Genomic DNA, 57,671 nt, shown 5'->3' with positions numbered 1-57,671 from the left:
GCGCATCGACGCCATAATGAAAGGCGTTAAACCATTTACCGGATTGATTGACCGGCGAACCGTGAGTGAGATGGCCGCCGCATTGCAGGCTCATGCCCAGAATTTTGTCGCCGGGTTTCAGCAGCGCCAGATATACCGCCTGATTCGCCTGGCTGCCGGAGTGAGGCTGCACGTTAACGTAACGCGCGCCGAAAAGTTGCTGCGCGCGGGTTATCGCCAGCATCTCAACCTCATCAATGAACTTACAGCCGCCGTAGTAGCGGTGCTGGTAATAGCCTTCGGCGTATTTATTGGTTAACACCGACCCTTGTGCCGCAAGAACGGCAGGGCTGGCGAAATTCTCCGAGGCAATCAGTTCCAGCGAGTGCTGCTGGCGCTGTTGCTCTTTGTTAAGCAGATCAAAAAGCGGATCGTTGTTTATCATGCGGTTCCCCCGAAAATTCATCATGCGATGATTTTCGCAGGGAAAGTTTCCCCCGCACCCCGCCACTTTTTACGCAGGACGCAGACCACCGGATAGAGGGGTAAATTTCAGCAGGAACATGCCGGGAACACAGCGCGTAACCCGGCAAAATTGCAGGCGCTACGCCAGACGGTTGATATCCGCGGTCCACGAATGATCCAGGCCAGACATACCGCCGTCCGGCCTGAATGCGCTAAAGGCCATTGCGCACAGGCAAGTAACCCCTTACTTCTTCACATCCGCAACGCGCATTCCTTTGAGCTGCTCATCCGTGATGGTGTTGCCCGCCTTAAAGTAATCGACTATCGCATTCGACACATAGTAGCCGCCGGAGGTATTCCGCGCCTGGCCTTCCGTGAATGCCGCAAAACCATCGCCGCCGTCGGCAAGGAAGCTGTTGGTGGCAATGTGATAAACCGTAGCATCGTCAATCGGCTTGCCATTGAGCGTCAGCACGGTAACCCGCTGGCCGACAGGTTTGCTGCTGTCATACTTCATCTCCAGCCCTTTAGACACCTGCAATACGCCGTTGCTTAATCCAGCGCCATGCTCCATCAGGCTGCGCAATTGTTTACCGGTTAAATCCATCGTGACCAGTTCATTAGGGAACGGGAAGGTACTGATTACCGCACCCATCGTCACCGCGCCAGCCGGGATTTCGTTGCGGATACCACCAGAGTTAGTAAGCGCTAACTGGGTGTCTTTCCCCGCCGTAAAAAGCAGCGCATCCGCCGCCAGATTCCCCAGCGACGACGATTCGCCATACGCGCGGGTCAGCTCAACCGGCGATTGCGCCACCGTCTGCTGCACGACTTTATCGAGCTTTTTGTTCCAGCCGTCGATCACCTGTTTCGTTTGCGGATCTGGCTTCCACTCATCAGCAAAAATGGTCTTCAGCTCGAAGTTCTTCACGGTAAACTGATGCGGCTTTTCCTGGTAGTCCAGCACCAGTTTGCCGACATCAATGCCGCCGCTGTCCGTTGAGAGGATCAGCGTATTGCCGACTTTAATCGGTTCCGGCGTACCGACATGCGCGTGGCCGGTAATCAAAATATCCAGCCCTTTTACCTGACTTGCGGTCTGAATATCTTTATCCAGCGCGCGTCGCACATCGGTATTCCCCATGCTGGACTGGCGGGCCGGGGTACCTTCGTGAATCAGCGCCACGGTCAGATCGACTTTACCTTTAAGTTCATCAACGTAACGTTGCAGCCACTTAATCTCATCGCGTGCCTCAATGCCCACGCGCGTCGCGGCAGAAACCGTATCATTAAAAGCAAAGACACCGTGTAAGCCGATTACGCCAATCTTGACGCCATCTTTTTCAACAATGGTGTACGGCTTATCCCAGAAGGATTTACTGCTGTCCTCATAAAAAATATTGCCCTGCACGATAGGGAATTTTGCCCGGCTCAGTTGCAACAATGTATTGTCCCAGCCATGATCGAACTCATGATTACCGATAGTGGCAGCGTCATACTGCATGGTATTCAAAATATCGATAATCGCTTTACCCTTCGTCAGGCTGCTGATATACGGTCCGGTAAAGTAATCTCCGGCATCAAAAAACCACGTCGCCTTATTTTTGGCTTTTTCCTGCTTCACCAGCGTAGTGATATTGGCCCAACCGCCGATATCGCGTTTACCGTCAGCAATCCACGGCACTTTATAAGGCTCCACATGAGCGTGTAGATCGTTGGTGTAAATAATGGTGACATCTTTGGCGCAGGCCCAGAACGGCAGCGTGAACAAAATACCGGCAGCAAGCAGTTTTACTTTCATAAATAAGTCCCTTTCAGTCATATAAAGATTCGCTACGTTACGTTCTGAAAGGTTTTTTTATGTGAGAGTCCTCACACCCGCGTACCGTTTTATGAAGGCAGAATCAACGACCTGCCAAAATCGTTGGTAAAATGTATGCCGCCTCTGTTCACCATTAATGCCTGCAAAAGCGCTGGTTGTCGCAATCTTGGGCTGCCTGACTCGCCGGATTATGTGTGGCCGGACTATCGCCTGGGTTATCCGGCATTGCATTGTCGAGCCTGCGGCAGTTATCCGCCGCTCTTCAACGAGGGGGAATTTCGCCGCTGGGCGTCTGCTTATATCGCGCAATATGCCAAAGAGCATGGTCACTTTTGCCCCGATTGCTATCAAAAAACATGGATTCGTTACGGACGTAATCCCGGCGGAACGCAGCGACTTCAGTGCCAGTACTGTAAGAAGGTCTGGACGCCAAAACAGCACGCGCTGAATGCCGCCGAAACGCCGGAACAGATTTGCAGTATTCCGCTGCTCGTACCGTTTCAGGGAGCGAATGCCTTCCAACAATTGTACTTTTTATTCAGTTTTGACGCTGTTCGCGGCAATGTTCTTCACCTTTCCAGCAATTTCACGTTACTTTCTGCCGGAAAGAGTTTGCATTACCACTGGAAAGGAATTGCGCCGCCCGAGGGTGAGGATGGCGATATTATTCACCGTATCGCCATTAAAGAACGGCAATTTTTACAGCGCAGTCAGTTCGATGAGATTCAGTATGGCCCGGCGGCGCTTAAACGTAACGCGCAAGGAACAATACTTCGCCCGGTCATTACGGCGCATGGTCATTTTCGAGTGCTGAAAAACCGCTTTCCTGATGTCACGACACACATCATTGCCCATGAGTGTTTTTTGCGCGGCGCGGTCATTACGGCATGGGCGGAGCGGTTTCGCCAGCGTCTCTCCTCGCTGTGGTTCGTTGAGGAAGAGATAAACGATGACGATTGCCGCGCAGAGTGGCAACTGTTAGGCAAAACATGGCAGGGATGGTGGCAAAATCAGTGGCAACTCTGGGGGCAAGGTCACAACCGCAAAATGGTCTGTTCGTTAACTGGTTCCCACTTAGAACAAGGTGTCGCCGTTAATCTGGCGGCCAGTCGCCGCTTTGTTACCTGGCTATGGCAACAACCTGAATTCCAGCAAAGCGCCCACTATTCCGCCAAACGCGTCACGCAAATTCTGTATTTGCTGACGGAAAAATATAACTCACAATGGAATCACATTTAACCCAATGATGTAATGCCACGCATAAAAAATCACAGATTATCATTCAGAAGGCGCTATAGATTTAATCACCTCACATCCTGCTTTTATACGCTGAAAAAGAATAGAACTATTTGATAAAATGGCCCTTCGTTTTAAGTTAAAATCGGCTATAAACGTTATTCACATAATCAATATTTATTATCAATTTAAATAGTTCTATACATTCTTATTTTCTATGGAAAACAAGGGATAAATATGGAAATTACTTTACCGTCAATGTCAGATAAAAAATGGACCTGCGCCGATCTCCTGAGTAGCTATCGATTCTGGGGGATCACTTTTTTCTTTTTGGTGCTCTCTTTTATCAGTTCGCTGGGATCGTCGTATGGTGTTTATTTTTGGAGTAAATCACTGTCTATTCCAGCCGATCGTATTGGTGTTATTCTCGTTGGCGGCCAACTGGGATACCTCCTGGGTATGGTTGCCAGCTGGTTTGTCTGCCGTATAAAAAATTGTTACCCCTTCTACTTTGTTGCGCTCCTGTTAATCATTAGCGTGGTCTGTTCCTTCTGCATAAATGGCCCGTCTGACGTAGTCAGGCTTATCATAGCGCAGTTTTTAATTAATCTGGGTATGGGGATCGTAACGCTGTTAGTCCCCATGCTGCTTTTCAGCGCTATCGGCAGTGCTCAGACATTTGTTATTTTATTTAGCCTCTGCTTACTGTTCAAATTTATCATCGCTGGCTATCTGTCTATATTTATATACTCAATTCCTTATATAGGAATAATCGTAATTACTTTAGCGGTTATCGCGCTTTTGCTACTATTACCGCTCAAAAAAGAACTTTTCTATATTGCACCGCCCAAAAGGTTCTCATCAACCCAGCGACCTGAGTGCGCAGAACCCCTTGTCGTCGCATTATTGGCCTTTTTCATTCCATTTTATATTATTTATTGGTTCTTCAGAATTCACCGGGAAATGCAATTTGTGGCGCCTTCGCCCCGACTCATGACCGCATGTGGCGCGGGATGGCTGTCAGCCATTATGCCGTTTGGCACAGCCATATTGTGTCTGACGCTTAGCGACGAAATCCGCGATCTGCTGGCGAATAAAAACGAAGATGGCGGAATACGAACCGGCTGGACACTATTCTGGGCGTTACTGCTACCACCCGTCGGCGCGGCGATTATCCAGGCAAAAATGAACCGTTTTATTACCGCTAATACCGCGGATACTGCTGACAGAGGATAAACATGGAAGGTTTTGAGCTATTTCCAAAAATTAAAGGCGCGATCAAATGGATGGCCGAGCACAGTGACTCGGTAATTCATTTTGGCTGGAATGTTGTTGCCGCCATCATTCTACTTTTCATCGGTAAGTTAATAGCTAGCTTACTATCGAGGGGGCTGGAAAAATTACTTCTCAGGCGGCAAGTGGATGCCACTATTGTCCACTTTTTCTCCGCGCTGGTTCGCTACATCACGATAGCTTTCACGGCAGTAGCCGCTCTTGGCCGTATCGGTATAGAAACCTCCTCAATTATTGCCGTTATCGGCGCGGCGGGTTTAGCCATTGGTCTGGCGTTGCAAGGGTCACTTTCCAACTTTGCCGCAGGCGTACTGCTTGTCTCCCTGCGTCCTTTCCGCGCCGGGGAAATTGTACAAATTGGCCTGGTTATCGGCACAGTAGAAAAGGTCCATATTTTCTCCACCACTCTGCTCACTGCGGATAGCAAAGAAGTTGTCATCCCGAATGGTAAAATTATTGCTGATAATATTATCAACTATTCACGACACCCCTATCGACGTATTGATCTGATTATTGGCGTGGATTACCAAAGCCGTATTGCTGACGTAAAAAGCGTGATACATCGTATTATTGAACAAGATCATCGCATTGATAAAACCCGCGATATTACGGTCCGCCTGGGCGAACTTGCGCCCTCTAGCCTGAATTTCTATGTTCGCGTATGGGTGCCCAACGCTCAGTACTGGAGTACTTACTACGATCTTCTGGAAAATATCAAGGAAGCGATGGATGAAAACGGCATCAATATTCCTTACCCCCGGATGGATGTCCGGGTTGAGAATGTAAAAAGCATCACGCCATAATGTTTCGTCAGCAATCGGATGGCGCTTCGTATATCAGTATCTACAGAATGACTGCATAACGTATTGAAACGTATTGATGAGGGAGCGAAGCGCAACCTGGCGCTTCGCTCACGAACTTGCCTTTATTACAGCAACTGCGCCAGGCGGTTGATATCCGACTGAATCGCCCCGGCGGTCACATCGCGACCCGCGCCCGGCCCACGGATCACCAGCGGGTTATCGCGATACCAGCGGCTTTCAATAGCAAAGACATTATCGCACGGCAGCAACGCCGCCAGCGGATGTTCCGGACGCACCGCTTCAACGCCGACGCGCGCTTTGCCATTGGCGTCGAAACGCGCCACGTAACGCAACACCAGCCCCAGTTCGCGGGCTGCCTCCAGACGCTGCACCATCTGTTCATTCAGCGCGTCGCCGTTTTCGAAAAAGTGATCGATAGACCCTTCTTCACAATGCGCCGGCACCAACGATTCTACACGCACCTGATCCGGCTCGATGTCGTATCCCGCCTCGCGCGCCAGAATCACCAGCTTACGCATGACATCTTTTCCGGAAAGATCGACGCGCGGATCGGGTTCGGTCAGCCCCTGCTGCCAGGCCTGATCCACCAGATCGGTAAACGGCACCGTACCGTCAAATTGCAGGAACAGCCAGGATAGCGTCCCGGAGAAGATCCCGCTGATCGAGAGAATCGTATCGCCGCTGTCAATCAGATCCCGCACCGTGTGGTTGATCGGCAACCCCGCGCCCACGGTGGCGTTATACAGCCAGTAACGCCCGGTTTTTTCAAACGCGTCATGAATCTGGCGATACTTATCGCTGGCGCTTGCGCCCGCCAGTTTATTGGCGCTAATCACATGAAAACCGTGGCTGGCGAAATCCAGATACTGATCGGCCAGTTGCTCGCTTGCTGTCACATCCAGCACCACTAAATCATCATACGGATGCGCACGCATCCACAGGAATAGCGACTCTTCGTCCTGCTCAACGGCTTCATCATCAAAGAATGCCAGCGCGCGGCTGGCATCCAGCCCTTCATAATTCAGCAGGCTACGGCGGCTATCCACCACGCCCGCCAGCACAAATTCAAAACCAGTACGCGCGGAAAGCGTGCTTTGTTCACGGGCAAACAGCTCCAGCCAACGGGAGCCGATGTTCCCCTTACCGAACAGCATCAGGCCAATGCGTTTTTCGGCGCGGAAAACCGACTGGTGCAGCCCCTGAATCAGGCTCTCAGTCGGGCCGGTACGCAGCACCGCCACCAGACTGATGCCCTCCTCCGACTGCCAGGTAAACTCCACTGGCTGACCTTTCAACTGCTGCCAGAAGCGATGGCAGTGTAGCGGATTGCGAGTGACGCCCGCACCGACCATCGCCACCAGCGCCAGCCCCTGCCGCAGGCGCAATTCGCCCGGCAGCCCGACATCGTCGAGGAGTTTCAGTACGCTATCCGCTACCTCGGCGGTATAGCAGAACTGTAATAACTGGCGATCGCGATGCACGCCCACCGCCAGCGGACGCACCTGCGCCCGTTTTAAAATGTGGTCGAGCTCTTTATGCGCCAGCCTGAAATCCTGGCTGGCAGGCACCTGAAACTCAATCAGACAGATATCATCGTGACTGGTCACGATACGCGCGCCCGTCCCGGAAGCCAGCACCCGTTCAATTCGGGTTGACCCTTGATCCGGCGTGTAGCTACAGCGCAACTGCAAATCGATATCGCTGCCGGACACTGGCTGTAGTGTGCGGGCGTGCAGAACAGGCGCCGCCAGACGCGCCAGCTCGCTGGCTTCGTCCAGACGCAGCAACGGCAGCAGGCAGGCATCTTTCACTTTGCGCGGGTCGGCGCTATAAACGCCCGCGACATCGCTCCAGATGGTCACGCGGGAAACGCCCGCCAGCGCGCCGATTTGCGTGGCGGAATAGTCGGAACCGTTCCGGCCTAACAGGACTGTTTCGCCGTCATGATTGCGGCTGATAAAGCCGGTCACGACCAGACGTTTGCCCGGATGCTGCGCCAGTAGCTGCTGCAATAAAGGATAAGATAGCCCTTCATCAACCTGCGGCTGTGCGGCGCGTTCGGCGCGTAAAAATGCGCGCGCGTCCAGCCAGGCGGCATCCAGCCCCTGCTGATTCAGGACGGCGGACATCAATCTCGCCGACCAAATTTCGCCGTGTCCGACAATCTCAGCATAGACGGCATCCGTTACGCCGCCGTCGAGCAAGGCGGCAAGGCGTTCCAGATCGCTGATAAAAGCACTGGTTAAATCATCTGCCGCGTCGGCGGGAAGCAGCCCGCTAATGAGATCGCACTGGTAGCGGCGTAACGTCTGTAATACCTGATGCGCAGAAAGGCGATCGGTCTGGCTTAACTTGAGCCAGCTAATCAACTGGTTGGTGGTACTGCCTGCGGCGGACACTACCATCATATCGTCAGGCTGCGAATACTCCGCCATAATGCCTGCGACACGCAGGTAACACTTCACATCCGCCAGACTACTGCCGCCAAATTTATGCAGTTGACGACCTTTCGCCCCTGCCTGCGCAATCACACTCATGTTTACCCCTTGTTTGCAGCCCGGAAGCCATTTTCCAGGTCGGCAATTAAATCTTCGCCATCTTCAATACCGGTGGAGATACGCAGTAGCGTTTCGGAGATCCCGGCGGCGGCACGCGCCTGCGGCGACATACCGGCATGCGTCATGGTGGCGGCGTGAGAGATCAAACTTTCCACTCCCCCTAAAGATTCCGCCAGCGTAAACAGCGACAGCCCGCCCAGAAAACGACGCAGCGTCTCCTCATCCCCATCCAGTTCAAAACTCAACATTGCGCCAAAGCCTTTTTGCTGACGCGCGGCAATTTCATGCCCCTGATTTTCCGGCAGCGACGGGTGATACAGTTTTTTCACCAACGGCTGGGTTTGCAGATATTTCACAATCGCCTGCGCGTTGCGCTGCGCCAGCTCCATACGCGGCACCAGAGTTCGCAAACCGCGCAGCAGCAGATAGCTATCAAACGCCCCGCCGGTCACGCCAATATTATTCGCCCACCACGCCAGTTCAGTGACCACTTCCGGATCTTTCGCAATCACCACGCCGGCCACGACATCCGAATGACCGTTGAGATATTTCGTGCATGAATGCAATACCAGATCGGCACCCAACGCCAGCGGATTTTGCAGCGCCGGGCTTAAAAACGTGTTATCAACGACGCTCACTGCGCCCGCCTCGCGCGCCAGCCGACAGATTTTCGCAATATCCACCACGCGTAACAATGGATTACTTGGACTTTCTACCAGTACCAGCTTCGGTTTTTCTTCCAGCGCCGCCTGTAAGGCGCGTTCATCGCCCTGATCGACAAACCGCACACGATAACAGCCGCGTGTCGCCAGACTGTCAAACAGACGATAACTGCCGCCGTAGCAATCATGCGGCGCGACCAGCAGATCGCCCGGCTTGAGGAAAACGGTGGTGACCAGATGAATCGCTGACATGCCGGTATTCGTCAATACCGCGCCCGCGCCGCCTTCCAGTTCCGCTAATGCGCGCTGAACCACATCACGCGTGGGATTACCGCGGCGGGAATAATCATGCGCGCGCGGCTCATTGAAACCGGTAAAGTTATAGGTACTGGAGAGGTGGATTGGCGGCACAACGCAGCCGTATTGCTCGTCGTCGTTTAATCCGCTACGCACTGCGATAGTGGCCTGTTTACGCGTCATATGAAGATATTCCTGGCTGAGTCGGTGAAAGTCAGGCCACAGATTAACCACTACCACAATAGACGTCAATACATCTGGACATCTAAACTTCTTTGCGTATAGATTGAGCAAACCGCAAATAGCCGTTAAAATTATATGCATTAGCGCACATCTGCGACCGCTAACTTCGTGTCAGGGCCGCGCCACTACGGTAAACTACGCGCGATTATGGTCCGGGCTCAGGTTCAGACCTCAATATTAATGACGAAGAGGATTAAGTATCTCATGGCTGAATGGAGCGGCGAATATATCAGCCCATACGCTGAGCACGGTAAGAAGAGTGAGCAAGTCAAAAAAATTACGGTTTCCATTCCTCTGAAGGTGTTAAAAATCCTCACCGATGAACGTACGCGTCGTCAGGTGAACAACCTGCGCCACGCCACCAACAGCGAGCTGTTGTGTGAAGCATTTCTGCACGCCTTTACCGGGCAACCCTTGCCGGATGATGCCGATCTGCGAAAAGAGCGCAGCGATGAAATCCCGGAAGCGGCAAAAGAGATCATGCGTGAGATGGGGATTGACCCGGAAACGTGGGAATACTGATAGCAAAGCATGCGGTCAGAACGCCTCTGGCCGCGCTTTTTTAACGATTCCCCTGTACACGGCTATCTCCGACATTGTTCTAAACGTTCATCTTCCCGAATAGCCCTCGGTGGATAAATTTGTCAGACATGATAAGTTTCTCTTCGTTATTTTCCTGAAAAAAATTCCCGACATGCCATAACCGATATAATTTTATTATATTTAAACTTCCAATCTTTATTTAAAGTTTCACGTAGCAAAGCGTACATGAATAATAATACACCGCCATATATTTACTGAAGAAATAGTATAACAATGAGTATTGTTAAAAAGACCATGGACACCTCATATTTGTGACCAACATCATTATTCCCCTCCGCGGATTGTTTTACTTTTTTAAATGTTTTTTCATCTCCGATAAATAAGAAGGTTAATATACATTCATTTTATCGATAATATCGAATGGGGAAATAAATATGTTATTTACAAGGAAAGTCTTACCTGTATTATGCTGCCTGTGTTTGAGCGGCAGCGTTTTGGCCTCAGGCGTTTTAGACCCAAACAGGCCAATGGTCGCATCAGCAGATGTCATTCCAGTCCATGAAGGGCCATTAGGTATGGTCGATGTCGCTCCCTACGGCGGCGTTTTCCCATTAACAGCAATCATTAATAAAGCCAATCATAATGTACAGGACGTGAAGGTTACCGTTTTAGGGAAAGGGGAAAAAGGCATCCCGATCAGTTATGATGTCGGCCCGCAGGCTATAAATACCCATGACGGCATACCTGTATTTGGCTTGTATCCAGATTATGTCAATAAGGTTAAAGTTGACTGGACTGAAGAAGGTAAAAAACAAACTTATACGTGGTCCATTTACGCCGCACCGGTATCATTACCCTCTACTACCGGGCAAACTGCCGTTCTTCCTACGGTAGAACCGGTTAAAGTCGATAGCTCGCTTAAAAATCGCTTATATCTTTTTAACCATATAACAGGGATGCCAAGAGCCGGCCACATTATGCATGTCGCAGGCGGCGCGGCGAACTGGGATTATACCGGTATCAACTGGATTAGCGATACGAATGGCGATGTTCGCGGCTATATGAATATTGATAAATTCCGTAACCAGGATGATATAACGCGCTTTGGTTCCATGATGAGCTTCCATCAGGTTAACGATGGCAATCTTATTTTTGGCCAGGGTCAACGTTACTTTAAATATGATTTCTTAGGCCGCGTTATTTCCGATAAACGACTGCCAAAAGGATTTATTGATTTTTCGCATGCCATTACCGAAACGCCGAAAGGCACCTACCTGCTGCGTGTCGCAAAAGAAAATTATCCATTAAATGGTAAATACACCATCAATACGGTGCGTGATCATATTCTTGAAGTTGACCAGAACGGCGATACCGTCGATTACTGGGATCTGCCAAAAATCCTCGACCCCTATCGTGACGACGTTATTCTGGCGATGGATCAGGGAGCGGTATGTTTGAGCGTCGATGCCGAACATTCCGGTCAGGTCATGACCAAAGAGCAGCTTGCAAAACAACCCTTCGGCGATATCGCGGGCTCCGGCCCGGGCCGCAACTGGGCGCATGTTAACTCCGTCAGCTACGATCCTCGCGACGACAGCATTATCATTAGCTCGCGCCACCAGTCTGCCATCATCAAAATTGGCCGCGATAAAAAAGTGAAATGGATACTTTCCGATCCATCCGGCTGGAAAGGCGAACTGGCGAAAAAAGTGCTGAAACCCGTAGACAGCAACGGTAAACCACTAACCTGCGAAGCGCACCACTGCGACGGTGGATTTGACTGGACATGGACACAACATACCGGTTGGTTAGTGCCATCCAAAAGCACCGGAGGTAAAACCGTCGTGACCGCCTTTGATAACGGCGATGCGCGCGGCATGGAACAACCGGCCATGCCGTCAATGAAATATTCCCGCGGCGTGGAATATCAGATTGACGAAAAAAATATGACGGTTTCCCAAATGTGGGAATATGGTAAAGAGCGCGGTTTTGACTGGTACAGCGCTATTACTTCCGTCACGGAATATCGCCCGGAAACCAAAACGATGTTCATGTACTCGGCTACAGCGGGAATGAGCGGTACAAAACCGATCGTTTCCGTTCTGGATGAAGTCAAAGACGGTACTCAGGATGTGATGCTGGAGCTAAAAGTACACAGTAACCGTGCCGGTATGCTGGGTTATCGGGCGCTGATTATCGATCCAGAGCAGATGTTTAAAAAATAAAGCGAGATAGTAAAAGTAAAACAGGCGGAAGCTAACTTCCGCCTGAATGGTTAAAACGTATTGTAGTTATGACATTCGCTTTATTACCCTCGAAGAGGAATGCAAAAATATCAATGAATTACCAATCCGGCACCGACCCGATAAGCGCAGCGTCATTAGACAAACGCCACAACATACCGCGCCTTTGCTGGTGATATGTCATGAAAAATCTCTTTATCGCCTGGTTAAGTTTACTGCTATATGGCTGCACAACCTTTCCACAAGCCGTAAAACCTACGACAGGCGGACAGCCCTCCCCGACGGAAATCTATATCGTCAGTCATGGCTGGCACACGGGAATTATTGCGCCGGCCCATGATGTTAATACCGTTCTGCCACAGCTTAAAAAACGGTTCGCTCAGGAGACGCAGTGGTATGAAATCGGCTGGGGCGATAAGGGCTTTTATCAGTCACAAGAAATAACCACCGCGCTTACGCTCCAGGCCATGTTCTGGTCATCCGGCGCGGTTATGCACATCGTCGCCTTTCCGGTCAACCAGAACGCTATTTCGCCGGTAGCGAGATAAAATCACTGCTCCTGCACACAAACCAGCGTAACAGTCTGATGCGTTATCTGGGCCGCAGCTTTGCGCGTGACGCAGAGGGTAATCTGATTCCGTTAAAACAAGGAATTTACGGCGATAGCCAGTTTTACGCCGCGAATGGCCGCTACGGCATACTCAATACCTGCAATAAATGGACAGCGAAGGGGCTGGAAAGCGCGGGACTGACTATAAATCCTTCGTTAAAACTCACGGCAGGAAGCGTAATGAAAGCGATTACGGATCACAGAATGTGTCTGAACAAATACTGTTATCCCTAGAAAACAAAAAAAGCGCCCTGCGGCGCTTTTTTTTCTGGCGGTAACTTATTTGCTGCCAGGGATGCTGAAGCGCTTGTTGAAGCGCTCAACACGACCACCGGTATCAACAACACGCTGCTTACCAGTGAAGAACGGGTGGCATTTGCCGCACACGTCCAGGTTCAGGTCGTGACCCACGGTAGAGTGGGTTTTGATAACATTACCGCAAGAACAGGTTGCAGTAATTTCTACGTAATTCGGGTGAATACCTTTTTTCATGGGGAACCTCAGTGTAAGGCCGCGTCGCTCTTCCAGCCCTAACGCCAGACACCACGCGAAGTTAATAGTAAAGGGTTTGATGCTCACAACACGCACCAAAGGCGGCGAATCATACAGAATTTGACCACCGTATGCAAACTGATCCGCGCTCCCTTATCGTAATGTGTATACTACCCGACGAAATTTCAAGTCAGGAAGATGCTATGTCCGTCGCGCACGTTGCCTTGCCCGTTCCGCTTCCCCGAACCTTTGATTACCTGCTGCCGGAAGGCGGGGTCGCCAAAGCCGGGTGCCGCGTGCGCGTGCCGTTCGGCAAGCAGCAAGAGCGCGTGGGCATTGTCGTCTCGGTTAGCGACCACAGCGAATTGCCGCTCGATGAATTAAAATCGGTCATTGAAATCCTGGATAACGAGCCAATCTTTTCTCCCTCCATCTGGCGCTTACTCCTCTGGGCGGCGGATTACTACCACCATCCCCTCGGCGACGTTCTGTTTCACGCTCTGCCGGTTTTACTGCGTCAGGGAAAACCAGCCAGCAACGCGCCCCTATGGTATTGGTTCGCCACCGAAGAGGGGCAAGCCGTCGACATCAACAGCCTGAAACGCTCCGCCAAACAACAACAGGCGCTGGCGGCGCTGCGGCAAGGAAAGATCTGGCGCTATCAGGTAGCCGAGCTTGATTTTACTGACGCCACGCTGCAAACGCTGCGGCGTAAGGGGCTTTGTGAGCTTGCCAGTGAAACGCCCGCGTTTACCGACTGGCGGGAGCGTTATGCCGTCGCAGGAGAGCGCCTGCGGCTGAATACCGAACAGGCGACAGCAGTCGGCGCGATTCACAGCGCGTCGGACGGTTTCTCCGCCTGGTTGCTGGCAGGCGTGACCGGTTCCGGCAAGACCGAAGTGTATCTGAGCGTGCTGGAAAACGTCCTCGCCCAGGGCAAACAGGCGCTGGTGATGGTGCCGGAAATCGGCCTGACGCCGCAAACGATCGCCCGTTTTCGCGAACGTTTTAACGCGCCGGTGGAAGTGCTGCATTCCGGGCTAAACGACAGCGAGCGTCTTTCGGCATGGCTGAAAGCGAAAAACGGCGAAGCGGCGATTGTCATCGGCACGCGTTCCTCGCTGTTTACGCCGTTTAAAAATCTTGGCGTAATTGTCATCGACGAAGAGCACGACAGCTCTTATAAACAGCAGGAAGGGTGGCGCTACCATGCCCGCGATTTGGCAGTGTATCGCGCCCATAGCGAGCAGATCCCGATTATTCTCGGCTCCGCCACCCCAGCCCTGGAAACGCTATGCAACGTGCGGCAGAAAAAATACCGGATGCTGCGTCTGACGCGGCGCGCAGGCAACGCCCGCCCAGCCCTGCAGCATGTGCTGGATTTAAAAGGACAGCGTCTTCAGGCGGGACTGGCGCCCGCCCTTATCGCCCGTATGCGCCAACATCTCCAGGCCGACAATCAGGTAATTTTATTTCTTAACCGCCGGGGATTCGCGCCCGCGCTGCTTTGCCACGACTGCGGCTGGATTGCGGAGTGCCCGCGTTGCGATCACTACTACACGCTGCACCAGGCGCAGCATCATTTACGCTGTCATCACTGCGACAGCCAACGTCCGGTACCGCGTCAGTGCCCCTCCTGCGGCTCCACACATATGCTACCGGTTGGGTTAGGGACGGAACAGCTGGAGCAGGTGCTGGCGCCCTTCTTCCCCGGCGTGCCGATCTCACGAATCGACCGTGATACCACCAGTCGTAAAGGCGCGCTGGAGCAGCATCTGGCGGAAGTTCACCGCGGCGGAGCGCGCATTCTGATAGGCACACAAATGCTGGCGAAAGGCCATCACTTTCCGGACGTCACGCTGGTGGCGTTGCTGGATGTCGATGGCGCGCTTTTTTCCGCAGATTTTCGTTCGGCGGAACGCTTCGCCCAGCTCTACACTCAGGTTTCCGGCCGCGCCGGGCGCGCGGGCAAACAGGGCGAAGTGGTGCTCCAAACGCACCATCCTGAGCATCCCCTGCTGCAAACGTTACTGTATAAAGGCTATGATGCGTTTGCGGAGCAGGCGCTGGCGGAACGGCAAACGCTCCAGCTTCCGCCGTGGACCAGCCACGTCATTATTCGCGCAGAGGATCACAACAATCAGCAGGCGCCCGTCTTTCTCCAGCAGTTGCGTAATCTGATTCAGGCCAGCCCGCTATCAGACGATAAGCTGTGGATCTTAGGTCCGGTTCCGGCCCTCGCGCCAAAACGCGGCGGCCGCTATCGCTGGCAAATTTTACTTCAGCATCCTTCACGGATTCGCCTGCAACACATCATCAGCGGCACGCTGGCGTTGATCAATACGCTCCCTGAAGCGCGGAAAGTTAAATGGGTTCTGGACGTCGATCCGATTGAAGGATAGTCCTCACGATGCGAGGCGGATCGTAAAATTAAAGATCCATCACACTTTTTATGAAAATTCTGTAACCGCTTCCACGCACTATCTGATAAAAATGTTTTCGATGAGTGTTACCAGGGATAGATCTGCGCCAGCAGTTCCCAGGCGAGGAGAAAGAGTGAAATCGAACAAGCAGGTTACTGCCGCTACGATGAAGGATGTTGCGTTGAAGGCGAAAGTCTCTACAGCAACCGTATCCCGCGCGTTAATGAACCCCGATAAAGTCTCCCAGTCGACCCGTAGCCGGGTTGAACAGGCCGCGCTTGAAGTGGGTTATTTCCCGCAGTCGATGGGGCGAAATGTAAAACGCAATGAATCCCGTACGATTCTGGTGATTGTCCCGGATATTTGCGATCCCTTCTTCAGTGAAATTATCCGCGGTATCGAAGTGACCGCGGCAGAACAGGGGTATCTGGTGCTGATTGGCGATTGCGCCCATCAAAACCAGAAAGAAAAAACCTTTCTTAATCTCATCATCACCAAACAGATCGACGGCATGGTACTTCTCAGTTCCCGACTGCCCTTTGACGCCAGCGTTGAGGAGCAGCGCAATTTGCCTCCGATGGTGATGTCGAATGAGTTCGCGCCGGAGCTTGAACTGCCGACGGTACATATCGATAACCTGACCGCCGCGTTCAATGCCATGAATTACCTGTTGGATTTGGGCCACAAGCGGATTGGTTGTATTGCGGGGCCGGAAGATATGCCGCTCTGTCACTATCGCTTACAAGGTTACGTACAGGCATTAAGACGCAGTGGCATTGTGGTCGATCCGCATTACATCGCCCGTGGCGACTTTACCTTTGAAGCCGGGGCAAACGCATTAAAGCAGTTGCTTGAGCAACCGTTGCCGCCTACCGCCGTCTTTTGTCATAGCGACGTAATGGCGCTGGGCGCCCTCTCCTGGGCCAAGCGCCAGGGTCTGAAAGTGCCTGACGATCTGTCGATTATCGGCTTTGACAATATCGCGCTGGCCGAGTTTTGCGACCCTCCGTTGACAACCGTGGCGCAGCCGCGTTTTGACATTGGTCGCGAGGCGATGCTGCTGTTGCTCGATCAGATGCAGGGGCAAAATGTGAGCAGCGGCTCGCGTTTAATGGATTGCGAGCTGATTATTCGCGGTTCTACGCGCGCTTTACCCTAAAGTAAATAGCTTTAAGACTCACCTGTCTGGTCAAAGGCCCGCCGCTTCAGTAACATGACGGGCTGACGAACGAATAAATACAGCGAAACGATAGTGGCACAACGAGATTATGTACGTCGCGGCCAACCGGCTCCTTCGCGGCGCAAAAAGAGCACCTCACGGAGCTCACGGAAGAAGCAAAGCAACATGCCTGCCGTCTCGCCGGCAATGGTCGCGATTGCGGCAGCCGTCCTTGTGACCTTTATCGGCGGTCTGTACTTCATTACTCACCATAAGAAAGAAGAGTCCGAAACGCTACAAAACCAGAAAGTCACCGGCAATGGGCTTCCGCCAAAACCGGAAGAGCGCTGGCGTTACATCAAAGAGCTGGAAAGTCGCCAGCCGGGCGTGCGTACGCCAACGGAACCGTCCGCCGGCGGCGAAGTCATGAATCCGAATCAGCTCACCAGCGAACAGCGTCAACTCCTGGAGCAGATGCAGGCGGATATGCGTCAGCAGCCAACGCAACTTAACGAAGTGCCGTGGAACGAGCAGACGCCAGAACAACGCCAGCAAACGCTACAGCGCCAGCGTCAGGCGCAGCAGCAGCAGCAGTGGGCTCAAACGCAGCCTGTTCAGCAACCACGTACGCAGCCGCGGGTAAACGAGCAGCCGCAAACGCGCACGGTACAGTCCGCCCCGGCGCAACCCGCGCGCCAAAGTCAGCCGCCGAAGCAGACGGCCTCGCAGCAACCTTATCAGGATTTGCTGCAAACGCCGGCGCATACCAGCGCGGCAGCGCCAAAAGCCGCGCCCATTACGCGCGCGCCTGAAGCGCCGAAGGCGACAGCAGAGAAAAAAGATGAACGTCGCTGGATGGTGCAATGTGGTTCATTCAAAGGCGCCGAGCAGGCAGAAAGCGTCCGCGCTCAGCTGGCGTTTGAAGGCTTTGACTCCAAAATTACCACCAATAACGGCTGGAATCGCGTGGTTATCGGGCCGGTGAAAGGTAAAGAAAATGCCGACAGCACCATTAACCGTCTGAAGATGGCGGGCCATACAAACTGCATTCGACTCGCCACCGGGGGTTGAAACCCTCAAAATCTCCCCCATCTATACTTGCATTATGCCCCGTACGTCGTACGGGGCCGCAATTCAGCATTAGTAACCAAGGGGTCTGCTCGTGACAACAATAGTAAGCGTACGCCGTAACGGCCACGTGGTAATCGCCGGTGATGGTCAGGCCACACTGGGTAACACAGTAATGAAAGGCAACGTGAAGAAAGTCCGCCGCCTCTACAACGACAAGGTCATTGCGGGCTTTGCGGGCGGTACTGCGGATGCATTCACGCTGTTCGAGCTGTTTGAACGTAAACTGGAAATGCATCAGGGGCACCTGGTCAAAGCCGCCGTTGAACTGGCGAAAGACTGGCGTACCGACCGTATGCTACGCAAACTGGAAGCGTTGCTGGCCGTCGCGGATGAAACCGCCTCGCTCATCATCACGGGTAACGGCGATGTCGTGCAACCTGAAAACGATTTAATTGCTATCGGCTCCGGCGGTCCTTATGCCCAGGCTGCCGCTCGCGCTCTGTTGGAAAATACCGAGCTCGGCGCGCGCGAAATTGCTGAAAAGGCGTTGGATATTGCAGGCGATATCTGCATTTACACCAACCATTTCCACACCATTGAAGAATTGACCGCCAAAGCGTAAGGACCTCTCATGTCTGAAATGACCCCACGCGAAATTGTCAGCGAACTGAACAAACACATTATCGGCCAGGATAACGCAAAGCGTTCCGTGGCGATTGCATTGCGTAACCGCTGGCGTCGTATGCAGCTTGATGAAGAGCTGCGCCACGAAGTAACGCCGAAAAATATTCTGATGATTGGCCCGACCGGCGTCGGTAAAACCGAAATCGCCCGTCGTCTGGCAAAACTCGCCAACGCGCCGTTCATTAAAGTCGAAGCCACCAAATTCACCGAAGTGGGCTATGTCGGGAAAGAAGTGGACTCTATCATCCGCGATCTGACCGATGCCGCTGTGAAAATGGTTCGCGTACAGGCTATCGAGAAAAACCGCTATCGTGCGGAAGAGTTGGCGGAAGAACGTATTCTCGACGTACTGATCCCACCCGCAAAAAATAACTGGGGCCAGGCCGAACAGCAGCAGGAGCCTTCTGCCGCCCGCCAAACGTTCCGCAAAAAACTGCGCGAAGGCCAGCTCGACGATAAAGAGATCGAGATTAACCTCGCCGCCGCGCCGATGGGCGTAGAGATTATGGCGCCTCCGGGCATGGAAGAGATGACCAGCCAGTTGCAGTCTATGTTCCAGAACCTGGGCGGTCAGAAACAGAAACCGCGTAAGCTGAAAATTAAAGACGCGATGAAACTGTTGGTTGAAGAAGAGGCTGCTAAGCTGGTCAACCCGGAAGAGCTGAAACAGGACGCTATCGACGCGGTTGAACAGCACGGCATCGTGTTTATCGATGAAATTGACAAAATTTGTAAGCGTGGCGAAACCTCCGGCCCGGATGTTTCACGCGAAGGCGTACAGCGCGACTTACTGCCGCTGGTAGAAGGCTGCACGGTTTCGACCAAACACGGGATGGTCAAAACGGATCATATTCTGTTTATCGCCTCTGGCGCGTTTCAGGTGGCGAAGCCGTCTGATCTGATCCCGGAACTGCAGGGCCGTCTGCCGATTCGCGTTGAACTTCAGGCGCTGACCACCAGCGATTTCGAACGCATTTTGACCGAGCCAAACGCCTCCGTCACCGTGCAGTATAAAGCGCTGATGGCAACTGAAGGCGTCAATATCGAGTTCACCGATTCCGGTATTAAACGTATTGCCGAAGCCGCCTGGCAGGTTAACGAAACCACCGAAAACATCGGCGCGCGCCGTCTGCATACCGTACTGGAGCGTCTGATGGAAGAAATTTCCTATAACGCCAGCGATCTGCACGGCCAAAACATCACAATTGATGCGGAATATGTGAGCAAACATCTGGATGCGCTGGTCGCAGATGAAGATCTAAGCCGTTTTATCTTATAATCGCGTCCAATGCATTTTCATCACTGTTGATGGGGCTGAAAAGCCCCATTTTTATTGGCGCTAAATATGACTGAACAACAACAAATTAGCCGCACCCAGGCCTGGCTGGAAAGCTTACGACCCAAAACCTTACCCCTCGCCTTCGCGGCGATTATCGTCGGTACGGCCCTGGCATGGTGGCAAGGCTATTTCGATCCTCTGGTCGCGCTGCTGGCCCTTATCACCGCCGGGCTGCTGCAAATTTTATCCAACCTCGCCAACGATTATGGCGACGCTGTCAAAGGCAGCGATAAACCGGATCGCATCGGGCCGCTGCGGGGGATGCAAAAAGGCGTCATCACCCGGCAGGAGATGAAGCGGGCGTTAATCATTACCGTCGTGCTGATCTGTATCTCCGGACTGGCGCTGGTGGCGGTCGCGTGCCATACGTTAACCGATTTTATCGGCTTCCTGATTTTGGGCGGGCTGTCGATTATCGCCGCCATCACCTACACCGTGGGTAATCGGCCCTACGGCTATATCGGGCTGGGTGATATCTCTGTCCTGGTATTCTTTGGCTGGCTAAGTGTCATGGGGAGCTGGTATCTCCAGGCGCATACGCTGATTCCGGCGCTGATTCTCCCGGCCACCGCCTGCGGTTTACTGGCGACGGCGGTGCTGAATATTAATAACCTGCGCGATATTAATAGCGACAGAGAGAACGGCAAAAACACCCTTGTAGTACGACTGGGCGATGTCAACGCGCGTCGTTATCACGCCTGCCTGTTGCTAGGCGCGCTGCTCTGTCTGGCGCTGTTTAATCTGCTCTCGCTACACAGTCCGTGGGGATGGTTGTTTATTCTGGCCGCGCCATTGCTCATTAAACAAGCGCGCTACGTAATGCGCGAAAGGGAGCCTGCGGCAATGCGCCCGATGCTTGAACGTACCGTTAAAGGCGCGTTGTTAACCAACCTGTTATTTGTGATTGGGATACTCTTAAGTCAGTGGGCCGTTTAACTGACAAATATCAATTAACAATTGATGATTTTGCCAACAGTATACTTAGCGCGATATACTAAAAATTCTCGCAGCAACTGAACGTTAAGCCTATGAAATACGATACTTCCGAGCTTTGTGACATCTATCAGGAAGATGTCAACGTCGTGGAACCGCTGTTCTCTAATTTTGGAGGGCGGTCGTCGTTTGGCGGACAAATCATCACGGTAAAATGTTTCGAGGACAACGGGTTGCTGTACGATCTGCTCGAACAAAATGGCCGTGGTCGGGTTCTGCTGGTCGATGGCGGCGGTTCTGTCCGCCGTGCATTAGTCGATGCGGAGCTGGCGCGTCTGGCCACGCAAAATGAATGGGAAGGGCTGGTTATCTATGGCGCGGTGCGTCAGGTGGACGATCTGGAAGAGCTGGATATCGGCATTCAGGCGATCGCCGCCATTCCGGTTGGCGCCGCAGGTGAAGGCATTGGGGAAAGCGATGTGCGCGTCAATTTCGGCGGCGTGACGTTCTTCTCCGGCGATCATCTCTATGCCGACAACACCGGGATTATCCTTTCCGAAGACCCGCTTGATATCGAGTGATCAAAAAAGGCGCCGTAAGGCGCCTTTTTTATGCGTTGTCGCTGATTGCCGGATGTCGGCTTACGCCTTATCCGGCCCACCGGTATCCGCATTCTAAATCCTCTATAGATTTCGCGTCAGGGCAAGGCGGCAAGTAAGTGAATCCCCAGGAGCATAGGCCACTATGTGACTGGGGTGAACGCACGCAGCCAACGCCGCCATAACGTGAAATATGACGAGGATTAGACTTCTTCCATACGACCAAGCAGCGCCTGCAAACGTTCCTGCCAGCCGCTCTGCTGTTCCTTCAGAGAATTATTTTCACGCTCGAGTTCTTCACGTTGATGCTGTGCAGACTGCACTTCCTGCGTCAGGCTGTTGTTCTTTTCTTTCAGCTCTTCAATTTCCATCTGTAACAGGGTGATGGTGTCAATCGCCTGCTGTACTTTTGCTTCCAGTTTCTCAAACACTTCTAAAGACATGATCTTACCTCTCCTGAATTGCAAGGCGACGCTTCACGTAAACGCGCACAATATATAGTGTCGATTGTATGAAGCCCCGCTCTCGCTGTCCAGCGACATACCGCGTAGATCGCGGTTTGCAGCAATTTTCATCCATCTCCTGGTAACATTCATTCAATAACTTAAAAGTGTTAACATATTGGTTAATGAAATGATTCAATTCACTCTCTTCTGCTGTCTCAAAATGCGCCTCATGGCGCGATAACGCTCATTTTATTGACGCAGTACACACATTTTGATTTCGATATTTCTCGTTTTTGCTCGTTAACGATAAATTAACAGTGTGCCTACAGGGCATCGTGGATGTCCATGACCTCCTCGCATACCAATAATCATTACATACTCTTCAGGATCCGATTATGAGTCAAACATCAACCTTAAAAGGCCAGTGCATTGCTGAATTCCTCGGTACCGGGTTGTTGATTTTTTTCGGTGTGGGTTGTGTCGCTGCGCTTAAAGTTGCCGGAGCTACTTTTGGACAGTGGGAAATCAGCGTCATCTGGGGTCTGGGGGTAGCGATGGCTATCTACCTGACGGCAGGTGTTTCTGGCGCACACCTGAACCCGGCAGTGACCATCGCACTCTGGCTATTTGCCTGTTTCGACAAACGTAAAGTTGTTCCTTTTATTATTTCTCAAGTTGCCGGCGCCTTTTGCGCAGCGGCGTTAGTTTACGGGCTTTATTACAATCTTTTTGTGGACTTCGAACAAACCCACCATATCGTCCGTGGCAGCGTTGAAAGTCTCGATCTCGCAGGCATTTTCTCAACTTACCCGAATCCTCATATCAATTTTGTGCAGGCCTTCGCGGTTGAAATGGTGATTACCGCTATTCTGATGGGGCTGATTCTGGCGCTGACCGACGACGGCAACGGCGTACCTCGCGGTCCGCTTGCGCCACTGCTCATTGGTTTACTGATCGCCGTTATCGGTGCCTCTATGGGGCCGTTGACCGGGTTTGCGATGAATCCGGCGCGTGACTTTGGCCCCAAAATGTTCGCCGGGCTTGCCGGCTGGGGTGAAATTGCGTTTACCGGCGGTAGAGACATTCCTTACTTCCTGGTGCCGCTGTTTGGCCCCATCGTCGGCGCCATTCTGGGCGCGTTTGCTTATCGCAAATTTATTGGCCGTCATTTGCCGTGCGATACCTGCGTCGTGGAAGAGAAGGACTCCACCGCGACCACACAACAAAATGCTTCGCTGTAATCTGATTACGGGACAAAATTATGACTGAAAAAAAATATATCGTTGCGCTTGACCAGGGTACCACCAGCTCCCGCGCGGTCGTTATGGATCATGACGCGAATATCGTCAGCGTATCACAGCGTGAATTTGAGCAAATTTATCCTAAGCCAGGCTGGGTAGAACACGACCCGATGGAAATTTGGGCGTCCCAAAGCTCAACGCTGGTAGAAGTACTGGCTAAGGCCGATATCAGTTCCGATCAGATTGCCGCTATCGGTATCACCAACCAACGTGAAACCGCGATCGTCTGGGAACGTGAAACCGGCAAACCGATATACAACGCTATTGTCTGGCAGTGCCGTCGTACCGCCGATATTTGCGAACAGCTTAAACGCGACGGCCTGGAAGATTACATCCGCGACAATACCGGTCTGGTCGTCGACCCGTACTTCTCTGGCACTAAAGTGAAATGGATCCTTGACCATGTGGAAGGTTCGCGCGAACGCGCGAAGCGTGGCGAGCTGCTGTTCGGTACGGTGGATACCTGGCTTATCTGGAAGATGACGCAGGGCCGCGTCCACGTTACGGATTACACCAACGCCTCACGAACCATGCTGTTCAACATCCATGATTTGGACTGGGACGATAAAATGCTGGACGTGCTGGATATCCCACGCGCGATGCTGCCCCAGGTACGTAAATCCTCCGAAGTCTACGGCCAGACCAATATTGGCGGTAAAGGCGGTACACGTATTCCTATCGCCGGGATTGCCGGGGATCAGCAGGCCGCGCTATTCGGTCAACTGTGCGTAAAGGAAGGAATGGCAAAGAATACCTACGGCACCGGCTGCTTTATGCTGATGAACACCGGCGAGAAAGCGGTAAAATCGGAAAACGGCCTGCTGACCACCATCGCCTGCGGCCCAAGCGGCGAAGTCAACTATGCGCTGGAAGGCGCGGTGTTTATGGCGGGAGCGTCCATTCAATGGCTGCGTGATGAAATGAAGCTCATCAGCGACGCGTTCGACTCCGAATATTTCGCCACGAAAGTGAAAGATACCAACGGTGTCTACGTGGTTCCGGCCTTCACCGGTCTGGGCGCGCCGTACTGGGACCCGTATGCCCGCGGCGCCATTTTTGGCCTGACTCGCGGCGTGAACTCTAATCACATTATCCGCGCGACGCTCGAATCCATCGCTTACCAGACCCGCGACGTACTGGAAGCGATGCAGGCCGACTCCGGCATCCGCCTGCACGCTCTGCGTGTGGACGGCGGCGCAGTGGCCAACAACTTCCTGATGCAGTTCCAGTCAGATATTCTCGGCACGCGGGTGGAACGCCCGGAAGTGCGCGAAGTGACCGCGCTGGGCGCCGCCTATCTGGCTGGTCTGGCCGTCGGTTACTGGCAGAACCTGGACGAGCTGCAGGAAAAAGCCGTCATCGAGCGAGAATTCCGCCCCGGCATTGAAACCACCGAGCGTAACTACCGTTACAGCGGCTGGAAGAAAGCGGTTAAACGCGCAATGGCGTGGGAAGATCACGACAAGTAAGGTCGCCATCCGGCAAAATCTTTGTGCGGGGGCAACTCCGCACACACATCAATTATTCCCTCCTTCCCCTGTGCTACACTGCGCGCCACTCCTTTTTGCTACGAGTTTGTTATGAGACGAGAACTTGCCATCGAATTTTCCCGTGTGACCGAAGCGGCGGCGCTGGCTGGCTACAAATGGCTGGGACGCGGCGATAAAAATACCGCGGACGGCGCGGCGGTCAACGCCATGCGTATCATGCTCAACCAGGTCAACATTGACGGCACCATCGTGATTGGCGAAGGCGAAATCGACGAAGCCCCGATGCTCTATATCGGCGAGAAAGTCGGTACCGGCCACGGCGATGCGGTAGATATCGCCGTCGATCCGATTGAGGGCACGCGCATGACGGCGATGGGTCAGGCGAACGCGCTGGCGGTGCTGGCGGTCGGCGATAAAGGCTGCTTCCTGAATGCGCCCGATATGTATATGGAAAAACTGATTGTCGGTCCGGGCGCCAAAGGGGCGATCGATCTCAATCTGCCGCTGGCGGATAACCTGCGCAACATCGCGGATGCGCTGGGTAAACCGCTTGGCGATCTGACCGTGACCATTCTGGCAAAACCGCGTCATGACGAGGTCATCGCAGAGATGGCCAAACTGGGCGTACGCGTGTTTGCCATTCCTGACGGCGACGTCGCGGCCTCCATTCTGACCTGTATGCCGGATAGCGAAGTCGACGTGCTGTACGGGATTGGCGGCGCACCAGAAGGCGTGGTATCCGCAGCGGTGATCCGCGCGCTGGACGGCGATATGCAGGGGCGTCTGCTGGCGCGCCATGACGTGAAAGGCGACAGCGAAGAAAACCGCCGCATTGGCGAACAGGAACTGGCGCGCTGCAAAGCAATGGGCATTGAAGCGGGCAAGGCGTTATGCCTGGGCGACATGGCGCGTAGCGATAACGTTATTTTCTCCGCGACCGGCATCACGAAAGGCGATCTGCTGGAAGGAATTAGCCGGAAAGGCCATATTGCCACGACGGAAACACTGCTGATCCGCGGCAAATCACGCACCATCCGCCGTATTCAGTCGATCCATTATCTTGATCGTAAAGATCCGGATGTACAGGCGCATATCCTCTAGCGCATTTGTTAGTTAGAGCCTTCCAGCCTCGCGGGGCTGGAAATCTTTCTCCTGACGAACGAAGATAAGGTTAGCGATTCAGAACAGGAGAAAACCATGGCCGATTGGGTAACAGGTAAAGTCACTAAGGTGCAAAACTGGACTGACGCACTGTTCAGCCTGACCGTTCACGCCCCCATTAATCCTTTTACTGCAGGCCAATTTACCAAACTCGGACTGGAGATCGATGGCGAGCGCGTTCAGCGCGCGTATTCCTATGTCAATGCGCCTGACAATCCGAATTTAGAGTTTTATCTGGTGACGGTGCCGCAAGGAAAGCTCAGCCCGCGGCTGGCAGCGCTAAAACCTGGCGATGAGGTGCAAGTGGTCAGCGACGCGTCGGGTTTCTTTGTACTGGATGAAGTGCCTGACTGCGAGACGCTATGGATGCTGGCGACCGGAACCGCTATTGGCCCGTATTTGTCTATTCTGCAATATGGGCAGGATGTCGCGCGCTTTAAAAATCTGGTCTTGGTCCACGCCGCACGCTTCGCCGCCGATTTAAGCTATCTGCCGCTAATGCTGGAACTGCAACAGCGTTATGAAGGCAAGCTGCGCATCCAAACGGTGGTCAGCCGGGAGAGCGTGCCAGGCTCGCTTACCGGACGCGTGCCAGCGCTCATTGAAAACGGCGAGCTGGAAAAAGCCGTTGGATTACCGATGGATAAAGAGACCAGCCACGTCATGCTGTGCGGGAACCCGCAGATGGTGCGCGATACGCAGCAACTGCTGAAAGAGACCCGACAGATGACTAAACATCTGCGCCGCCGACCGGGGCAGATGACGGCTGAACATTACTGGTGATGTTTTACCGAATAGCGGCTGGGGCTTATCCGGCCTCCTGCAAATCATCACCAATCTGTGGGCCCGGTAAGCGTCAGCGCCACCGGGCAAATTACGGTTTACCGCCCGTTTACGGTTCTGCTTTAAACTTCACGTCCTGTGTCGCTTTCCCAAACTTATTTTCCCCCTGAACACCGACAAATGCGCCCAGATCGATAAGCATCATCACCAGGATCAGCGTCGGAATAAATCGCCCGACGACCCACTGCCACATCCCCGGCAGCATCACCCAGTTTCCGGCCAGCAGCATCCACGCCAGAATCATCAGCAACGCCCACGCGCCGGAGCGTCCCCGGTCATGCAGACGTTTGACCATGACGGCGGCGGTCGGCCACAGCAGGCACACCAGGCAAAATGCCGCCGTTTGGATATCAAGCAGATTTTTCCCCGCCAGCGAAAATAGCGCCAGCATCCCGGCAAACCAGAGGCCGATCCAAATCCAGAAATCACGGCGTCCGATACGCCCTTTAAATGAGAATAACCATTGCTGTATGGTCATGTAAGTTCCTTATATTTTGCCTTCCGCTACAGTTTACCCTTTTGACAAGCCCGACAGTTATCGTTTTAATCGTGAGCAGTCCTAACGAAAGGTAAGATTGATGAAGCCAGGATGTACTCTGTTTTTACTGTTGTTTTCTGCTCTCACCGCCAGCATAACGGCGCACGCGCAGCTCTCTTCATCGACCACGACAGCGCCCTATCTGCTGGCGGGCTCGCCAACCTTTGATCTTTCTATTAGCCAGTTTCGTGAGAACTTTAACCGCCAGAATCCCGATCTGCCGCTCAATGAATTTCGCGCCATTGAGAATAGCCGCGATAAGGCGAATCTGACCCGCGCCGCCAGTAAGATTAACGAAAATCTGTATGCCTCCACGGCGCTGGAGCGCGGTACGCTCAAAGTGAAAAGTATGCAGATTACCTGGCTGCCCATTCAGGGGCCGGAACAGAAAGCGGCGAAAGCGAAAGCGCTGGAATATATGGCCGCCATTATTCGCACTGTCGCCCCGTTGCTGACAAAAGAGCAAAGCCAGAAAAAACTGCAAAAGATGCTTATCGCCGGTAAAGGTAAACACTATTACGCCGAGACCGAAGGCGCGGTACGTTATGTTGTCGCAGATAACGGCGAAAAGGGGCTGACCTTCGCGGTTGAACCGATTAAGCTGGCGTTATCTGAAAATCTGGAAGGGGCGAATTGATGACAAAAAGCAAAGCCTTTCCGGGGATGAATCTCTATACTGTTTCACAGACCATGCTGCTCTGACGAGCGGCCATCTTCCTTAATTCGCTGACTAAGCGTGGAGAAATGAAATGCGACATCCTTTAGTGATGGGTAACTGGAAACTGAACGGCAGCCGCCACATGGTAAACGAACTGGTGGCTAACCTGCGTAAAGAACTGACGGGCGTAGCAGGCTGCGACGTGGCAATCGCTCCGCCGGAAATGTATATCGATCTGGCGAAACGCGCTGCTGCCGGTAGCCACATTATGCTGGGCGCGCAGAACGTTGATCTGAATCTGTCTGGCGCATTCACCGGTGAAACTTCGGCTGAAATGCTGAAGGATATCGGCGCGCAGTACATTATTATCGGCCACTCCGAGCGTCGTACTTATCACAAAGAATCTGACGAGCTGATCGCCAAAAAATTCGCCGTACTGAAAGAACAAGGTCTGACGCCGGTACTGTGCATCGGTGAAACCGAAGCGGAAAACGAAGCGGGCAAAACAGAAGAAGTGTGCGCACGCCAGATCGACGCGGTACTGAAAACGCAGGGCGCGGCAGCCTTTGAAGGCGCGGTTATCGCTTACGAACCCGTATGGGCGATCGGTACCGGTAAATCTGCAACTCCTGCGCAGGCGCAGGCAGTGCACAAATTCATCCGTGACCACATTGCTAAAGCTGACGCGAAAATCGCTGAACAGGTTATTATCCAGTACGGCGGTTCTGTTAATGCCTCCAACGCAGCCGAACTGTTCGCGCAGCCGGACATCGACGGCGCGCTGGTAGGCGGCGCTTCTCTGAAAGCTGACGCCTTCGCCGTGATCGTGAAAGCAGCAGAAGCTGCTAAAAAAGCGTAATTCGCTTTAGCGGGTCTTTCCCCGGTCGCGCTTCGCAACCGGGGTTATCGCCTGGTAGCCCGGACAGGTGCGTAGCACCGCCTCCGGGAAAATCCCCAAGCGGAACAGGCTACAGTTTCCCCAACGCCTGATACCACAGGTAGTCCAGCGGCAGCAGAATCAAATAGCTCACCACCGCTAGCGCGATACATAACAGCATTCCCGCCCGCGCAGGAACTTTCCCTAGTCCCATCGCCACCACAATCGGTGACGCCTGATACGGCAGCAGCGGCGTGGAATACCCCAGTACTTGAATCATGATCGCGCTCAATAGTGGAAAACCGGTAGCATCGGAAAAGCTCTGCGCGAAGGTGGTATACAGCGCCGGTACGCCATTAGCGGTCATAATAAAGTTCAGCGCGCTGGTAATTCCGGTCAGCGCGAGGAAGCTGGTAAACGGACTCTCTTTATCCAGCGGCATAATATGCAGCAGCGCATTTCCCACGACGCTGCCAATACCCGTGTGAGTGACGGTGATCGCCAGCCCCAGAATCCCGGCGACGTAAATACAGGTACGGATATTCACGCCGCTGGAAAACTCGTCGCCGTTGATAAAACCAACGCGCGGCAGAAGCGTTATCACCGCCGCCGCCAGCCCCGTCCAGGCTGGCCCCACGCCGTGCCAGCTTTCAGTCACCCAGAGCGTCAACACCACCGCCAGCAGCCATGCCAGGCGCTTCTCATCATGGCTCATCGGCGGCAGCGGCGTCATGTCGCGCGGCGGATGCGGTTTACCGGGAAACAGCCAGCATATCAGCGCAATCAGTACCGCCCCTTTTAGCCAACCGAGCACCGGCGTATGCAGAAGTAAATAAGGTACATAATTCAGATGGATGCCGTATGAACCTTCCGCCGCGCCGCTCATCACCAGATTCGGGACGTTAGCAGGCAAAATGGTGGCCGACAGCTGGAAAGTACCGAATCCCACCGCCAGCGCCAGCCCATACCAACCGCGTGTGCCATCCTCAATCCCCGCGCGTTTCGCCATGGCCGCCACAATCGGCATCAGCAGCGCAATGCGCCCCATATTTGAAGGCATAACAAAGGCCAGGGCATAGCTGAGCAGCACCACGCTGCCAACCATCAGCGGCCATGAGTCGGTGAGCCGCGACGAAAGCACCCGCGCCGCCCTGTCCGCCAGCCCGGTTTTGCGAATCGCGATCCCCAGCACAAAGCCGCTGAACACCAGCCAGAAGGCCGATGAAGCAAAGCCGCCGAAGATAACCTCCGGCGGCGCGATTTTGGCGATCATCGCCACAGCAAAAAATAGCAGTGCGGTCATAAACTCCGGCAGTAGCGAAGTCGCCCACAGAAGGATAGTAATGCCAACCATGATGGAAGGGAGGAACAGAGGATGGGGCAACCAAAGCGACATACCTGTCTCCTGACGATTTTTTCAGCAAGAATACGACGGACAGTCAGGCAGGTAAACGCCAGATATAGTGGGGTTATCGCAGGATTAAGCGGACAGATCAGTGATAATGAATTTCACCAAAGTATTCAGACAGCACGTAATAGCGGCAATACTCAAAAGGGCTGTCCTTCCCGGCCTGAAACGTCTGTCTGGCGACGGATAACAGCGGTTTATTGGCGGCGATTTGCAATTTTTCGCACAGGTCAGCGGAAGGTAAAATCGCCTCAACTTTTTCTATCGCCGAGTCGCTTGTGACGTTTAATAACGAATAAAGCGACGTATGCTCCAGCGCCTGCGGTGTAAGTTGCAGATCGGGAAAGAAGCTAAGATCGAGATAGATCTTTTCATGGTTAAACGGACGGTTATTCAGGCAACGAATACGCGAAATATAGAGATAGTGATGCTGTGCGGGCAGGCTCAAGCCGTCTGCCTGAGCGTCGCGCGCGCGGCGCGGCGCGATTTCCAGAATACGGTTCTCAATCGCCACGCTGGCGTCCTGGAGATCGCGGGTAATACCGCGAAACGTGTGCCCGTAGCTCACGCCTTCCGGTACCGAGCACACCACCGAACCACTCCCGCGCTGGGAGGAAATAATACCCGCATTGATTAATTCGCTCCAGGCCTGTTTAACCACAATCAGCGAGACGTTGTAGGCTCTGGCAATCTCTTTTTGCGTCGGCAGCTGGCTGCCTAAAGGCAGGGATCCATTTTGGATCTGCTGACAGATGATAAAAAATAGTTGCTTATAAAGCGGAGTAAAGCTCGTTTTATCAACCTGCAAGCTGCGCACCTCACGTCTTCGCCAGCAGGGGACGTTTTACCGTCCCCGGCAGGGTGAAGTCGCTACCCTGCGATTTGCCTGGCCAGTTCTGCCAAATCGAAATGATTCATACGATCCAAAGTCGTTAAATAATCGGCGGGAAAAGCCTCCACGCCATGGAATGCGCCGGAAATCGCCCCGACCATGGTGGCGACAGTATCAGTATCATTGCCGATATTAACGCCGGAGATAATAGCATCTACGGCAGAATTCGGACAACACGCGAACAGGCCAAAGGCCGCCGGCACCGCTTCACTCACGTGCAGCCCGGAGCCAATAATATCAGCAAGTTCCACCACCGCCGTTTCCCAATGGCGATGACGTTTACCGATATCCACGGCCAGTTCAATGCGTCGGGCAACGGAAGGCCCGGCGACCATCATCGCCCCTTGCTCCTGCGCCAGCAGATAGCCCCTTTGCGCACCGTAAATACCGGCGGCAATAATGCTGTCTGCGTTGGTCTGCGCTCTTAACGCCTCGCTGGTTGCCGCCGCCATCGCCGCTGCGCCGGACATCGCCAGCACGTTATTATGCGTAAAACGGCAAATCTGCAGCGCGCAGTCAATCGCCGCGTCAATATCACCCGGGTGCAGCACCGCCGCTGGCCAAATCTTCATGGCGGCGCCGTTCGTTGCCTCCGCGTTACCCTTATTAATAATCTGTACCGACTGTTTCTCGCCTTCCAGCTCACCCTGTAAAGAGGCGCGGTTATCATTGAATATTGCCTTCATTGCCGCACGCGTCGTCGGGCCGGTAAAGTTGGCGTAGTACGGGTAATCCAGCCACTGCTGAAAAGCCTCGCGCATCGCCTCGTCGCTGACCTGGCGTTGATGGCGCAGCAGCGCGTCCATAATGTACTTCGCCTGAATAAAATCATCCGTGCACATCCCCGCTTCGTTGCAGCGGCCAAACGTGTCCGCTGGCGGTTTTTGAAAGGTCGTCACCCAGCCGCCAAAATAGTCTTTTATTTGCTGCTGGGTGCGTACTTCCGTCGCGGCTCCCATCGCGTCCGCGGCGGCGGCGCCCACCAGGCATCCCAGTATTTTGTTTTGATCAACGTGCATGATGACTCCTTATTTCACGGTCATGGCTTGTGCCAGCGAATGGCTGGAAAGAAAAGTGTTTAGCTGGTCGGGAAACGGCAGAGCGGTCATTGCGCCTTTTGCCGTCACCGCCATAGCGCCGCAGGCATTGGCATTGCTGATGGCTTCCGCCAGCAGGGCATGATCCCAGCAATTTGCGCGGGAAAGGGTGAACAGCAGGCCGCCGACAAAAGCATCGCCTGCCCCGGTGGTATCGACGACATCGACGCGTGGTGCGGGGAAATGGAATTCCCCCTCGGCGGTAATCAACAGCGCGCCATCAGCCCCCAGCGAAATGATCGTGGTGTCACAGCCCAGATCGCGCAGGTAATAACGCGCATCCTGCCAGTGGCTGGCCCCGCTGAGCTGGCACAGCTCATCTGCCGAGACTTTGCAGATAGAAGCCAGCGCGGCGGACCGGGCGATCAGTTCAGGGATTTCATCAGTATTCCCCCACATTTTGCTGCGCAGATTGACGTCAAACAGTACGTAACCACCCGCTTCACGCATTCTTCTCGCCCCCTCAAGGCACGCCTCACGGGCGGGGCTGTCGGTGAGGCCAATTGAGCTGAAGTAAAACCATTCGTGCTGCCTGAACGGCGGCAGGTCCTGCGGCGAAACGTAGGTATCGGCCCCCGGATGCACCAGATAGGTAAAGCTGCGCTCACCTTCAGCCGTCAGGTTAACGATCAGCACCGCGCTGGTCAGGGCCGGATCCATGCGTAGAAAAGAGACATCCACACCGTTATCCTGGAAAACCTGGCGCAGGAAGCGGCCGGCGTCATCGTCGCCAAGACAGCCAATAAAACCGCACTCTCCGCCCAGCCTGGCAACGCATACCCCCACGTTCGCCGACGCTCCGCCGGGGCATTTCAGATAGCTGTTCTGTTTTTCCGGCACCAGATCAACGGAGGCATCGCCGATAACCCAAACCTTATTCATGGCCTTCATTTGCGCCTCCTTATGCCTGTTTCTGCGCCAGGGCAAGCTGAATATCTCGATAATATTCATTATTAATCAGATACTTTTTCATAAGCAGCCCAACCGCAAGGTGGAACAGAGCCGGAATGAGCGTCATCATCAGCGCAATACCGGTGAGCGAACGTGCGCTCTGTTCAACATCGGCTTGATAGCCAAAGTGGCTCAGCAGGAATCCGAGTATCCCGCCCGCGATCCCCATCCCAAACTTCTGGAAGAAGAGGATGCCGCCAAACGCCAACCCGGAAACGCGCAGACCGGTTTTCTTTTCGCCGTAATCCACCGCTTCGGCGATAGAGGACCAGAACACTGGCATCTGCATATCGCAGAAGAAATTAATGAGAAAATAAAACGTAAACGCCAGGATAAGATTTTCACGCCCGACGGAGAAATACATCAGCGCGCTCAGGATAAAGGTAATAATCTGGGTGTAGCGGAACATCTTAATTTTGTCCCAGAACTTGGTTATCCAGGTGGTGGCGATCATCGCTAAAATAGAGGCAACGACGCCGGTAGTCAGGAAGGGTGAAATCAGGCTATCTCCGCCGTTCAGATAATACTTGGCGTAATAAGCGGCAACGGAACCGCGAATAACATAACCGCACATCAGCAGCAGAATAACAACGCCGAGAATAATCCACTGATCGTTACGTAACAGATATTTAAACTGTTTCCCCACCGATAACGACGTAATTTCCGGCTCGCTGCGTTCACGCGTGGTAAGAAAACAGAAGATAAACAGCAAGGCGCCCATCGCCCCCATCAGCCCCATCGAAAACTGATAGCCCAAAGCCTTATTACCCTGCCCCAGCCAGACGGCAAGCATCGGTACGACGATAGTCACCAGGAAAGCGGCAATCTTGGTCATCACAAAACGATAACCGTTGGCGCTTAACCGTTCGACGGGATCGCTGGTAATCACGCCAATCATCGAAATATAGGGAATGGTGATCGCGGTATAGACCAGAGTCATCAGAATATAGGTGCCATAGGCCCATGCCAGTTTGGCCATATAAGCCATATCAGGCGTAATAAACATCAAATAAACGGCGAAACCAAAAGGAATAGCAAACCACAGCAGCCACGGGCGGTAACGCCCCCAGCGCGTGTTCAGTTTATCGGTCAGAACCCCCATGGCCGGATCGATAATGGCATCAATCATCCGCACAACCACAAACAGTACGCCAACATCAGCGGCGCTCAGGCCGTAGATATCGGTATAGAAATAGGCGAGGAGCAGCTGCATGGCGATAATCACAACGTTTATCGCCATATCTCCCGCGCCGAAGCCGATTTTTTCCACGATAGAAAGTTTCATGTTGATATTCCTTTACGCTTAGCAGCGCAAATCTGGTGAACAATTAATGATGTCACTACATGAAATAAAAACGTTTTTATATAAGCCATCCACCAGACAATCTATGGAGGCTATGAAGAGAGTGTAACTAACCATAAAAAGATATAAAGGTATACCTTTATATCTTTTGATCGGTTTCACATATTTTTATAGACACGATCTTACCCCGGTTTTAAACCGGGATAAGAATCAATAAGATAATGAGCAGGGGGGTGTAACGAAAATCAGCGGGAAGACAAAATGGCGCAACTATGGTCCTGAATCTCTTCCGCCGATGCGCGATTGAAGGTCAGTAAATTACGCTCGGTCGCCAGCAGGACAAAAGAGCCATCGCTTTGGCGTACCACCGCCAGCGCATAGCGTCCCATATGATCGCGCGCTTCCGGCACCTCTTCCGCCAGCATCATAAACGGACTACGCTGCGCCAGTTCGCTCTCGGTTACCCGGCGCGCCAGGTATTCATGCCCCATCAGGTCGCCCGGCAGCGGAAGCCAGCGAGTGCTGATGCGCGTGAGATCGTTATCCAGTTGCTCCCGAACGTCAGGACGGATGCAAGAAATATGGATATGCAAATGGTCCTGTGAACGACCAAGCCGCGAATTAATCGCCAGCGAGACCGCGCTATCCGGAATATCATGCCCGTATTTTTTACTCATATAGCCGCGAGCCTGCCAGGCCAGCCAGAAAAAGTTGGGCGTAGCGGGTTCCAGCAATAGCGGGCTTTCTGTACCGTTGATACGGTAGGTGGGCATCAATAAATATTGCAACGGACCGTGACGATCTTTAAAGACGACATAGCCGGCGCGAGGTTTGACTTCCGCGCAAGGCGCTGGGTTTTGATGCTGTAACTGATCGGGCAGGCATTGTTCAAGCACGATTTCCCGTAATGCATCAGGATTGCCGGAAAATTTCCAGTAACCGACGCCCGCCGCGGCGACAATCACTATCACCGCCAGTAAAAAGTAGCCTGTTTTTTTCATGATATGCGTTCCCTGTGACCCATAGACGGGGAAGAGTAACGCAAAATTGTGGCAAAGAAAAAACCCGGTAACATAATACGTTACCGGGTTTATAAACGGTTTAGCGTTTGCTGATTTGGTCGAACGTACCGCCATTAGCGAAGTGATCTTTTTGCGCCTTCGCCCAGCCGCCAAACACCTCGTCAATGGTGAACAGCTTCAGCTTCGGAAACGCATCGTCGTATTTTTTCGCCACGTCAGCATCGCGCGGACGGTAGAAGTTTTTCGCTGCTATCTCCTGCCCTTCCGGCGAGTAGAGATACTTCAGATACGCTTCCGCCACCGCATTCGTCCCTTTCTTCTCAACGACTTTATCCACCACGGACACGGTCGGCTCTGCGAGAATAGATTCACTCGGGGTCACTATCTCAAATTTATCTTTACCCAGTTCATTCGTCGCCAGTAGCGCTTCGTTTTCCCAGGCAATCAGCACATCACCGATACCGCGTTCAACGAAAGTATTGGTTGAGCCACGCGCGCCGGAGTCCAGCACTTCAACGTTTTTAAACAGGGCTTTGACAAAGTCCTGCGCTTTGGCCTGATCGTTATTGTTGTGGTGCAGGGCGTAGCCCCATGCCGCCAGATAGTTCCAGCGGGCGCCGCCGGAGCTTTTCGGGTTTGGCGTAATCACCGACACACCGGGTTTAATCAGATCGTTCCAGTCATGAATTTGTTTTGGATTGCCTTTGCGGACCAGGAAAACGATGGTGGAGGTGTAAGGTGCTGAGTTATCCGGCAGACGCTTGATCCAGTTTTTATCGATACGACCACGTTCCGCAATAGCGTCCACATCGTAAGCCAGCGCCAGCGTCACGACATCGGCTTCAATGCCGTTAATAACGGAAGTCGCCTGTTTACCCGAACCGCCGTGCGATTGGCGGATCACGACGTTGTCGCCGGTTTCCTGCTTCCAGTGCGCGCTAAACGCTTTGTTGTACTGCTCGTACAGCTCACGCGTTGGATCGTATGATACGTTAAGTAACTGAATATCCTTTGCCAGAATGCTGGTTGACGCCAGCAATAATGTGAACCCCACGCCCCACTTTTTCATCGCCCGACTCGCTTATGTTGTGTTGTGATGAGCAAAGCGTGCCAGAAAGAGATCCAAACATTAAAGAATAAAAAAAGATTGGCTATAACTTCGAGGAATAAATCTGAGGGATTGCCGGATGGCGGCTAACGCCTAATCCGGCCTACACGTTTCTGCAACCTGTAGGCCTGATAAGCGTAGCGCCATCAGGCGCGCAAAAACAATCAGTACAGTTTTTTCGCGCACTCCATCCAGTCGCTTTTGAACGGACGCTTCATGTTTTCAATCGCATCGATGATGTCATGATGAACAAGCTGCTCGTTCTGGATACCGACACAACGACCGCCATGGCCTTCCAGCAGCAGGTCAATAGCATACGCGCCCATACGGGAAGCCAGAATGCGATCGTAAGGTACCGGGGAACCACCGCGCTGAATGTGGCCGAGCACCGTCGCACGCGTTTCACGGCCCGTTTCTTTTTCAATAAAGTGCGCCAGCTCGTCAACATCGCACATATGCTCAGTAATAGCGACGATAGCGTGTTTTTTCCCTTTCGCGATCCCGGCTTTGATTTCGGCCACCAGATCTTCGCGATTAAATTCAACTTCCGGCACCACGATAAACTCACAGCCGCCAGCAATAGCCGCCGCCAACGTCAGGTCGCCGCAATAACGGCCCATCACCTCAACGATAGAGATACGCTGGTGAGAAGAGGAGGTGTCACGCAGACGGTCAATCGCTTCCACTACAGTGCCGAGAGCAGTGAAGTAGCCGATAGTGTAGTCGGTGCCTTTGATGTCGTTATCGATAGTGCCTGGCAGACCGATGCACGGGAAGCCCATTTCAGTCAGACGTTTTGCACCCATATAAGAACCGTCGCCGCCAATAACTACCAGCGCATCGATACCGCGTTTTTTCAGGTTTTCGATCGCGACAGCGCGAATATTTTCGTCACGGAATTCCGGGAAACGGGCAGAACCGAGGAAAGTACCGCCACGGTTGATCATGTCAGATACGCTGTAACGGTCAAGCTGCACCATACGATCTTCATACAGGCCCAGATAGCCGTCATAAATGCCCATGACTTCCAGCCCTTCCGTCAACGCTGCGCGCACAACACCGCGGATTGCCGCGTTCATGCCCGGCGCATCACCGCCGCTTGTCAACACACCGATTTTCTTAATCATGACTACCTCTGAACTTTGGAATGCAAAATGAAATCTATTGCCGGAAGCCGATTTCGCACTTCGAAACGATCCAACGAATATACAGATAGTATAACAATCCCTTCCTGCTGAATTGATTCAGGTCAGGCCAAATGGCGGTAATTTATACACAAAATGCTGGCCTGGCTCACTTTTTAACAATCAATTATACAAGCTCGAACTTCCTGCCTTCCCTAGGGACGACTGAACAGGGATCCTGATGAATAATGACATCTGAACCCGGAAAACGCCGCAAAATCGCCTGCTCTACCTGGTCAGCCACAAAATGCGCCTGAACGAGCGGCAGATTATCTTCCATTTCCAAATGAATCTGAATAAAGCGAGTCGGCCCTGACTGCCGCGTGCGGAGATCGTGCGCGCCGCTGACTCCCGGCCATGACGTCACGATATCAATAATTTCCTGTCGTTCCGCATCGGGCAGCGCGCGATCCAATAATGACTGCACCGCCTCATACCCCATACGCAACGCGCTATACAAAATATAGATGCCGATACCTAACGCAAACAGGGCATCCGCACGATGCCAACCGTACCAGGATAATCCAAGCGCGATAAGAATCGCTCCGTTCATCATAACATCAGACTGATAATGAAGCATATCCGCCCGTACCGCCTGACTTTGGGTCTTGCGTACCACCCAGCGCTGAAACGTGACCAGTATAATAGTGCATATCAGAGCGATGACGGTAACGCCAATCCCCACGCCGGGGTCGTTCATTGGCGTCGGCTTAATCAGATTCTGGATACTGGTCAAAAACAGAAACAACGCCGAACCGGAAATAAACATACTTTGCGCCAGCGCCGCCAGCGACTCCGCTTTACCGTGCCCAAACGTGTGTTCATCATCTGCGGGTTGCAGCGAATAACGCACGACCAACAAATTCGTCAATGACGCGGCAATATCCACCAGCGAGTCCACCAACGCCGCCAGAATACTCACCGATCCCGTATACCACCACGCAAAAATTTTGATCAAAAGTAACGCTGATGCCATCGCTGTTGCCGCGATAGCCGCCCGGCTAACCAGCCGTCCATAGGTTTGATTCATAAATACTCCCGCTATCTTCTGCCGGTAGTATAACGGATGGTTTAAAACAGTAAGCTAATAACAGAATGACAAACTGGAGATAAAAAAAACCCCCACATCATGTGGGGGAAGACAGGGATGGTGTCTATGGCAAGGAAAACAGGGTTGTTACTGGGAACGTGAGTTGCTACTACTCAATAATTTCAACGATGAACTTTTTTGCCATTGCGCCACGTCGCGCAGTTGCTCCATTCGTTGCTGATGCTTTTCATTCAAAACCGCTTGCTGCTCCGGCGTTAACAGGCGATACATCTGGTTACGCACGCGGGCCATTTCGACCTGGCGGGCAACCTGCTCTTGCGCCATTTTTTCTGCCTGAGCGCGCACAGCGCTTTCATCAAATTTTTCTGCGGTGACAAGCCGATGCATTGTCTCCATTTCGCTAACATTAACAGGAGGCTGTTCGTGCCTTGCCTGTTGCATAAGATCTCGCATCTGCTGACGCTGATGTTCGGTTAAACTTATGCCGTCAAACATATGATTTTGCGCGCTACGCTGCGTGGCCCCGTCACCGGGGTGCCAGTTATCGCTTGTAACAACTTCAGCTGCGTGGCTTAAAAAACTGAATGCCAGCGTTGAGGCCATAACAGCAGCGGTAACTTTGCGCATCGCTTGCTCCCAAAATCTTTTCTGTCGCGATTCAACGAGAGACAGTTTACGATTCGGGCTGCAAACATGCGTCAGGGGGTGTAAAACAACGTAAAGTCATGGATTAGCGACGCCTGATGACGTAATTTCTGCCTCGGAGGTACGTAAACAATGAATAAAATCCTGTTAGTTGATGATGACCGAGAGCTGACTTCCCTGTTAAAAGAGCTCCTCGAAATGGAAGGTTTTAATGTCCTGGTGGCCCACGACGGCGAGCAGGCGCTTGAGCTTTTGGATGACAGCATCGATTTACTTTTGCTTGACGTCATGATGCCGAAGAAAAACGGTATCGATACGTTGAAAGCGCTTCGCCAGACACACCAGACGCCTGTCATTATGCTGACCGCGCGCGGCAGCGAGCTGGATCGCGTTCTCGGCCTTGAGCTGGGCGCGGACGACTATTTGCCCAAACCGTTTAACGACCGCGAGCTGGTAGCGCGCATCAGGGCTATTTTGCGCCGTTCCCACTGGAGCGAGCAGCAGCAGAGCAGCGACAACGGCTCGCCGACGCTGGAAGTTGATGCGCTAAGCCTTAATCCGGGCCGCCAGGAAGCCAGTTTCGATGGCCAAACGCTGGAGCTGACCGGTACGGAGTTCACCCTGCTCTATTTGCTGGCGCAACACCTCGGCCAGGTGGTTTCCCGTGAACATTTAAGTCAGGAAGTGCTGGGTAAGCGCCTGACGCCGTTCGATCGCGCCATTGATATGCATATTTCTAACCTGCGCCGCAAACTGCCGGAACGCAAAGACGGTCACCCGTGGTTTAAAACATTGCGTGGTCGCGGCTATCTGATGGTTTCCGCTTCATGATAGGAAGTTTAACCGCGCGCATCTTCGCCATCTTCTGGTTGACGCTGGCGCTGGTGCTAATGCTGGTACTGATGTTGCCCAAGCTCGATTCACGCCAGATGACCGAGCTGCTGGACAGCGAACAGCGCCAGGGATTGATGATAGAGCAACATGTAGAAGCTGAACTTGCGAACGATCCGCCCAACGACCTGATGTGGTGGCGTCGCCTGTTCCGCGCGATCGATAAGTGGGCGCCGCCTGGACAGCGGTTATTACTGGTGACCTCTGAAGGACGTGTGATCGGCGCTGAACGCAGCGAAATGCAGATCATTCGTAACTTCATTGGTCAGGCGGATAACGCCGATCATCCGCAGAAGAAAAAATATGGCCGCGTAGAGATGGTGGGGCCGTTCTCCGTTCGCGACGGAGAGGATAATTACCAGCTTTACCTGATTCGACCGGCCAGCAGTTCGCAATCCGATTTTATTAATCTGCTGTTTGACCGCCCGCTTCTGTTGCTCATTGTCACGATGCTGGTCAGTTCGCCGCTCTTGCTATGGCTGGCATGGAGTCTGGCGAAACCGGCGCGTAAGTTGAAAAACGCGGCTGATGAAGTGGCGCAAGGCAACCTGCGTCAGCATCCGGAGCTGGAGGCGGGTCCGCAGGAGTTCCTCGCCGCTGGCGCCAGTTTTAACCAGATGGTGACGGCGCTGGAACGGATGATGACCTCGCAGCAGCGTTTGCTGTCAGACATCTCCCATGAGCTGCGAACGCCCCTTACGCGCCTGCAACTGGGTACCGCGCTGCTGCGTCGTCGTGGCGGCGAAAGCAAAGAGCTGGAGCGTATTGAAACCGAAGCGCAGCGTCTGGACAGCATGATCAATGACCTGCTGGTGATGTCGCGTAACCAACAGAAAAACGCGCTGGTCAGCGAAACGATGAAAGCCAATCAGCTATGGGGCGAAGTGCTGGATAACGCCGCCTTTGAAGCCGAACAGATGGGCAAGTCGTTAACGGTAAATTATCCGCCGGGGCCGTGGCCGCTCTATGGCAACCCAAACGCGCTGGAAAGCGCGCTGGAAAATATAGTTCGTAATGCGCTGCGCTATTCACATACGAAGATTGAAGTCGGCTTCTCGGTGGATAAAGACGGTATTACGATCACGGTCGATGACGACGGACCGGGCGTAAGCCCTGAAGACCGCGAGCAGATCTTCCGTCCGTTCTATCGCACCGACGAGGCGCGCGACCGCGAGTCTGGCGGCACCGGGCTGGGTCTGGCGATTGTCGAAAGCGCCATGCAACAGCACCGCGGCTGGGTGAAGGCTGACGATAGCCCGCTGGGTGGGTTGCGGCTCACGCTGTGGCTACCGCTGTACAAGCGAACCTAATATTATTCATGGCTCGGTAATACTTTCTCTTACCGAGCCTTAACCATTTAAAGCGTATCGAGGATGCTGTCCAATTCATCACCATTCACGCCATACTTTTCCGTTATGAACTTAAACTGTTGATACAACTCAGCTAAAAACTCCTCATCCAGAGACCGCTCCCAAAGCTCCTCAATAGATTTGAGGTGATACTCTTCGAATAAGATGTGCTTAACTTCTTCCGTACAAGCCTCGAGAATATGTGCGTCCATAATTTACATATCTTTTGTGAATAATTAATAGGTTACCAGCGGAATAAGGCAAACGCCGTCATCCGGCAATGTACACCTGACTGCCTGACGGCGCTACGCTTATCCGGCCTACGTACCGCGCTATCGGGAGATTTCCGGCGCTAAAATCCACTCGGCGCTGTCGTTCCACACGTCCATCCGGGTAATTTTGCCATCGCGCACTTCGAAACGATCGATAAAGCGGTTATCGGCAAACGGGCAACCGTCGGGCCATTCCCCATACAACGTACCGTTGGAATAAATCACAACGTAATCATCATGCTGCACCGCATCAAACTCGCCCAGCGCCTTCTTCACCCACTTGTAGCGAGCGCCGTTAAACTGCGCGATATCTGCCGCGCCCGCCATCGCCCGGCCTCCGGTGAAGGTAATTTTCACCTCCGGGTGCATATACGTTGCGGCACGTTCAGCATCGGGAATCATCGAGGCCACCAAAAATTCTTTTACGATCGCCACCGCATTTTCAGCTTCAGTCATAATCCTTCCTTTCATTTTGGCGGAGTTTTATCCCCCCACAGTCGTCTGGCGCTATCTTCAATTTTGCCGCTCAAACGACGCTTCTGCATGGTGCGGCTCCAGCTCGCCGACAGCCCGGCGGCGCTCAACAGCCGGTGATATTGTTCGTCATCAAACGGCATAGACCAGGCGATAACACCCGCTTCATGAACCGAGACATCGCTCAGACGCGACGCCAGTTCCAGCGGCGCATCGCTGGAGACCTTACCTGGCGCAATGACCCGATACAGCCAGCCGGTTTTTCCGCTGTCCTGCATAAGGAGGGCCATGTCGCTGATGACAAGGTGGAAATTAAGTTTAAAGCATGGAGAGCGCGGCTGAGTGACCTGGATCAACGCCTCGCCCCAGCGGTAGATGTCGCCAATAAACACGTTGTGTTCGGTCATTCCGTCCGTCGACAGATTCTCGCCAAACGCCGGGGCGCAAAACAGCGTCGCCTGCTCGGGGAACTGGCGAATCCAATCAGCATAGTGTTCGCGGGGGTAATGGCATAGCGCGCGGTCGGGGCCGCCGTGGATTTTCTTTTCGGCCTGCTGATCGCCTGCCAGACCCAGCTCGGTCAGCATAAGTTCGCCGTCGATTTGCACCTTGGCGATAGCGCTCGGGCGGCTGCCGTCATAGTCACGAATTTTGCCAATAAACACGTCAACCGGATAATGCATCTGCTGCTCCTTACGCGGATACAAAAAAAGCGAGTCATCAGACTCGCTTCTACAGACGTGCAATGCAAATTATTTTTTAGCGGCGAAACGCGCTGCTGCTTCGTCCCAGTTCACCACGTTCCAGAACTCTTTGATGTAGTCCGGGCGGCGGTTCTGGAATTTCAGGTAGTAAGCGTGTTCCCACACGTCCAGACCCAGGATCGGGAAGCCGGAAGCGCCGGAAATGGCTTCACCCATCAGCGGGGAATCCTGGTTTGCGGTAGAAACCACAGCCAGTTTGTCACCTTTCAGCACCAGCCACGCCCAGCCGGAGCCGAAACGGGTTGCTGCTGCTTTTTCGAATTCAGCTTTGAAGTTGTCAACGGAACCGAAGTCACGCTCGATAGCCGCTTTCAGATCGCCCTGCAGAGTGGTGCCTTTTTTCAGTCCTTTCCAGAACAAGCTGTGGTTAGCGTGGCCGCCGGCGTTGTTACGCAGCACGGTTTTTTTGTCCGCTGGCACCTGGTCCAGTTTAGTAATCAGTTCTTCAACCGGCAGGTCAGCAAACTCAGGCAGGTTTTCCAGCGCCGCGTTAGCGTTGTTGACATAGGTTTGATGGTGTTTGGTGTGGTGAATCTCCATCGTCTGCTTATCGAAGTGCGGTTCCAGTGCATCATAAGCGTACGGCAGGGATGGCAGTGTATAACTCATAATCATCTCCATTATTGTCGAGCGGCACAGTGTTAACGCCGCGTAAGCAGTTGGTTCATTATAGTTAATTAAATGATATTGAAAATGATTATCAATGCCGTACTTTTTCCAGGGTTATAAACGTTACGGCATCCGCTGAAAAAAACCGTTTTTTACGCCTCCAACCGAAACCGCCTGTTGATGAATTCCTGGAAATCATGAAATGTGAAACAGGGTTTCAAAATCTTTCTTTTGGTGCCAATTTTTGTCAGCGGTGGCAAAATCAAGAAGGTTATAATTTCACCATGCAATTACATTCCCGGTAAATTATTACAATTGCGAGGGAATTATGAAGCAACCTGGTTTTATACGTCTGGCTACGTTGGCCTTACTCTCCACACTTTCTTTCTTCTCCCACGGCGAAACCATTTTGCGCCTGGCCTACGCTGAAAATAGCCAGCCGGTAAAAGATGCGTTGCACTTCCTGGGGCAGCAAGTTGAAGAGAAAACGGGCGGCGATATCAAAGTACAGTACTTCCCGGACGGACAGCTTGGCGGCGAGCGCGAACTGGTGGAGTTGACGCAGGTCGGCGTCGTCGACATCACTAAAGTGTCGTCCGGGCTGATGGAGAGTTTTTCGCCTGAGTACGGCGTGTTTTCACTTCCCTACCTGTTTGCCACCGTCGATGAATACTACCGCGTAATGGATAACCCACAGGTGATGGAGCCTGTTTATCAGTCCACCGCCGCACAGGGGTTTGTCGGCGTAGGCTGGTATGATTCCGGCGCGCGTAATTTTTATATGAGCAAAGCGCCGGTTAAACGCATTGAGGATTTACGCGGGAAGAAGATCCGCGTCATGCAGAGTGAGACGGCGATCCAAACCCTCAAACTGCTGGGCGCTTCGCCCATCGCCATGAGTCAGGCGGAGGTCTATACCTCGTTACAACAAGGCATTCTCGACGGCGCGGAAAACAATGAGTTCGCTCTCACCATCGCCCGCCACGGCGAAGTCGCCCGTTATTACACCTACGATATGCACACCCGCATTCCCGATATCCTGCTAATGAGTACCCTCACGCTGGAAAAGCTGACGTCGGAACAGCAGCGCATCGTCGAAGCCGCCATCAAGGCGTCGATCGAATTTGAGAAAGCCGCATGGGACAAGGAAATAGAGAAAACCAGGCTGGCGGCGGTAAAAGATTTCAACGTTGAATTCTACGAGATCGACAAAAAACCCTTCCAGAAGGCAGTACAGCCTATTTACGACGGTCTGAAAAACAAACCACGGCTTTACGGGCTGTATCAACGTATCCAGACAGCAAAAAATTAATCTAATCAGGAAATTAAGATGAACACATTCAGAAAAGGACTTGATTTATTGCTGGGCGCTATCTGTTGCCTGGTGCTGGCGATAATGGTTGGCATCGCCTGCTGGCAGGTGGTGAGCCGCTACATTCTGGGCGTTCCCAGCACCCTTACCGAAGAGATGCTGCGATTTCTCCTGGTGTGGGTATCAATGCTGGGCATGGCTTTTGTCGCCGGTCAGAAACAGCATATCAGCCTGACTCTCTTACTGGATAAGGTGTCGCCGACGATTCGCGGCTGGTGGGATATTATTCTGCAGGTCATTTTTATCGCGTTTTCCATTTGGGTATTGATTATCGGCGGCTTAAAGATTTCTGCGATTTCTATGCTGCAAATCTCCCCTGCGCTGGGCATTCCGATGGGAAAAATTTATTACGCGCTCCCCTGCGCGGGCGTACTGATCATCCTCTATGGGCTGCTGAATATCGTTGACGCCCTGAAAGCTATCCATTCCGCCACGGATACCACTGAGCACACTCTGGAGAAATCACATGATTGACCCTATTTTTGCGTCCTGTACGCTAATTGCCGTCTTTGTTGTTTTACTGGCCATGGGCGCGCCTATCGGGATCTGCATCGTTATCGCCTCTTTCAGCACCATGATGCTGGTACTGCCTTTCGATATTTCGATGTTCGCCACCGCGCAAAAAATGTTCTCCAGCCTGGACAGTTTTGCCTTGCTGGCCGTGCCGTTCTTCGTTTTGTCCGGGGTGATCATGAATAGCGGGGGAATTGCCGCCCGGCTGGTCAATTTTGCCAAACTGTTTACTGGCAAACTGCCCGGCTCGCTCTCTTATACCAACATCGTCGGCAATATGATGTTCGGTGCAATTTCCGGATCGGCGATTGCCGCCTCAACCTCCATCGGCGGCGTGATGGTGCCGATGAGCGCGCGCGAAGGTTACGATCGCGGCTTTGCGGCCGCGGTGAATATCGCCTCCGCGCCGACGGGAATGTTAATTCCGCCCACCACGGCTTTTATCCTTTATGCGCTGGCAAGCGGGGGAACATCGATTGCCGCTCTGTTCGCCGGCGGTCTGGTCGCGGGAGTGCTGTGGGGCGTTGGCTGTATGCTGGTCACGCTGGTGGTCGCTAAGCGTCGAAATTATCGGGTTTTCTTCACCGTCCAAAAAGGCATGGCGCTAAAAGTTGCCGTTGAGGCCATTCCCAGCCTGCTGCTGATCGTGATTATCGTCGGCGGCATTGTGCAGGGGATTTTCACCGCCATTGAAGCCTCCGCGATTGCCGTGGTGTATACATTATTGTTGACGATGGTGTTTTACCGCACGCTGAAAATTAAGGATTTGCCTTCGATTTTGCTCCAGACAGTGGTAATGACCGGGGTCATCATGTTCCTGCTGGCAACCTCTTCGGCGATGTCCTTCTCGATGTCGATCACCAATATTCCTGCGGCGCTGAGCGATATGATCCTCGGTATTTCCGCCAATAAACTGGTTATCCTGTTAGTCATTACCGTCTTTTTGTTGATTATCGGCGCATTTATGGATATCGGTCCGGCCATTCTGATTTTTACCCCGATTCTGCTGCCGATCATGGCTAAACTGGGCGTCGATCCGGTGCATTTTGGCATTATCATGATCTATAACCTGGCGATTGGCACCATTACGCCGCCAGTTGGCAGTGGTTTATATGTCGGGGCGAGCGTCGGTAAGGTCAAAGTTGAGGAAGTGATTAAACCGTTGCTGCCTTTTTACGGCGCGATTATCGGCGTTCTGTTATTAATTACCTACATTCCGGAAATCACACTGTTCTTACCCCGTCTACTGGGCATCATGTAAGCGCATAGTTTCCTGCACATCTCGTTGCCGGATGGCGATTCGCGTCTTATCCGGCCAACGCACGATAATAATTATCCGCAGGTCATCACCAGGTAAAAAAAACCGGCTACCTATAAAGTAGCCGGAAAAGGGAATAAATAATAAACAGGGATAATGATTAGAATGTGTAGCCTATACCCACGCGGAAACGGGTTTGTCTTTCATCGCTGTTGCTATTGACGGAAACATTACCTACCTCAACGAATGGCGACCATTGATCAATAATATAGGCAGTTCTGAAGTTATATTCATAGTTATCTTTGCCGCCATCGTAAAGATCATATTTATCGGCTTTCTTATAAATTCCTTCGATTGTCCAGTCAAAGTTGTTCCATTTATAACCCGCCCAGACATCCATACGATTGATGGTATCATCATCACGGATATCAGAAGAACGGCGTACATATTCAAAACGATAGCGCGCACCAACCCACCAGCTTTCATTTAATGTCCACGTCGCGCGGAAGTAAGGCTTATAGGTAGAGTAACCGTTGCCTGTTTCCAGCACAAAACCCGGTTGCCAGGCGACATCACCGGTTTTAAATTGGTAGCTTATCGTATATTCGTTACCCTGTGTTTCCAGGTCATTAAACGCTTTATTGGTGTCATCCCCGCCTGATTTTGAGATAGCTTCTATCGCAAAACCAACACCATTCGCAAACCGATGAGAAATATACGCACGGTCATAGTTAGCTTTACTATCATCAAGATATTCATGACGAACATCGACATATACTGCATGCGCATTTGTTACAACAAGAGGTAATAGTAAGAAAAGAGATTTTCTCATAACAGAATCCATTTAATTTAAAATTAAAACGTTGTTTCATGTCATACCATTACAACCATAATACGCAATGTGAATGGCGACAATATAGACAAAGATCTTTAATTTAAAATTGGGATAATGTTCAAAAAGCAAAATAAAATAAATGAAATTCATATTCGTCATATAAAATAAAAATCAAAACACCATCAACAACGCCAATATAGGGATTTCCTTATATTTATATTTCATTGATTCCTAACGTTAATTTCAATATATTTAAATTGTAAATACAAATAAAACAATTAAATAATTACTGTATAACTACCCTTTTATCAAACGGTAAGTCAGACTATTCCCATTATGTGATCTCACGCAGCGTTTTCTTTGCATTGTTGCCAGCTAAGTCGTTTCGTGTCGTTATGATGAAGGTATTTTAGAAAACAAATATTACCCACTGATTTAAATAACATCCAGACGGTCACGATGCGCTCCGACTTTTTTAAAACGTGAAGTTAATCACTTCATTAACGTGCTGATTGCCAGAATACACCCAACGGCGGCAATCGTTATAAGGTTACCGGGCTGCGTAATTTTTAAACTCATGCAAACGGAAGGGGTATCCCGTCCATAAAAAATAATGAGGAACATGTCATGAGTAACGCGATTACGATGGGTATTTTCTGGCATTTGATAGGGGCGGCCAGTGCAGCCTGCTTCTATGCCCCGTTCAAGCAAGTGAAACAGTGGTCATGGGAAACCATGTGGTCAGTGGGCGGCATCGTCTCATGGCTTATTCTGCCGTGGACAATTAGCGCTCTGTTACTGCCTGATTTCTGGGCCTATTATGGGCAGTTTAACCTCTCCACCCTTTTACCGGTTTTTCTGTTCGGCGCCATGTGGGGCATCGGCAATATTAATTACGGTCTGACCATGCGTTATCTCGGGATGTCGATGGGTATCGGCATCGCTATCGGCATTACGCTTATCGTCGGCACGCTGATGACGCCTATCATCAACGGTAACTTCGATGTGTTAATCCATACCGAAGGGGGACGCATGACGCTACTTGGCGTTTTTGTCGCGCTGATCGGCGTCGGGATTGTGACGCGCGCCGGACAGTTAAAAGAACGCAAAATGGGCATTAAAGCGGAGGAGTTCAATCTGAAGAAAGGGCTTCTGCTGGCAGTGATGTGCGGTATTTTCTCGGCGGGGATGTCTTTTGCCATGAACGCCGCGAAACCGATGCATGAAGCTGCTGCCGCGCTTGGCGTTGACCCGCTCTATGTCGCGCTACCGAGTTACGTGGTGATTATGGGCGGCGGCGCGCTGGTGAACCTCGGTTTCTGTTTTATCCGCCTGGCAAAAGTGCAAAATCTGTCGATAAAAGCCGACTTCTCGCTGGCAAGACCGTTGATTATCAGCAATATTCTGCTGTCCGCGCTTGGCGGTCTGATGTGGTATTTACAGTTCTTTTTCTATGCCTGGGGTCACGCGCGCATTCCCGCGCAATATGACTACATGAGCTGGATGCTGCACATGAGCTTCTATGTGCTGTGCGGGGGGCTTGTCGGTCTGGTGCTAAAAGAGTGGAAAAATGCTGGCCGCCGTCCCGTTGCCGTATTAAGCCTCGGCTGCGTGGTAATTATTATCGCGGCGAATATTGTCGGTTTAGGCATGGCCAGTTAATCGCTTTGATTACTGAGATGACGCCATTGGCTCGGCGTCATCCCGGTTTCCCGCGTGAACACCACTGAAAAATAATTACTATCTTCAAAACCGCACTGCATCGAAATCTCGCTAATCATCAGCGGGCTATGCTGAAGCAGATACTGCGCGTGGCAAATACGGACCTGGCGTAAATATTGATTAATCGTCATCCCGGTTTGGGCGCGAAACTGCTGCCGCAGCACCCGTTCGCTGCATTGTTCCTGCTGGCAAAACGCATCCAGCGCAAAGGGACACTCAAGGCTATTAGCCAAAGCGGTAATTAATTTATCCAACAGGGTTTCTCGGGAGGTTGCCGGAAGATCGTCGGTCGCGTAGCGATGCCGTTTTAACATCATCACCAGTTGACCAAACAGCAATTCCGCCATCTCATTCGCCAGCGGATCGCGTCCATTACTCTCATGTTCAAGCTGGTTAATGACCTGCCGCGCCTGATTCATTCCCATACTGCCCAGCCGCCAGTGAGGATGCCACTGCGCTCCCTGAAAGCCGGGAATCATCGCCTGCCAGTTTACATTGAGTTTCAAACGCTCCGGGCAGTAAATAATATTTTGCAGCACCAGATCGTTAACGGAAGTATAGGAGTGTTTGTCTTCAGCACGAATGTAAAACAGATCGCCGCGGGTAATTCTGTATGGGCGCTCATTAAGAACGTGTAGGCCATTGCCCCGCCAGACCATCACCAGTTCACAAAACTCATGCGTATGTTCCGCAAAAACATCCTGTGGATAGCGATCGGCAACCGTAACGGCCTGCTGCTCATCAGTAAAAAAATCTTTTTTCAAAAGGATTAACGGATTTGCCACCGCAGCACCTCATGTTGAATGCTTGCCGGCTGGCGCTACGCTTATTCTGTCTACCGCTCGCCGCCGTAGGCCAGGTAAGGCGCAGCCGCCATCCGGTATTAAAGAGTATAATTATCAGCATATTGGCGACGAAAACGTTGATAGCGTTCGCGTTACTGGATTATCGCATCGCGTCCCTGACGGATATCCCGCGGCGACCAGTTAAATTCTCGGCGAAACAGAGTCGAAAAGTGGTTACTGTCGCCAAAACCGCAGCGGTACGCGATTTCTGTCACGCTATGATCGCTATGGCGCAATAAATGCCGGGCTTTGATCAAACGCAGGCGATTAAGGTAACGTTGCGGCGTCAGCCCGGTATGCTGTTTAAGCTGACGATGCAGCGTGCGTAGCGACAGCGAAAACTGTTCGGCTACCGCCTCCCAGCAAACCTCCTCCGCAAAATGGTCTTCCAGCCATGCCATCAGTTGGTTGAGTTTGGCGTCGTTATTGGTCGCGCCTTCCATCAGGCTACTGCGGCGTAACAACACCAGTAGTTGCATAAACAAAATTTCGCGATTCGCCACGGCAGGCGCATCCACGCCGTCTCCGGCGCGCTCCATCAGACCGACCAACTGGCGCACCTGCTGCAACACACTCTGATTCACCCGCCAGTGAGAAGGATAGTAACCATCCTGCTCCTGCGGCAGCAATTGATCCAACCCCGCCAGGAACTGGAAGGCGTCCGGTGAACGCCACAGTACATTCGTCAGGCATAGGTTGTCGGTATGTTCATATAAATGCCGGTCGTGATCGCGAACAAAACACACGGTACCGCCGCTGATGGTATACGGCTGCCCGTTGAATACATGAATGCCCGTACCGTGTTCCACAATCACGATTTCATGAAAATCATGATGATGTTCAGGGAAAGCGGCTTGCGGCAGACGAGGTTCAATCGCCACGGGCGCTTTACCTGATGGAAAAAAATCCACGCTATGCAGTACGGTCATGGTTGCTTCCTCCTGAATTCAACATGTCCGAATAGTAATTAAGGGTTATCGGCCTCACCTTAAATTTTTGACGCTAAAGCGCGCAAACATGGTCTTTTTTTCAAGAAAAGGCGGGAAAAAGCGGGAAATGCGGACGACATCACACCGGCCTATTAGTAGAAACTGTGAACGCTATCACGTTCATCTTTGCCTTGTTGCCAGCGGCTCATTTTCCTGTCAGTAACGAGAAGGTAGGTCTTTGAGGGCTTTTTTAGACTGTGCACAATGACTCTAAGAAGGACCTGATTATGACTTTTCGCCATTGTGTCGCGGTTGATCTCGGCGCATCCAGCGGGCGCGTGATGCTGGCGCGTTACGACAGCAAACACCGTACCCTGACGCTACGTGAAATTCACCGTTTTGTGAACTGCCTACAAAAAACAGACGGGTTTGACACCTGGGACATCGACAGTCTGGAAAAGGATATCCGTCTTGGTCTGAAGAAAGTCTGCAATGAAGGCATTCTTATCGACAGCATCGGCATCGACACCTGGGGCGTCGATTATGTCCTGCTGGATAAACAAGGTCAGCGTGTCGGCCTGCCGGTCTCCTACCGCGATAACCGTACCACGGGCATCATGCCGCAAGCGCTGGTCCAGATCGGCAAAAGCGAAATCTATCGCCGCAGCGGGATTCAGTTTCTGCCGTTTAACACCATCTATCAGCTACGCGCGCTGACGAAACAACAGCCTGAGTTAACGGCGCAGGTCGCTCATGCGCTGCTGATGCCCGATTATTTCAGCTACCGCCTGACCGGTGAAATGAACTGGGAATACACCAACGCCACGACCACCCAGTTGGTCAATATCAATACCGATGACTGGGACGATACCCTGCTGGCGTGGACCGGCGCGAAAAAGAGCTGGTTCGGTCGCCCCTCGCACCCTGGCAATGTTATCGGCGACTGGATTTGCCCGCAGGGCAACCGTATTCCGGTGGTAGCCGTCGCCAGCCACGATACCGCCAGCGCCGTTATTGCCTCTCCGCTGGCAAATAAACATAGCGCTTACCTGTCTTCAGGCACCTGGTCGCTGATGGGTTTTGAAAGCAAAATGCCCTACACCACTGACGAGGCGCTGGCTGCCAATATCACCAACGAAGGCGGCGCGGAAGGGCGTTATCGGGTACTGAAAAACATTATGGGTTTGTGGCTGCTCCAGCGCGTGCTGAAAGAACGGCACATTACCGATCTGCCTGCGCTTATCGCCCAAACAGAAGCGCTGCCGGCCTGCCGTTTCCTGATTAACCCGAATGACGATCGCTTTATCAATCCTGACGATATGCGCGCTGAAATCCAGGCCGCCTGTCGCGAGACCGACCAGCCCGTTCCCGTCAGCGATGCCGAACTGGCGCGCTGCATTTTCGACAGTCTGGCGCTGTTGTATGCCGACATTCTGCACGAACTGGCAAATCTGCGCGGCGAAAAATTTACCCAACTGCATATTGTCGGCGGCGGCTGCCAAAACGCGCTACTCAACCAGTTGTGCGCCGATGCATGTGGCATTCGCGTGATGGCCGGGCCGGTTGAAGCCTCCACCCTTGGCAATATTGGTATTCAGCTTATGACCCTCGACGAATTAAACAACGTCGATGACTTCCGTCAGGTCGTCAGCGCTAACTACGACCTGACAACCTATATCCCTAATCCTGATAGTGAAATTGCCCGCCACGTTGCGCAGTTTCAACCCAAACGACAGACAAAGGAGCTTTGCGCATGACCACTCAACTGGAACAAGCCTGGGAACTGGCAAAACAACGTTTCGCCGCAGTAGGTATTGATGTCGAGGAGGCGCTGCGCCAGCTCGATCGCCTGCCGGTTTCCATGCACTGCTGGCAGGGCGACGATGTTGCCGGATTCGAGAACCCGGAAGGTTCGTTGACGGGAGGAATTCAGTCAACCGGCAACTATCCGGGCAAAGCGCGTAACGCCACCGAACTGCGCGCCGATCTGGAACAGGCGCTGCGTCTGATCCCAGGACCAAAACGGCTGAACCTGCACGCCATTTACCTTGAGTCGGATACGCCGGTTGCTCGCGACCAGATCAAACCGGAGCATTTTAAAAACTGGGTGGAGTGGGCGAAAGCGAACCGGCTGGGGCTGGATTTCAACCCCACCTGTTTTTCTCATCCACTGAGCGCTGACGGTTTTACCCTCTCTCATCCAGACGCGAAAATTCGCCAGTTCTGGATCGATCACTGCAAGGCCAGCCGCCGCGTCTCGGCATACTTTGGTGAGCAGCTCGGTACGCCGTCGGTGATGAACATCTGGATCCCGGACGGCATGAAAGACATTACCGTCGACCGTTTAGCCCCGCGCCAGCGCCTGCTGGAAGCGCTGGATGAGGTCATTAGCGAGAAATTCGACCCGGCGCACCACATCGACGCCGTCGAAAGCAAACTGTTTGGCATCGGCGCGGAAAGCTACACCGTCGGCTCCAATGAGTTCTACATGGGCTACGCCACCAGCCGTCAGACCGCGCTGTGCCTGGATGCGGGCCACTTCCATCCCACTGAAGTGATTTCCGACAAAATTTCCGCCGCCATGCTCTACGTGCCACGGCTGCTGCTGCACGTCAGCCGCCCGGTACGCTGGGATAGCGACCACGTGGTGCTCCTGGACGATGAAACCCAGGCAATTGCCAGCGAGATCGTCCGTCATAACCTGTTTGACCGCGTACACATCGGTCTGGATTTCTTCGACGCCTCTATCAACCGTGTCGCCGCGTGGGTTATCGGTACCCGCAACATGAAAAAAGCGCTGCTGCGCGCTCTGCTGGAACCCACAGATCAACTGCGTCAGCTTGAGGCCAGCGGCGATTACACCGCGCGTCTGGCGCTGCTGGAAGAGCAAAAATCTCTGCCGTGGCAGGCCGTCTGGGAAATGTATTGCCAGCGTCACGACACGCCGGCTGGCAGCCAGTGGCTGGACAGCGTTCGCGTCTATGAAAAAGAGATCCTGAGCAAACGTAGCTGACAGCGACACCTGATTTGTAGGCCGGATAAGACGCCCGCGTCGCCATCCGGCAATAAATGAAACACGATTGCCGGATGGCGCTGCGCTTATCCGGCCTACGTAAGACCCGAATAACCTTCGGGCAATAAATGGGAACACGAACATGCAAAATATTACCGATTCCTGGTTTGTCCAGGGCATGATTAAAGCCACGTCTGATGCGTGGCTGAAAGGGTGGGACGAACGTAATGGCGGTAACCTGACGCTACGTCTGGATGAAGCCGACATCGCGCCTTTTGCGGCTAATTTCCACGAAAAAACGCGCTATATCGCGCTAAGTCAACCCATGCCGCTGCTGGCGAATACGCCGTTTATCGTTACCGGTTCCGGCAAATTCTTCCGCAACGTTCAGCTCGATCCGGCAGCCAATTTAGGCGTGGTCAAAATCGACAGCGACGGCGCAGGCTACCACATTCTGTGGGGCTTAACCCATGACGCGGTACCCACCTCTGAACTCCCGGCGCATTTCCTCTCCCACTGCGAACGCATCAAAGCCACCCACGGCAAAGACCGCGTCATTATGCATTGCCATGCGACTAACCTGATCGCCCTCACCTACGTACTGGAAAACAACACTGCGCTGATCACCCGCAAACTGTGGGAAGGCAGCACCGAATGCCTGGTGGTATTCCCGGACGGTGTCGGCATTCTGCCGTGGATGGTGCCAGGCACCGATGAAATCGGCCAGGCCACCGCGCAAGAAATGCAGAAACATTCGCTGGTGCTGTGGCCGTTCCACGGCGTGTTCGGAAGCGGACCTACGCTGGATGAAACCTTCGGTTTGATAGATACCGCAGAGAAATCCGCTGAGGTATTAGTCAAAATCTATTCGATGGGCGGTATGAAGCAGACCATCACGCGCGAAGAACTGGTCGCACTCGGCAAACGTTTTGGCGTGACACCGCTGGCCAGCGCCGTAGCGCTGTACTAATACCTCCCAACTCAACGCCGGATGCGGCTTTGCCTTATCCGGCCTACAGGACGGTGCGCATTTTACCGTAGGCCCGATAAGCGTAGCGCCATCGGGCAACAGGGAATTTTTTTAAGGAGAATAGTGATGAGCTTTATGTTGGCACTGCCAAAAATTAGCCTGCATGGCGCTGGAGCGATTGCCGATATGGTGAACCTCGTGGCGAATAAGCAATGGGGCAAAGCGCTGATCGTTACCGATGGTCAACTGGTAAAGCTGGGCCTGCTGGATAGCCTGTTTAGCGCACTGGATGAACATCAAATGTCTTACCACCTGTTTGATGAGGTGTTCCCAAACCCGACAGAAGAGCTGGTGCAGAAAGGTTTTGCGGCATATCAGAGCGCAGAATGTGACTACATTATCGCCTTCGGCGGCGGCAGCCCGATCGATACCGCAAAAGCGGTGAAAATTCTGACCGCCAACCCAGGTCCATCTACCGCCTACTCCGGCGTCGGCAAAGTGAAAAACGCCGGCGTACCGCTGGTAGCGATTAATACTACGGCAGGTACCGCGGCAGAGATGACCAGCAACGCGGTGATTATCGACTCTGCCCGTAAGGTCAAAGAGGTGATCATCGACCCGAATATCATCCCGGATATTGCCGTGGATGACGCCAGCGTCATGCTGGAAATCCCCGCTTCTGTGACCGCCGCAACCGGCATGGATGCCCTGACCCATGCGGTGGAAGCCTATGTCTCCGTTGGCGCGCATCCGCTTACCGACGCTAACGCGCTGGAAGCGATTCGCTTAATCAATTTGTGGCTACCGAAAGCGGTTGACGATGGCCATAACCTCGAAGCCCGTGAGCAAATGGCATTCGGCCAGTACCTGGCGGGTATGGCGTTCAACAGCGCCGGTTTGGGGCTGGTTCACGCACTGGCGCACCAGCCGGGCGCAACTCACAACCTGCCGCACGGAGTCTGCAACGCTATCCTGCTGCCAATTGTCGAGAACTTTAACCGTCCGAACGCCGTCGCGCGTTTTGCCCGTATCGCACAGGCGATGGGCGTAGAGACGCGCGGTATGTCTGACGAAGCCGCAAGTCAGGAAGCGATTAACGCTATCCGTACGCTGAGCAAACGCGTCGGCATTCCAGAAGGTTTCAGCAAGCTGGGCGTCACAAAAGAAGATATCGAAGGCTGGCTGGATAAAGCCCTCGCCGACCCGTGCGCGCCGTGTAACCCGCGCACCGCCAGCCGCGATGAAGTTCGCGGGCTGTACCTGGAGGCGTTATGATCCGCAAAGCCTTTGTGATGCAGGTAAATGCCGACGCGCACGAGGAGTATCAGCGTCGTCATAACCCAATCTGGCCGGAGCTGGAAGCCGTATTAAAATCTCACGGCGCGCATCACTACGCGATTTATCTCGATCAGGAGCGCAATCTGCTGTTCGCCACCGTTGAGATTGAATCCGAGGAGCGCTGGAACGCCGTTGCCAGCACCGACGTTTGCCAGCGTTGGTGGAAACATATGCGTGACGTTATGCCCGCGAATCCGGATAACAGCCCGGTCAGCGCAGAGCTAAAAGAGGTGTTCTATCTGCAGTAAGTCGTGTGCCCGATGGCGCAAGCTTACCGGGCCTACGGTTTTATTTTTTGTCGGCCGGATAAGGCGGTTACGCCGCCATCCGGCAATTTCAATTCTGCTCCGCTACCAGGATAGCCTGAGTATCCGGTTCCAGCGCTTTAAAGATATGCGCCTGGTCGCCGGGATAACAAATGTAATCGCCCTCCGCCAGCTCTTCCGGCGCCTCGGTTAAGCCGACGAGGGCTTTTCCCTGCGTAACAATAATATGTTCCACCGACCCCGGCGGATGCGGGTGAGAGATCCGGTCGGCCCCCGGCTGCGTCAACAGCAAATAGATATCACGCCGCGCGCCGGGCGGACACGCCGCCAGTAATATCGCCTGATAATGCGCCTGCTCCGCCACGACTTTGGTGCCTTCTCCGCGGCGAATCACCTGCGTTTTTTGTACCTGCGGCTCCAGCAGCCTGGCAAAGGGAATGTCGAGCGCGACGCATAGCGACCATAACGTTTCCAGGCTGGGGTTGCCGTTCCCTGCTTCCAGTTGTGAAAGCGTAGATTTAGCGATGCCTGCGCGCCGCGCAATCTCCGCCAGCGACAGTCCGGTTCGCTGGCGTTCGCGTACCAGACTTCTGGCAATGACGCTAATAGGTTGTGTCATAAAGCATCCAACGTTCACTATAACGAACGAAATGTTCGTCTTGTAAAGCAAATCTGTTCCGTTCATTATAATGAAAATTCGTTCGATATGACTAAAGAAGATGAAACACTATTTTTCCTGTCTCAAGGGAGACACGATAAAAGCGATATTTTTAGTGTGCCTGGCCGTGGGCGTCGTCGGCA

At 52.9% G+C, this 57,671-nt stretch carries 55 protein-coding genes and 1 pseudogene (2 of these 56 cut by a window edge); 31 read left to right on the top strand and 25 right to left on the bottom strand.

Annotated features, from left to right (window positions below; genetic code table 11):
- A protein-coding gene (locus NBA72_RS20630; RefSeq protein ID WP_000609327.1) for a serine hydroxymethyltransferase crosses the window boundary here: on the bottom strand, positions 1-424 show its 5' end (the start). Its footprint begins 815 nt before the window's first position; 424 of the gene's 1,239 nt are visible here — the first part of the coding sequence; it begins with the start codon at positions 422-424; the stop codon falls past the left edge of the window.
- A gap of 264 nt (positions 425-688) precedes the next feature.
- Entirely contained in the window at positions 689-2,245 is a 1,557-nt protein-coding gene (locus tag NBA72_RS20625) for a bifunctional metallophosphatase/5'-nucleotidase (RefSeq protein WP_042948961.1), read from the bottom strand.
- Positions 2,246-2,380: 135 nt separating this feature from the next.
- Between NBA72_RS20625 and NBA72_RS20620 the strand changes: the two genes are divergently transcribed.
- The 3 genes from NBA72_RS20620 to mscS all read left to right on the top strand — a co-directional run bounded on the left by NBA72_RS20620 (position 2,381) and on the right by mscS (position 5,598).
- Positions 2,381-3,505 (top strand): hypothetical protein, encoded by a 1,125-nt coding sequence (locus NBA72_RS20620; protein ID WP_001134804.1) that lies wholly within the window; start codon positions 2,381-2,383, stop codon positions 3,503-3,505.
- A 234-nt stretch (positions 3,506-3,739) separates the two neighbouring features.
- The gene (locus NBA72_RS20615; protein WP_039519448.1) at positions 3,740-4,738 is read left to right on the top strand and encodes a hypothetical protein; all 999 of its coding nucleotides are present in this window, start codon (positions 3,740-3,742) and stop codon (positions 4,736-4,738) included.
- 2 nt (positions 4,739-4,740) lie between these two features.
- Entirely contained in the window at positions 4,741-5,598 is an 858-nt protein-coding gene (mscS, locus tag NBA72_RS20610) for a small-conductance mechanosensitive channel MscS (protein ID WP_039519450.1), read from the top strand.
- A 125-nt stretch (positions 5,599-5,723) separates the two neighbouring features.
- Here the strand turns inward: mscS and metL are convergent, their stop codons facing one another.
- Positions 5,724-8,156, bottom strand: a complete 2,433-nt coding sequence (metL, locus tag NBA72_RS20605; protein WP_000110807.1) for a bifunctional aspartate kinase/homoserine dehydrogenase II — start codon at positions 8,154-8,156, stop codon at positions 5,724-5,726.
- Positions 8,157-8,158: 2 nt separating this feature from the next.
- The gene (metB, locus tag NBA72_RS20600; RefSeq protein WP_000197216.1) at positions 8,159-9,319 is read right to left on the bottom strand and encodes a cystathionine gamma-synthase; all 1,161 of its coding nucleotides are present in this window, start codon (positions 9,317-9,319) and stop codon (positions 8,159-8,161) included.
- Positions 9,320-9,583: 264 nt separating this feature from the next.
- Here metB and metJ point away from each other — a divergent pair, with 264 nt between their 5' ends.
- The 3 genes and pseudogenes from metJ (at position 9,584) to NBA72_RS20585 (ending at position 13,009) form a co-directional block, all read left to right on the top strand.
- The gene (metJ, locus tag NBA72_RS20595; protein ID WP_000852811.1) at positions 9,584-9,901 is read left to right on the top strand and encodes a met regulon transcriptional regulator MetJ; all 318 of its coding nucleotides are present in this window, start codon (positions 9,584-9,586) and stop codon (positions 9,899-9,901) included.
- Positions 9,902-10,356: 455 nt separating this feature from the next.
- Complete coding sequence (locus NBA72_RS20590; RefSeq protein WP_000899639.1) at positions 10,357-12,147, top strand: aryl-sulfate sulfotransferase; 1,791 nt, start codon at positions 10,357-10,359, stop codon at positions 12,145-12,147.
- Positions 12,148-12,347: 200 nt separating this feature from the next.
- Positions 12,348-13,009 (top strand): annotated as a pseudogene (locus tag NBA72_RS20585) (TIGR02117 family protein).
- 45 nt (positions 13,010-13,054) lie between these two features.
- Here the strand turns inward: NBA72_RS20585 and rpmE are convergent.
- Positions 13,055-13,267 (bottom strand): 50S ribosomal protein L31, encoded by a 213-nt coding sequence (gene rpmE / locus NBA72_RS20580; protein WP_000715284.1) that lies wholly within the window; start codon positions 13,265-13,267, stop codon positions 13,055-13,057.
- Between the two features lie 203 nt (positions 13,268-13,470).
- Here rpmE and priA point away from each other — a divergent pair, with 203 nt between their 5' ends.
- The 7 genes from priA to rraA all read left to right on the top strand — a co-directional run bounded on the left by priA (position 13,471) and on the right by rraA (position 21,457).
- Positions 13,471-15,669 (top strand): primosomal protein N', encoded by a 2,199-nt coding sequence (gene priA, locus NBA72_RS20575; protein WP_000109397.1) that lies wholly within the window; start codon positions 13,471-13,473, stop codon positions 15,667-15,669.
- A 154-nt stretch (positions 15,670-15,823) separates the two neighbouring features.
- The gene (gene cytR, locus NBA72_RS20570) at positions 15,824-16,849 is read left to right on the top strand and encodes a DNA-binding transcriptional regulator CytR (protein ID WP_000841337.1); all 1,026 of its coding nucleotides are present in this window, start codon (positions 15,824-15,826) and stop codon (positions 16,847-16,849) included.
- A 93-nt stretch (positions 16,850-16,942) separates the two neighbouring features.
- Positions 16,943-17,920 carry a cell division protein FtsN gene (ftsN, locus tag NBA72_RS20565; protein ID WP_042948960.1) on the top strand — a complete coding sequence of 326 codons (978 nt, stop codon included), beginning with the start codon at positions 16,943-16,945 and terminating at the stop codon, positions 17,918-17,920.
- 91 nt (positions 17,921-18,011) lie between these two features.
- Positions 18,012-18,542 (top strand): ATP-dependent protease subunit HslV, encoded by a 531-nt coding sequence (gene hslV / locus NBA72_RS20560; protein ID WP_000208240.1) that lies wholly within the window; start codon positions 18,012-18,014, stop codon positions 18,540-18,542.
- A 9-nt stretch (positions 18,543-18,551) separates the two neighbouring features.
- A complete protein-coding gene (gene hslU, locus NBA72_RS20555) occupies positions 18,552-19,883 on the top strand; it encodes an HslU--HslV peptidase ATPase subunit (protein WP_001293360.1) in 1,332 nt (443 codons plus the stop codon).
- 66 nt (positions 19,884-19,949) lie between these two features.
- Entirely contained in the window at positions 19,950-20,879 is a 930-nt protein-coding gene (gene menA, locus NBA72_RS20550; RefSeq protein ID WP_000139637.1) for a 1,4-dihydroxy-2-naphthoate polyprenyltransferase, read from the top strand.
- Between the two features lie 92 nt (positions 20,880-20,971).
- Positions 20,972-21,457, top strand: coding sequence for a ribonuclease E activity regulator RraA (gene rraA, locus NBA72_RS20545; RefSeq protein WP_000872918.1), 486 nt, complete (start codon positions 20,972-20,974; stop codon positions 21,455-21,457).
- A gap of 221 nt (positions 21,458-21,678) precedes the next feature.
- On the opposite strand, the gene zapB is transcribed toward rraA, so the two are convergent.
- Complete coding sequence (zapB, locus tag NBA72_RS20540) at positions 21,679-21,918, bottom strand: septal ring assembly protein ZapB (RefSeq protein WP_000051370.1); 240 nt, start codon at positions 21,916-21,918, stop codon at positions 21,679-21,681.
- Between the two features lie 398 nt (positions 21,919-22,316).
- Between zapB and NBA72_RS20535 the strand changes: the two genes are divergently transcribed.
- The 4 genes from NBA72_RS20535 to fpr all read left to right on the top strand — a co-directional run bounded on the left by NBA72_RS20535 (position 22,317) and on the right by fpr (position 26,656).
- Entirely contained in the window at positions 22,317-23,162 is an 846-nt protein-coding gene (locus NBA72_RS20535; RefSeq protein WP_000084285.1) for an MIP/aquaporin family protein, read from the top strand.
- A gap of 20 nt (positions 23,163-23,182) precedes the next feature.
- Positions 23,183-24,691, top strand: a complete 1,509-nt coding sequence (gene glpK / locus NBA72_RS20530) for a glycerol kinase GlpK (protein ID WP_000136808.1) — start codon at positions 23,183-23,185, stop codon at positions 24,689-24,691.
- A gap of 111 nt (positions 24,692-24,802) precedes the next feature.
- Positions 24,803-25,813 carry a class II fructose-bisphosphatase gene (gene glpX, locus NBA72_RS20525; protein WP_001250624.1) on the top strand — a complete coding sequence of 337 codons (1,011 nt, stop codon included), beginning with the start codon at positions 24,803-24,805 and terminating at the stop codon, positions 25,811-25,813.
- Between the two features lie 96 nt (positions 25,814-25,909).
- A complete protein-coding gene (fpr, locus tag NBA72_RS20520) occupies positions 25,910-26,656 on the top strand; it encodes a ferredoxin--NADP(+) reductase (RefSeq protein WP_000796304.1) in 747 nt (248 codons plus the stop codon).
- 109 nt (positions 26,657-26,765) lie between these two features.
- Here the strand turns inward: fpr and NBA72_RS20515 are convergent, their stop codons facing one another.
- Positions 26,766-27,194, bottom strand: coding sequence for a DUF805 domain-containing protein (locus NBA72_RS20515; protein WP_000155237.1), 429 nt, complete (start codon positions 27,192-27,194; stop codon positions 26,766-26,768).
- A gap of 100 nt (positions 27,195-27,294) precedes the next feature.
- Here NBA72_RS20515 and NBA72_RS20510 point away from each other — a divergent pair, with 100 nt between their 5' ends.
- Together NBA72_RS20510 and tpiA are read left to right on the top strand one after the other, a co-directional pair.
- Positions 27,295-27,891: a YiiQ family protein gene (locus tag NBA72_RS20510; RefSeq protein WP_000802241.1), complete on the top strand. Its 597-nt coding sequence runs from the start codon at positions 27,295-27,297 to the stop codon at positions 27,889-27,891.
- Between the two features lie 112 nt (positions 27,892-28,003).
- On the top strand, positions 28,004-28,771 hold the full coding sequence (gene tpiA / locus NBA72_RS20505) for a triose-phosphate isomerase (RefSeq protein ID WP_017441865.1): 768 nt from the start codon (positions 28,004-28,006) through the stop codon (positions 28,769-28,771).
- Positions 28,772-28,880: 109 nt separating this feature from the next.
- Here tpiA and NBA72_RS20500 read toward each other — a convergent pair whose 3' ends face one another.
- The 10 genes from NBA72_RS20500 to cpxP form a co-directional block, all read right to left on the bottom strand.
- Positions 28,881-30,185 (bottom strand): SLC13 family permease, encoded by a 1,305-nt coding sequence (locus tag NBA72_RS20500; protein WP_023205209.1) that lies wholly within the window; start codon positions 30,183-30,185, stop codon positions 28,881-28,883.
- A gap of 97 nt (positions 30,186-30,282) precedes the next feature.
- On the bottom strand, positions 30,283-31,005 hold the full coding sequence (locus tag NBA72_RS20495; RefSeq protein ID WP_001535809.1) for a GntR family transcriptional regulator: 723 nt from the start codon (positions 31,003-31,005) through the stop codon (positions 30,283-30,285).
- A gap of 62 nt (positions 31,006-31,067) precedes the next feature.
- Positions 31,068-32,108, bottom strand: a complete 1,041-nt coding sequence (locus NBA72_RS20490; RefSeq protein WP_000557882.1) for an ADP-ribosylglycohydrolase family protein — start codon at positions 32,106-32,108, stop codon at positions 31,068-31,070.
- A 9-nt stretch (positions 32,109-32,117) separates the two neighbouring features.
- Positions 32,118-33,077 (bottom strand): aminoimidazole riboside kinase, encoded by a 960-nt coding sequence (locus tag NBA72_RS20485; protein ID WP_042948959.1) that lies wholly within the window; start codon positions 33,075-33,077, stop codon positions 32,118-32,120.
- A gap of 10 nt (positions 33,078-33,087) precedes the next feature.
- A complete protein-coding gene (locus NBA72_RS20480) occupies positions 33,088-34,422 on the bottom strand; it encodes an MFS transporter (RefSeq protein ID WP_023181430.1) in 1,335 nt (444 codons plus the stop codon).
- Between the two features lie 263 nt (positions 34,423-34,685).
- On the bottom strand, positions 34,686-35,441 hold the full coding sequence (locus tag NBA72_RS20475; RefSeq protein WP_000750756.1) for a CDP-diacylglycerol diphosphatase: 756 nt from the start codon (positions 35,439-35,441) through the stop codon (positions 34,686-34,688).
- A 100-nt stretch (positions 35,442-35,541) separates the two neighbouring features.
- On the bottom strand, positions 35,542-36,531 hold the full coding sequence (locus NBA72_RS20470; RefSeq protein ID WP_000758714.1) for a sulfate ABC transporter substrate-binding protein: 990 nt from the start codon (positions 36,529-36,531) through the stop codon (positions 35,542-35,544).
- A gap of 203 nt (positions 36,532-36,734) precedes the next feature.
- The gene (pfkA, locus tag NBA72_RS20465) at positions 36,735-37,697 is read right to left on the bottom strand and encodes a 6-phosphofructokinase (protein WP_000591793.1); all 963 of its coding nucleotides are present in this window, start codon (positions 37,695-37,697) and stop codon (positions 36,735-36,737) included.
- 184 nt (positions 37,698-37,881) lie between these two features.
- Positions 37,882-38,784, bottom strand: a complete 903-nt coding sequence (fieF, locus tag NBA72_RS20460) for a CDF family cation-efflux transporter FieF (RefSeq protein ID WP_001077321.1) — start codon at positions 38,782-38,784, stop codon at positions 37,882-37,884.
- 147 nt (positions 38,785-38,931) lie between these two features.
- Positions 38,932-39,432 carry a cell-envelope stress modulator CpxP gene (gene cpxP, locus NBA72_RS20455; protein WP_001233463.1) on the bottom strand — a complete coding sequence of 167 codons (501 nt, stop codon included), beginning with the start codon at positions 39,430-39,432 and terminating at the stop codon, positions 38,932-38,934.
- Between the two features lie 150 nt (positions 39,433-39,582).
- On the opposite strand from cpxP, the gene cpxR reads away from it, so the two are divergent.
- Together cpxR and cpxA are read left to right on the top strand one after the other, a co-directional pair.
- On the top strand, positions 39,583-40,281 hold the full coding sequence (gene cpxR, locus NBA72_RS20450; RefSeq protein ID WP_001033731.1) for an envelope stress response regulator transcription factor CpxR: 699 nt from the start codon (positions 39,583-39,585) through the stop codon (positions 40,279-40,281).
- Positions 40,278-41,651 (top strand): envelope stress sensor histidine kinase CpxA, encoded by a 1,374-nt coding sequence (cpxA, locus tag NBA72_RS20445; protein ID WP_000580402.1) that lies wholly within the window; start codon positions 40,278-40,280, stop codon positions 41,649-41,651. Before cpxR ends, cpxA begins: the two co-directional genes overlap by 4 nt.
- A gap of 47 nt (positions 41,652-41,698) precedes the next feature.
- Here cpxA and NBA72_RS20440 read toward each other — a convergent pair whose 3' ends face one another.
- The 4 genes from NBA72_RS20440 to sodA form a co-directional block, all read right to left on the bottom strand.
- A complete protein-coding gene (locus NBA72_RS20440; RefSeq protein ID WP_000338672.1) occupies positions 41,699-41,902 on the bottom strand; it encodes a hypothetical protein in 204 nt (67 codons plus the stop codon).
- A gap of 120 nt (positions 41,903-42,022) precedes the next feature.
- Positions 42,023-42,418, bottom strand: coding sequence for a nuclear transport factor 2 family protein (locus tag NBA72_RS20435; protein WP_042948958.1), 396 nt, complete (start codon positions 42,416-42,418; stop codon positions 42,023-42,025).
- Positions 42,419-42,429: 11 nt separating this feature from the next.
- Positions 42,430-43,119, bottom strand: a complete 690-nt coding sequence (gene yiiM / locus NBA72_RS20430; protein ID WP_023181429.1) for a 6-hydroxyaminopurine reductase — start codon at positions 43,117-43,119, stop codon at positions 42,430-42,432.
- Between the two features lie 69 nt (positions 43,120-43,188).
- On the bottom strand, positions 43,189-43,809 hold the full coding sequence (gene sodA / locus NBA72_RS20425) for a superoxide dismutase [Mn] (RefSeq protein WP_000122632.1): 621 nt from the start codon (positions 43,807-43,809) through the stop codon (positions 43,189-43,191).
- Between the two features lie 328 nt (positions 43,810-44,137).
- On the opposite strand from sodA, the gene NBA72_RS20420 reads away from it, so the two are divergent.
- The 3 genes from NBA72_RS20420 to NBA72_RS20410 are packed head-to-tail and all read left to right on the top strand — an operon-like array spanning position 44,138 to position 46,955.
- Positions 44,138-45,121 carry a TRAP transporter substrate-binding protein gene (locus NBA72_RS20420; protein ID WP_000812818.1) on the top strand — a complete coding sequence of 328 codons (984 nt, stop codon included), beginning with the start codon at positions 44,138-44,140 and terminating at the stop codon, positions 45,119-45,121.
- Between the two features lie 18 nt (positions 45,122-45,139).
- Entirely contained in the window at positions 45,140-45,655 is a 516-nt protein-coding gene (locus NBA72_RS20415; protein ID WP_001091413.1) for a TRAP transporter small permease, read from the top strand.
- Positions 45,648-46,955, top strand: coding sequence for a TRAP transporter large permease (locus tag NBA72_RS20410; protein WP_000566800.1), 1,308 nt, complete (start codon positions 45,648-45,650; stop codon positions 46,953-46,955). The genes NBA72_RS20415 and NBA72_RS20410 overlap by 8 nt, the downstream gene beginning before the upstream one ends.
- A gap of 157 nt (positions 46,956-47,112) precedes the next feature.
- On the opposite strand, the gene NBA72_RS20405 is transcribed toward NBA72_RS20410, so the two are convergent.
- A complete protein-coding gene (locus tag NBA72_RS20405) occupies positions 47,113-47,796 on the bottom strand; it encodes an oligogalacturonate-specific porin KdgM family protein (protein WP_000378721.1) in 684 nt (227 codons plus the stop codon).
- 618 nt (positions 47,797-48,414) lie between these two features.
- Here NBA72_RS20405 and rhaT point away from each other — a divergent pair.
- The gene (rhaT, locus tag NBA72_RS20400; protein ID WP_000063541.1) at positions 48,415-49,449 is read left to right on the top strand and encodes an L-rhamnose/proton symporter RhaT; all 1,035 of its coding nucleotides are present in this window, start codon (positions 48,415-48,417) and stop codon (positions 49,447-49,449) included.
- Here rhaT and rhaR read toward each other — a convergent pair.
- Both rhaR and rhaS read right to left on the bottom strand, forming a co-directional pair.
- On the bottom strand, positions 49,446-50,294 hold the full coding sequence (gene rhaR / locus NBA72_RS20395; RefSeq protein ID WP_042948957.1) for an HTH-type transcriptional activator RhaR: 849 nt from the start codon (positions 50,292-50,294) through the stop codon (positions 49,446-49,448). The genes rhaT and rhaR overlap by 4 nt on opposite strands.
- A gap of 152 nt (positions 50,295-50,446) precedes the next feature.
- Entirely contained in the window at positions 50,447-51,283 is an 837-nt protein-coding gene (gene rhaS / locus NBA72_RS20390; protein WP_000217114.1) for an HTH-type transcriptional activator RhaS, read from the bottom strand.
- Between the two features lie 287 nt (positions 51,284-51,570).
- Here rhaS and rhaB point away from each other — a divergent pair, with 287 nt between their 5' ends.
- From rhaB to rhaM, 5 genes are all read left to right on the top strand, one after another.
- Complete coding sequence (gene rhaB / locus NBA72_RS20385) at positions 51,571-53,040, top strand: rhamnulokinase (protein ID WP_023216602.1); 1,470 nt, start codon at positions 51,571-51,573, stop codon at positions 53,038-53,040.
- Positions 53,037-54,296: an L-rhamnose isomerase gene (rhaA, locus tag NBA72_RS20380; protein WP_000211470.1), complete on the top strand. Its 1,260-nt coding sequence runs from the start codon at positions 53,037-53,039 to the stop codon at positions 54,294-54,296. Before rhaB ends, rhaA begins: the two co-directional genes overlap by 4 nt.
- A 142-nt stretch (positions 54,297-54,438) precedes the next feature.
- Positions 54,439-55,266: a rhamnulose-1-phosphate aldolase gene (gene rhaD / locus NBA72_RS20375; protein WP_006893399.1), complete on the top strand. Its 828-nt coding sequence runs from the start codon at positions 54,439-54,441 to the stop codon at positions 55,264-55,266.
- A gap of 126 nt (positions 55,267-55,392) precedes the next feature.
- The gene (gene fucO / locus NBA72_RS20370; protein ID WP_000009249.1) at positions 55,393-56,541 is read left to right on the top strand and encodes a lactaldehyde reductase; all 1,149 of its coding nucleotides are present in this window, start codon (positions 55,393-55,395) and stop codon (positions 56,539-56,541) included.
- The gene (rhaM, locus tag NBA72_RS20365) at positions 56,538-56,852 is read left to right on the top strand and encodes an L-rhamnose mutarotase (RefSeq protein WP_000619478.1); all 315 of its coding nucleotides are present in this window, start codon (positions 56,538-56,540) and stop codon (positions 56,850-56,852) included. Before fucO ends, rhaM begins: the two co-directional genes overlap by 4 nt.
- Before the next feature lie 88 nt (positions 56,853-56,940).
- Here rhaM and NBA72_RS20360 read toward each other — a convergent pair whose 3' ends face one another.
- Positions 56,941-57,489 (bottom strand): helix-turn-helix domain-containing protein, encoded by a 549-nt coding sequence (locus tag NBA72_RS20360; protein ID WP_001517951.1) that lies wholly within the window; start codon positions 57,487-57,489, stop codon positions 56,941-56,943.
- Between the two features lie 100 nt (positions 57,490-57,589).
- Between NBA72_RS20360 and NBA72_RS20355 the strand changes: the two genes are divergently transcribed.
- Positions 57,590-57,671: the 5' portion of an AzlC family ABC transporter permease gene (locus tag NBA72_RS20355; RefSeq protein ID WP_000683586.1), read on the top strand. The gene runs 578 nt beyond the window's last position; only the first 82 of its 660 coding nucleotides appear in the window; it begins with the start codon at positions 57,590-57,592; its stop codon lies off the right edge, out of view.

This window comes from Salmonella sp. NW1250, from assembly GCF_051812965.1.
GTDB classification, from domain to species: Bacteria; Pseudomonadota; Gammaproteobacteria; order Enterobacterales; family Enterobacteriaceae; genus Salmonella; species Salmonella enterica.
Note: the sequence above shows the minus strand (reverse complement) of the source record. Positions and strands in the feature narration are given on the sequence as shown.

Bases quoted from the DNA above. Each gene is read 5' to 3' on its own strand.
- NBA72_RS20420 (WP_000812818.1), top strand. From the start codon at position 44,138: ATGAAGCAACCTGGTTTTATACGTCTGGCTACGTTGGCCTTACTCTCC.
- cpxR (WP_001033731.1), top strand. From the start codon at position 39,583: ATGAATAAAATCCTGTTAGTTGATGATGACCGAGAGCTGACTTCCCTG.
- NBA72_RS20625 (WP_042948961.1), bottom strand. From the start codon at position 2,245: ATGAAAGTAAAACTGCTTGCTGCCGGTATTTTGTTCACGCTGCCGTTC.
- rhaM (WP_000619478.1), top strand. From the start codon at position 56,538: ATGATCCGCAAAGCCTTTGTGATGCAGGTAAATGCCGACGCGCACGAG.
- rhaS (WP_000217114.1), bottom strand. From the start codon at position 51,283: ATGACCGTACTGCATAGCGTGGATTTTTTTCCATCAGGTAAAGCGCCC.
- NBA72_RS20535 (WP_000084285.1), top strand. From the start codon at position 22,317: ATGAGTCAAACATCAACCTTAAAAGGCCAGTGCATTGCTGAATTCCTC.
- zapB (WP_000051370.1), bottom strand. From the start codon at position 21,918: ATGTCTTTAGAAGTGTTTGAGAAACTGGAAGCAAAAGTACAGCAGGCG.
- NBA72_RS20415 (WP_001091413.1), top strand. From the start codon at position 45,140: ATGAACACATTCAGAAAAGGACTTGATTTATTGCTGGGCGCTATCTGT.
- rhaB (WP_023216602.1), top strand. From the start codon at position 51,571: ATGACTTTTCGCCATTGTGTCGCGGTTGATCTCGGCGCATCCAGCGGG.
- sodA (WP_000122632.1), bottom strand. From the start codon at position 43,809: ATGAGTTATACACTGCCATCCCTGCCGTACGCTTATGATGCACTGGAA.
- NBA72_RS20480 (WP_023181430.1), bottom strand. From the start codon at position 34,422: ATGAAACTTTCTATCGTGGAAAAAATCGGCTTCGGCGCGGGAGATATG.
- rhaT (WP_000063541.1), top strand. From the start codon at position 48,415: ATGAGTAACGCGATTACGATGGGTATTTTCTGGCATTTGATAGGGGCG.
- glpK (WP_000136808.1), top strand. From the start codon at position 23,183: ATGACTGAAAAAAAATATATCGTTGCGCTTGACCAGGGTACCACCAGC.
- metL (WP_000110807.1), bottom strand. From the start codon at position 8,156: ATGAGTGTGATTGCGCAGGCAGGGGCGAAAGGTCGTCAACTGCATAAA.
- rhaA (WP_000211470.1), top strand. From the start codon at position 53,037: ATGACCACTCAACTGGAACAAGCCTGGGAACTGGCAAAACAACGTTTC.
- metB (WP_000197216.1), bottom strand. From the start codon at position 9,319: ATGACGCGTAAACAGGCCACTATCGCAGTGCGTAGCGGATTAAACGAC.
- rraA (WP_000872918.1), top strand. From the start codon at position 20,972: ATGAAATACGATACTTCCGAGCTTTGTGACATCTATCAGGAAGATGTC.
- NBA72_RS20360 (WP_001517951.1), bottom strand. From the start codon at position 57,489: ATGACACAACCTATTAGCGTCATTGCCAGAAGTCTGGTACGCGAACGC.
- fpr (WP_000796304.1), top strand. From the start codon at position 25,910: ATGGCCGATTGGGTAACAGGTAAAGTCACTAAGGTGCAAAACTGGACT.
- NBA72_RS20435 (WP_042948958.1), bottom strand. From the start codon at position 42,418: ATGACTGAAGCTGAAAATGCGGTGGCGATCGTAAAAGAATTTTTGGTG.
- tpiA (WP_017441865.1), top strand. From the start codon at position 28,004: ATGCGACATCCTTTAGTGATGGGTAACTGGAAACTGAACGGCAGCCGC.
- priA (WP_000109397.1), top strand. From the start codon at position 13,471: ATGTCCGTCGCGCACGTTGCCTTGCCCGTTCCGCTTCCCCGAACCTTT.
- fucO (WP_000009249.1), top strand. From the start codon at position 55,393: ATGAGCTTTATGTTGGCACTGCCAAAAATTAGCCTGCATGGCGCTGGA.
- menA (WP_000139637.1), top strand. From the start codon at position 19,950: ATGACTGAACAACAACAAATTAGCCGCACCCAGGCCTGGCTGGAAAGC.
- pfkA (WP_000591793.1), bottom strand. From the start codon at position 37,697: ATGATTAAGAAAATCGGTGTGTTGACAAGCGGCGGTGATGCGCCGGGC.
- NBA72_RS20500 (WP_023205209.1), bottom strand. From the start codon at position 30,185: ATGTCGCTTTGGTTGCCCCATCCTCTGTTCCTCCCTTCCATCATGGTT.
- NBA72_RS20510 (WP_000802241.1), top strand. From the start codon at position 27,295: ATGAAGCCAGGATGTACTCTGTTTTTACTGTTGTTTTCTGCTCTCACC.
- glpX (WP_001250624.1), top strand. From the start codon at position 24,803: ATGAGACGAGAACTTGCCATCGAATTTTCCCGTGTGACCGAAGCGGCG.
- NBA72_RS20485 (WP_042948959.1), bottom strand. From the start codon at position 33,077: ATGAAGGCCATGAATAAGGTTTGGGTTATCGGCGATGCCTCCGTTGAT.
- NBA72_RS20590 (WP_000899639.1), top strand. From the start codon at position 10,357: ATGTTATTTACAAGGAAAGTCTTACCTGTATTATGCTGCCTGTGTTTG.
- NBA72_RS20470 (WP_000758714.1), bottom strand. From the start codon at position 36,531: ATGAAAAAGTGGGGCGTGGGGTTCACATTATTGCTGGCGTCAACCAGC.
- rhaD (WP_006893399.1), top strand. From the start codon at position 54,439: ATGCAAAATATTACCGATTCCTGGTTTGTCCAGGGCATGATTAAAGCC.
- rpmE (WP_000715284.1), bottom strand. From the start codon at position 13,267: ATGAAAAAAGGTATTCACCCGAATTACGTAGAAATTACTGCAACCTGT.
- NBA72_RS20515 (WP_000155237.1), bottom strand. From the start codon at position 27,194: ATGACCATACAGCAATGGTTATTCTCATTTAAAGGGCGTATCGGACGC.
- metJ (WP_000852811.1), top strand. From the start codon at position 9,584: ATGGCTGAATGGAGCGGCGAATATATCAGCCCATACGCTGAGCACGGT.
- cpxP (WP_001233463.1), bottom strand. From the start codon at position 39,432: ATGCGCAAAGTTACCGCTGCTGTTATGGCCTCAACGCTGGCATTCAGT.
- NBA72_RS20620 (WP_001134804.1), top strand. From the start codon at position 2,381: ATGCCGCCTCTGTTCACCATTAATGCCTGCAAAAGCGCTGGTTGTCGC.
- NBA72_RS20475 (WP_000750756.1), bottom strand. From the start codon at position 35,441: ATGAAAAAAACAGGCTACTTTTTACTGGCGGTGATAGTGATTGTCGCC.
- NBA72_RS20440 (WP_000338672.1), bottom strand. From the start codon at position 41,902: ATGGACGCACATATTCTCGAGGCTTGTACGGAAGAAGTTAAGCACATC.
- mscS (WP_039519450.1), top strand. From the start codon at position 4,741: ATGGAAGGTTTTGAGCTATTTCCAAAAATTAAAGGCGCGATCAAATGG.
- NBA72_RS20405 (WP_000378721.1), bottom strand. From the start codon at position 47,796: ATGGATTCTGTTATGAGAAAATCTCTTTTCTTACTATTACCTCTTGTT.
- cpxA (WP_000580402.1), top strand. From the start codon at position 40,278: ATGATAGGAAGTTTAACCGCGCGCATCTTCGCCATCTTCTGGTTGACG.
- hslU (WP_001293360.1), top strand. From the start codon at position 18,552: ATGTCTGAAATGACCCCACGCGAAATTGTCAGCGAACTGAACAAACAC.
- NBA72_RS20490 (WP_000557882.1), bottom strand. From the start codon at position 32,108: ATGCACGTTGATCAAAACAAAATACTGGGATGCCTGGTGGGCGCCGCC.
- yiiM (WP_023181429.1), bottom strand. From the start codon at position 43,119: ATGCATTATCCGGTTGACGTGTTTATTGGCAAAATTCGTGACTATGAC.
- NBA72_RS20615 (WP_039519448.1), top strand. From the start codon at position 3,740: ATGGAAATTACTTTACCGTCAATGTCAGATAAAAAATGGACCTGCGCC.
- NBA72_RS20410 (WP_000566800.1), top strand. From the start codon at position 45,648: ATGATTGACCCTATTTTTGCGTCCTGTACGCTAATTGCCGTCTTTGTT.
- fieF (WP_001077321.1), bottom strand. From the start codon at position 38,784: ATGAATCAAACCTATGGACGGCTGGTTAGCCGGGCGGCTATCGCGGCA.